Origin of the sequence: Tardiphaga sp. (assembly GCF_044336785.1) — a bacterium.
In the GTDB taxonomy this organism is placed as follows: Bacteria; Pseudomonadota; Alphaproteobacteria; order Rhizobiales; family Xanthobacteraceae; genus Tardiphaga.
Genome location: NZ_JBIIOT010000008.1, coordinates 1 through 55,408 on the forward strand (window position 1 = coordinate 1; position 55,408 = coordinate 55,408).

At 61.3% G+C, this 55,408-nt stretch carries 55 protein-coding genes and 1 tRNA gene (1 of these 56 cut by a window edge); 28 read left to right on the forward strand and 28 right to left on the reverse strand.

Annotated features, from left to right (window positions below):
* Window positions 1-36: 36 nt before the first annotated feature.
* Window positions 37-1,551, forward strand: a complete 1,515-nt coding sequence (locus ACIQ2A_RS03980) for an acyl-CoA synthetase (protein WP_398476000.1) — start codon at window positions 37-39, stop codon at window positions 1,549-1,551.
* A gap of 98 nt (window positions 1,552-1,649) precedes the next feature.
* Here the strand turns inward: ACIQ2A_RS03980 and ACIQ2A_RS03985 are convergent, their stop codons facing one another.
* Window positions 1,650-3,134, reverse strand: a complete 1,485-nt coding sequence (locus ACIQ2A_RS03985; RefSeq protein WP_398476172.1) for an aldehyde dehydrogenase family protein — start codon at window positions 3,132-3,134, stop codon at window positions 1,650-1,652.
* 267 nt (window positions 3,135-3,401) lie between these two features.
* On the opposite strand from ACIQ2A_RS03985, the gene ACIQ2A_RS03990 reads away from it, so the two are divergent.
* The 3 genes from ACIQ2A_RS03990 to ACIQ2A_RS04000 all read left to right on the forward strand — a co-directional run bounded on the left by ACIQ2A_RS03990 (window position 3,402) and on the right by ACIQ2A_RS04000 (window position 5,735).
* Complete coding sequence (locus ACIQ2A_RS03990) at window positions 3,402-4,253, forward strand: SDR family NAD(P)-dependent oxidoreductase (RefSeq protein WP_398476002.1); 852 nt, start codon at window positions 3,402-3,404, stop codon at window positions 4,251-4,253.
* A 19-nt stretch (window positions 4,254-4,272) separates the two neighbouring features.
* Complete coding sequence (locus ACIQ2A_RS03995; protein ID WP_398476005.1) at window positions 4,273-5,253, forward strand: aldo/keto reductase; 981 nt, start codon at window positions 4,273-4,275, stop codon at window positions 5,251-5,253.
* 299 nt (window positions 5,254-5,552) lie between these two features.
* Window positions 5,553-5,735: a hypothetical protein gene (locus ACIQ2A_RS04000; RefSeq protein ID WP_398476007.1), complete on the forward strand. Its 183-nt coding sequence runs from the start codon at window positions 5,553-5,555 to the stop codon at window positions 5,733-5,735.
* A 6-nt stretch (window positions 5,736-5,741) separates the two neighbouring features.
* Here the strand turns inward: ACIQ2A_RS04000 and ACIQ2A_RS04005 are convergent, their stop codons facing one another.
* From ACIQ2A_RS04005 to ACIQ2A_RS04015, 3 genes are all read right to left on the reverse strand, one after another.
* Window positions 5,742-7,403 carry an ATP-binding protein gene (locus tag ACIQ2A_RS04005; RefSeq protein WP_398476009.1) on the reverse strand — a complete coding sequence of 554 codons (1,662 nt, stop codon included), beginning with the start codon at window positions 7,401-7,403 and terminating at the stop codon, window positions 5,742-5,744.
* A gap of 32 nt (window positions 7,404-7,435) precedes the next feature.
* Window positions 7,436-10,009: an HWE histidine kinase domain-containing protein gene (locus tag ACIQ2A_RS04010; protein ID WP_398476011.1), complete on the reverse strand. Its 2,574-nt coding sequence runs from the start codon at window positions 10,007-10,009 to the stop codon at window positions 7,436-7,438.
* 157 nt (window positions 10,010-10,166) lie between these two features.
* On the reverse strand, window positions 10,167-10,379 hold the full coding sequence (locus ACIQ2A_RS04015) for a hypothetical protein (protein ID WP_398476013.1): 213 nt from the start codon (window positions 10,377-10,379) through the stop codon (window positions 10,167-10,169).
* Window positions 10,380-10,762: 383 nt separating this feature from the next.
* Here ACIQ2A_RS04015 and ACIQ2A_RS04020 point away from each other — a divergent pair, with 383 nt between their 5' ends.
* Entirely contained in the window at window positions 10,763-11,464 is a 702-nt protein-coding gene (locus ACIQ2A_RS04020) for a Crp/Fnr family transcriptional regulator (protein WP_398476015.1), read from the forward strand.
* A 128-nt stretch (window positions 11,465-11,592) separates the two neighbouring features.
* Here ACIQ2A_RS04020 and ACIQ2A_RS04025 read toward each other — a convergent pair whose 3' ends face one another.
* Window positions 11,593-11,724, reverse strand: coding sequence for a hypothetical protein (locus ACIQ2A_RS04025; protein ID WP_398476017.1), 132 nt, complete (start codon window positions 11,722-11,724; stop codon window positions 11,593-11,595).
* Between the two features lie 48 nt (window positions 11,725-11,772).
* On the opposite strand from ACIQ2A_RS04025, the gene ACIQ2A_RS04030 reads away from it, so the two are divergent.
* Window positions 11,773-12,042, forward strand: coding sequence for a DUF6894 family protein (locus ACIQ2A_RS04030; protein WP_398476019.1), 270 nt, complete (start codon window positions 11,773-11,775; stop codon window positions 12,040-12,042).
* Between the two features lie 27 nt (window positions 12,043-12,069).
* Here ACIQ2A_RS04030 and ACIQ2A_RS04035 read toward each other — a convergent pair whose 3' ends face one another.
* Entirely contained in the window at window positions 12,070-12,357 is a 288-nt protein-coding gene (locus ACIQ2A_RS04035; RefSeq protein WP_398476021.1) for a hypothetical protein, read from the reverse strand.
* Between the two features lie 775 nt (window positions 12,358-13,132).
* Here ACIQ2A_RS04035 and ACIQ2A_RS04040 point away from each other — a divergent pair.
* Window positions 13,133-13,333: a hypothetical protein gene (locus ACIQ2A_RS04040; RefSeq protein ID WP_398476023.1), complete on the forward strand. Its 201-nt coding sequence runs from the start codon at window positions 13,133-13,135 to the stop codon at window positions 13,331-13,333.
* 70 nt (window positions 13,334-13,403) lie between these two features.
* Here ACIQ2A_RS04040 and ACIQ2A_RS04045 read toward each other — a convergent pair whose 3' ends face one another.
* From ACIQ2A_RS04045 to ACIQ2A_RS04060, 4 genes are all read right to left on the reverse strand, one after another.
* Window positions 13,404-13,529: a hypothetical protein gene (locus tag ACIQ2A_RS04045; protein ID WP_398476025.1), complete on the reverse strand. Its 126-nt coding sequence runs from the start codon at window positions 13,527-13,529 to the stop codon at window positions 13,404-13,406.
* Between the two features lie 151 nt (window positions 13,530-13,680).
* Window positions 13,681-13,755 (reverse strand) — tRNA-Val (locus ACIQ2A_RS04050).
* Window positions 13,756-13,920: 165 nt separating this feature from the next.
* Window positions 13,921-15,180, reverse strand: coding sequence for a hypothetical protein (locus ACIQ2A_RS04055; RefSeq protein WP_398476028.1), 1,260 nt, complete (start codon window positions 15,178-15,180; stop codon window positions 13,921-13,923).
* 107 nt (window positions 15,181-15,287) lie between these two features.
* Complete coding sequence (locus ACIQ2A_RS04060; RefSeq protein WP_398476030.1) at window positions 15,288-15,866, reverse strand: DUF1134 domain-containing protein; 579 nt, start codon at window positions 15,864-15,866, stop codon at window positions 15,288-15,290.
* 113 nt (window positions 15,867-15,979) lie between these two features.
* Between ACIQ2A_RS04060 and ACIQ2A_RS04065 the strand changes: the two genes are divergently transcribed.
* Window positions 15,980-16,468, forward strand: coding sequence for a YHS domain-containing (seleno)protein (locus ACIQ2A_RS04065; protein ID WP_398476032.1), 489 nt, complete (start codon window positions 15,980-15,982; stop codon window positions 16,466-16,468).
* On the opposite strand, the gene cysQ is transcribed toward ACIQ2A_RS04065, so the two are convergent.
* On the reverse strand, window positions 16,465-17,295 hold the full coding sequence (cysQ, locus tag ACIQ2A_RS04070) for a 3'(2'),5'-bisphosphate nucleotidase CysQ (protein ID WP_398476034.1): 831 nt from the start codon (window positions 17,293-17,295) through the stop codon (window positions 16,465-16,467). The two genes, ACIQ2A_RS04065 and cysQ, sit on opposite strands and share 4 nt — an antisense overlap.
* A gap of 154 nt (window positions 17,296-17,449) precedes the next feature.
* Here cysQ and chpT point away from each other — a divergent pair, with 154 nt between their 5' ends.
* The 6 genes from chpT (at window position 17,450) to ACIQ2A_RS04100 (ending at window position 24,166) form a co-directional block, all read left to right on the forward strand.
* Window positions 17,450-18,097 carry a histidine phosphotransferase ChpT gene (gene chpT / locus ACIQ2A_RS04075; protein ID WP_398476036.1) on the forward strand — a complete coding sequence of 216 codons (648 nt, stop codon included), beginning with the start codon at window positions 17,450-17,452 and terminating at the stop codon, window positions 18,095-18,097.
* Window positions 18,098-18,305: 208 nt separating this feature from the next.
* Complete coding sequence (locus tag ACIQ2A_RS04080; RefSeq protein ID WP_398476039.1) at window positions 18,306-21,038, forward strand: chemotaxis protein CheW; 2,733 nt, start codon at window positions 18,306-18,308, stop codon at window positions 21,036-21,038.
* Between the two features lie 11 nt (window positions 21,039-21,049).
* Entirely contained in the window at window positions 21,050-21,526 is a 477-nt protein-coding gene (locus ACIQ2A_RS04085) for a chemotaxis protein CheW (RefSeq protein WP_398476041.1), read from the forward strand.
* Between the two features lie 123 nt (window positions 21,527-21,649).
* Window positions 21,650-22,015 carry a PleD family two-component system response regulator gene (locus ACIQ2A_RS04090; protein WP_398476043.1) on the forward strand — a complete coding sequence of 122 codons (366 nt, stop codon included), beginning with the start codon at window positions 21,650-21,652 and terminating at the stop codon, window positions 22,013-22,015.
* Between the two features lie 100 nt (window positions 22,016-22,115).
* Entirely contained in the window at window positions 22,116-23,291 is a 1,176-nt protein-coding gene (locus tag ACIQ2A_RS04095; RefSeq protein WP_398476044.1) for a chemotaxis response regulator protein-glutamate methylesterase, read from the forward strand.
* Window positions 23,288-24,166: a CheR family methyltransferase gene (locus ACIQ2A_RS04100; protein WP_398476046.1), complete on the forward strand. Its 879-nt coding sequence runs from the start codon at window positions 23,288-23,290 to the stop codon at window positions 24,164-24,166. Before ACIQ2A_RS04095 ends, ACIQ2A_RS04100 begins: the two co-directional genes overlap by 4 nt.
* Before the next feature lie 150 nt (window positions 24,167-24,316).
* Here the strand turns inward: ACIQ2A_RS04100 and ACIQ2A_RS04105 are convergent, their stop codons facing one another.
* The 4 genes from ACIQ2A_RS04105 to ctrA all read right to left on the reverse strand — a co-directional run bounded on the left by ACIQ2A_RS04105 (window position 24,317) and on the right by ctrA (window position 27,148).
* Window positions 24,317-25,474, reverse strand: a complete 1,158-nt coding sequence (locus ACIQ2A_RS04105) for a glutathionylspermidine synthase family protein (protein WP_398476048.1) — start codon at window positions 25,472-25,474, stop codon at window positions 24,317-24,319.
* The gene (locus ACIQ2A_RS04110) at window positions 25,474-25,896 is read right to left on the reverse strand and encodes a hypothetical protein (protein ID WP_398476050.1); all 423 of its coding nucleotides are present in this window, start codon (window positions 25,894-25,896) and stop codon (window positions 25,474-25,476) included. Before ACIQ2A_RS04110 ends, ACIQ2A_RS04105 begins: the two co-directional genes overlap by 1 nt.
* Complete coding sequence (locus ACIQ2A_RS04115) at window positions 25,893-26,303, reverse strand: DUF350 domain-containing protein (protein WP_398476052.1); 411 nt, start codon at window positions 26,301-26,303, stop codon at window positions 25,893-25,895. Before ACIQ2A_RS04115 ends, ACIQ2A_RS04110 begins: the two co-directional genes overlap by 4 nt.
* Before the next feature lie 143 nt (window positions 26,304-26,446).
* On the reverse strand, window positions 26,447-27,148 hold the full coding sequence (gene ctrA / locus ACIQ2A_RS04120; protein WP_068737116.1) for a response regulator transcription factor CtrA: 702 nt from the start codon (window positions 27,146-27,148) through the stop codon (window positions 26,447-26,449).
* A 459-nt stretch (window positions 27,149-27,607) separates the two neighbouring features.
* On the opposite strand from ctrA, the gene fliI reads away from it, so the two are divergent.
* The 4 genes from fliI (at window position 27,608) to ACIQ2A_RS04140 (ending at window position 31,154) form a co-directional block, all read left to right on the forward strand.
* On the forward strand, window positions 27,608-28,933 hold the full coding sequence (gene fliI, locus ACIQ2A_RS04125; RefSeq protein ID WP_398476055.1) for a flagellar protein export ATPase FliI: 1,326 nt from the start codon (window positions 27,608-27,610) through the stop codon (window positions 28,931-28,933).
* A gap of 109 nt (window positions 28,934-29,042) precedes the next feature.
* Window positions 29,043-29,462 carry a flagellar export protein FliJ gene (fliJ, locus tag ACIQ2A_RS04130; protein ID WP_211912366.1) on the forward strand — a complete coding sequence of 140 codons (420 nt, stop codon included), beginning with the start codon at window positions 29,043-29,045 and terminating at the stop codon, window positions 29,460-29,462.
* A 271-nt stretch (window positions 29,463-29,733) separates the two neighbouring features.
* On the forward strand, window positions 29,734-30,282 hold the full coding sequence (locus tag ACIQ2A_RS04135) for a sigma-70 family RNA polymerase sigma factor (RefSeq protein WP_398476058.1): 549 nt from the start codon (window positions 29,734-29,736) through the stop codon (window positions 30,280-30,282).
* A complete protein-coding gene (locus ACIQ2A_RS04140; protein WP_398476174.1) occupies window positions 30,282-31,154 on the forward strand; it encodes an anti-sigma factor domain-containing protein in 873 nt (290 codons plus the stop codon). The genes ACIQ2A_RS04135 and ACIQ2A_RS04140 overlap by 1 nt, the downstream gene beginning before the upstream one ends.
* Before the next feature lie 297 nt (window positions 31,155-31,451).
* On the opposite strand, the gene ACIQ2A_RS04145 is transcribed toward ACIQ2A_RS04140, so the two are convergent.
* Window positions 31,452-31,652 (reverse strand): hypothetical protein, encoded by a 201-nt coding sequence (locus ACIQ2A_RS04145; protein WP_398476060.1) that lies wholly within the window; start codon window positions 31,650-31,652, stop codon window positions 31,452-31,454.
* 495 nt (window positions 31,653-32,147) lie between these two features.
* On the reverse strand, window positions 32,148-34,298 hold the full coding sequence (gene flhA / locus ACIQ2A_RS04150) for a flagellar biosynthesis protein FlhA (protein WP_398476062.1): 2,151 nt from the start codon (window positions 34,296-34,298) through the stop codon (window positions 32,148-32,150).
* Window positions 34,299-34,680: 382 nt separating this feature from the next.
* Here flhA and ACIQ2A_RS04155 point away from each other — a divergent pair, with 382 nt between their 5' ends.
* Window positions 34,681-35,988: an MFS transporter gene (locus ACIQ2A_RS04155; RefSeq protein ID WP_398476065.1), complete on the forward strand. Its 1,308-nt coding sequence runs from the start codon at window positions 34,681-34,683 to the stop codon at window positions 35,986-35,988.
* 3 nt (window positions 35,989-35,991) lie between these two features.
* Here the strand turns inward: ACIQ2A_RS04155 and ACIQ2A_RS04160 are convergent, their stop codons facing one another.
* The 10 genes from ACIQ2A_RS04160 to ACIQ2A_RS04205 all read right to left on the reverse strand — a co-directional run bounded on the left by ACIQ2A_RS04160 (window position 35,992) and on the right by ACIQ2A_RS04205 (window position 44,802).
* Window positions 35,992-36,915 carry a cation diffusion facilitator family transporter gene (locus ACIQ2A_RS04160; RefSeq protein ID WP_398476067.1) on the reverse strand — a complete coding sequence of 308 codons (924 nt, stop codon included), beginning with the start codon at window positions 36,913-36,915 and terminating at the stop codon, window positions 35,992-35,994.
* A 61-nt stretch (window positions 36,916-36,976) separates the two neighbouring features.
* Entirely contained in the window at window positions 36,977-37,282 is a 306-nt protein-coding gene (locus tag ACIQ2A_RS04165; protein WP_398476069.1) for a hypothetical protein, read from the reverse strand.
* A 292-nt stretch (window positions 37,283-37,574) separates the two neighbouring features.
* Window positions 37,575-39,149 (reverse strand): hypothetical protein, encoded by a 1,575-nt coding sequence (locus ACIQ2A_RS04170; protein ID WP_398476071.1) that lies wholly within the window; start codon window positions 39,147-39,149, stop codon window positions 37,575-37,577.
* Window positions 39,150-39,386: 237 nt separating this feature from the next.
* Window positions 39,387-39,668, reverse strand: a complete 282-nt coding sequence (locus tag ACIQ2A_RS04175; RefSeq protein WP_398476073.1) for a hypothetical protein — start codon at window positions 39,666-39,668, stop codon at window positions 39,387-39,389.
* Window positions 39,669-39,679: 11 nt separating this feature from the next.
* Window positions 39,680-39,997: a hypothetical protein gene (locus tag ACIQ2A_RS04180; protein ID WP_398476075.1), complete on the reverse strand. Its 318-nt coding sequence runs from the start codon at window positions 39,995-39,997 to the stop codon at window positions 39,680-39,682.
* 21 nt (window positions 39,998-40,018) lie between these two features.
* The gene (locus ACIQ2A_RS04185; protein WP_398476077.1) at window positions 40,019-40,954 is read right to left on the reverse strand and encodes a Bug family tripartite tricarboxylate transporter substrate binding protein; all 936 of its coding nucleotides are present in this window, start codon (window positions 40,952-40,954) and stop codon (window positions 40,019-40,021) included.
* Between the two features lie 75 nt (window positions 40,955-41,029).
* The gene (locus tag ACIQ2A_RS04190; protein WP_398476079.1) at window positions 41,030-42,307 is read right to left on the reverse strand and encodes a TRAP transporter large permease; all 1,278 of its coding nucleotides are present in this window, start codon (window positions 42,305-42,307) and stop codon (window positions 41,030-41,032) included.
* Window positions 42,304-42,837 (reverse strand): TRAP transporter small permease, encoded by a 534-nt coding sequence (locus ACIQ2A_RS04195; protein ID WP_398476081.1) that lies wholly within the window; start codon window positions 42,835-42,837, stop codon window positions 42,304-42,306. The genes ACIQ2A_RS04190 and ACIQ2A_RS04195 overlap by 4 nt, the downstream gene beginning before the upstream one ends.
* Window positions 42,834-43,865: a TRAP transporter substrate-binding protein gene (locus ACIQ2A_RS04200; RefSeq protein WP_398476083.1), complete on the reverse strand. Its 1,032-nt coding sequence runs from the start codon at window positions 43,863-43,865 to the stop codon at window positions 42,834-42,836. The genes ACIQ2A_RS04195 and ACIQ2A_RS04200 overlap by 4 nt, the downstream gene beginning before the upstream one ends.
* Window positions 43,866-44,232: 367 nt before the next feature.
* A complete protein-coding gene (locus tag ACIQ2A_RS04205) occupies window positions 44,233-44,802 on the reverse strand; it encodes an amino acid synthesis family protein (RefSeq protein WP_398476085.1) in 570 nt (189 codons plus the stop codon).
* An 83-nt stretch (window positions 44,803-44,885) separates the two neighbouring features.
* Between ACIQ2A_RS04205 and ACIQ2A_RS04210 the strand changes: the two genes are divergently transcribed.
* The 7 genes from ACIQ2A_RS04210 (at window position 44,886) to ACIQ2A_RS04240 (ending at window position 52,913) form a co-directional block, all read left to right on the forward strand.
* Window positions 44,886-45,554: a DUF4286 family protein gene (locus tag ACIQ2A_RS04210; RefSeq protein ID WP_398476087.1), complete on the forward strand. Its 669-nt coding sequence runs from the start codon at window positions 44,886-44,888 to the stop codon at window positions 45,552-45,554.
* A gap of 16 nt (window positions 45,555-45,570) precedes the next feature.
* Window positions 45,571-46,260 carry a GntR family transcriptional regulator gene (locus ACIQ2A_RS04215; protein ID WP_398476089.1) on the forward strand — a complete coding sequence of 230 codons (690 nt, stop codon included), beginning with the start codon at window positions 45,571-45,573 and terminating at the stop codon, window positions 46,258-46,260.
* A 251-nt stretch (window positions 46,261-46,511) separates the two neighbouring features.
* The gene (locus ACIQ2A_RS04220; protein WP_398476091.1) at window positions 46,512-47,570 is read left to right on the forward strand and encodes an alpha-hydroxy acid oxidase; all 1,059 of its coding nucleotides are present in this window, start codon (window positions 46,512-46,514) and stop codon (window positions 47,568-47,570) included.
* Between the two features lie 54 nt (window positions 47,571-47,624).
* The gene (locus ACIQ2A_RS04225) at window positions 47,625-49,400 is read left to right on the forward strand and encodes a thiamine pyrophosphate-binding protein (protein ID WP_398476093.1); all 1,776 of its coding nucleotides are present in this window, start codon (window positions 47,625-47,627) and stop codon (window positions 49,398-49,400) included.
* A gap of 33 nt (window positions 49,401-49,433) precedes the next feature.
* On the forward strand, window positions 49,434-50,879 hold the full coding sequence (locus ACIQ2A_RS04230) for an aldehyde dehydrogenase family protein (RefSeq protein WP_398476095.1): 1,446 nt from the start codon (window positions 49,434-49,436) through the stop codon (window positions 50,877-50,879).
* Between the two features lie 51 nt (window positions 50,880-50,930).
* Window positions 50,931-51,407 carry a tripartite tricarboxylate transporter TctB family protein gene (locus ACIQ2A_RS04235; protein WP_398476097.1) on the forward strand — a complete coding sequence of 159 codons (477 nt, stop codon included), beginning with the start codon at window positions 50,931-50,933 and terminating at the stop codon, window positions 51,405-51,407.
* Between the two features lie 6 nt (window positions 51,408-51,413).
* On the forward strand, window positions 51,414-52,913 hold the full coding sequence (locus ACIQ2A_RS04240; RefSeq protein WP_398476099.1) for a tripartite tricarboxylate transporter permease: 1,500 nt from the start codon (window positions 51,414-51,416) through the stop codon (window positions 52,911-52,913).
* A gap of 91 nt (window positions 52,914-53,004) precedes the next feature.
* Here ACIQ2A_RS04240 and ACIQ2A_RS04245 read toward each other — a convergent pair whose 3' ends face one another.
* Window positions 53,005-54,513: a 4-hydroxyphenylacetate 3-hydroxylase family protein gene (locus tag ACIQ2A_RS04245; protein ID WP_398476101.1), complete on the reverse strand. Its 1,509-nt coding sequence runs from the start codon at window positions 54,511-54,513 to the stop codon at window positions 53,005-53,007.
* Between the two features lie 160 nt (window positions 54,514-54,673).
* On the opposite strand from ACIQ2A_RS04245, the gene ACIQ2A_RS04250 reads away from it, so the two are divergent.
* Both ACIQ2A_RS04250 and ACIQ2A_RS04255 read left to right on the forward strand, forming a co-directional pair.
* Window positions 54,674-55,327: a MarR family winged helix-turn-helix transcriptional regulator gene (locus ACIQ2A_RS04250; RefSeq protein WP_398476103.1), complete on the forward strand. Its 654-nt coding sequence runs from the start codon at window positions 54,674-54,676 to the stop codon at window positions 55,325-55,327.
* Between the two features lie 46 nt (window positions 55,328-55,373).
* Window positions 55,374-55,408, forward strand: the 5' portion of a protein-coding gene (locus ACIQ2A_RS04255; RefSeq protein ID WP_398476105.1) for a flavin reductase family protein. It continues 502 nt past the right edge of the window; 35 of the gene's 537 nt are visible here — the first part of the coding sequence; its start codon is at window positions 55,374-55,376; its stop codon lies beyond the right edge, outside the window.

Sequence of the window (55,408 nt, forward strand, 5' to 3'; positions counted from 1 at the left end):
AAGGCAGCGGCAAGAAGATCAATATGAGGGTGGATCATGATCATCAGCGGCGACCGCAGCATCAGCTATCCCGATATTATGCAGCGCATCGCCAAAGCGGCGACCGGTTTCAAGGCACTCGGTGCCGGCGAGGCTACGCCTGTCGCAATGATGCTGCGCAACGATTTCGCGCTGTTCGAGACTGCCTTCGGCGCCGGCGCCATCGGCGCGCGGATCGTTCCCATCAACTGGCATCTGAAAGGCGAAGAGGTCGGCTACATCCTCGCCGATAGCGGGGCCAAGCTGCTCGTTTGCCATGCGGACCTGCTGCCACAGATCGCTGATGGGTTGTCGAAGGATCTCCCGGTCCTGATCGTGCGCACGCCGCCCGAGATTGCTGCTGCTTATGGCGTGGCGGAGGCGGCGACGGATGTCCCTGCTGGCGCGACCGACTTCGACCTATGGCGCGAGCAGCAGGTGCCGATGGACAATCCGCCCAAGCGCGCGCTGACCATGTTCTACACATCCGGCACCACCGGCCGCCCGAAAGGCGTCAAGCGCGGGACCATGACGCCGGAGCAGGCCGCAGCATCCGAGCGCGTCGGCGCCATCGCGTATGGCCTCAAACCGGACAACCAGATCGTACTCATGAACGGGCCGATGTATCACTCGGCGCCAAGCTCCTATGGCTTGATGGCCTTCCGCCATGGCAGCACTATCGTGCTGGAGCCGCGCTTCGATCCGGAAGACTTGTTGCAGCTGGTCGAACAACATCGCGTCACCAATATGCATATGGTGCCGACGATGTTCGTGCGCCTGCTGCGGCTGCCGGACGATGTGAAGTCCCGCTACGATCTGTCCTCATTACGCAATGTCATCCATGGCGCGGCGCCATGCCCGGTGCATGTGAAGCAGGCGATGATCAAATGGTGGGGGCTGGTGATCAATGAGTATCTCGGCTCCACGGAGACCGGCGTGCCGATCTGGCATTCGTCGGAGGAAGCGCTGAAGAAGCCCGGCACCGTCGGCCGCACCATCGACGGCGGTGTGGTGCGGATCTATCGTCCGGACGGCACGCAATGCGATGTGGGCGAGCCCGGCGAGATCTATATGCGCCAGACCTCCGTGCCGGATTTCGACTATCAGGGGCGGCCGGAAGCGCGTGCCGAGGCTGGTCGCGACGGGCTCATCAGCGTCGGCGATGTCGGCTATCTCGATGAAGATGGCTATCTCTTCATGTGCGACCGCAAACGCGACATGGTGATCTCCGGCGGCGTCAATATCTATCCGGCCGAAATCGAGAGCACGCTGATCGGGATGGATGGAATCCGCGATTGCGCGGTGTTCGGCGTGCCGGATGATGAATTCGGCGAGCGTTTGGTCGGGTGTGTCGAGATCGAGGATGGCTTGACGATTTCCTCGGCGGATATCCAGGCCTATCTGAAGCAGCGCCTGGCGAATTTCAAAGTGCCGAAGGAAATCCACTTCCACGACGCGTTGCCGCGGGAATCCACGGGCAAGATTTTCAAGCGCAAGCTGCGCGACCAGTATGCGGCGAAGGCAGCTGCGTAGACGGTAGGGTGGGCAAAGGCACGCTCGCGCCGTGTCCTGCCTACAGAAAAAGGGCGCGAGGCTGATTGCCTCGCGCCCTTTGTTTCAGGCCGATCGGATCAGGTGTTGATCCAGACCGACTTGATGTTGAGATATTCATCCACGTGATGAACGCCGGACTCGCGGCCATAGCCGCTCATCTTGTAGCCGCCGAATGGCACGGCCGGGTCCATCGCCTGATAGCAATTGATCCACACCGAGCCCGCCTGCAGGGATTTTGCGAGGCGATGCGCCTTGCTGACATCCTTGGTCCAGACGCCGCTGCCGAGGCCGAACATCGTGTTGTTCGCGCGTGTCACAAGGTCGTCCATGTCTTCGAAGGCAATAGCCGAAATCACCGGTCCGAAGATCTCTTCCTGTGCGATCTTCATGCCGTCCTGCACGTCGGCGAACACCGTCGGCTGCACGAAGAAGCCCTTGGCCAGATCGCCGTCGGTGAGAAGGCCACCACCAGCCAGTGCTTTGGCGCCTTCGCCAGCACCAGTGGTCAGATAGCCACTGACGCGGTCGAATTGCTCCTTCGACACCAGCGGCCCGAGTTGGATCGAGGGATCGACGCCGTTGCCGACCTTCAGCGTCTTGGCGAATTCGGCGACCTTGCCGACAAATTCGTTGTAGATCTTCTTCTCGACGAAGAGCCGGGTGCCGGCGCTGCAGATCTGGCCGGAATTGGCGAACACCGCCATCGCTGCGCCCGGGACTGCGGCGTCGAGGTCGGCATCGGCAAACACGATGTTCGGCGACTTGCCGCCGAGTTCCAGCGACACGCGCTTGAGGTTACCGGCCGAGGCGCGGATGATCGACTGGCCGGTGAAGTGCGAACCGGTGAAGGCGACCTTATTGACGTCCTGATGCGAGGCGAGTGCAGCGCCGGCAGTCTCGCCATAGCCTGGGACGACATTGATGACACCAGCCGGGAAGCCGGCTTCGAGCGCGAGCTCACCGAGGCGCAGCGAGGTCAGGGGCGCTTCTTCAGCGGGCTTCAGCACCACGGTGCAGCCGGTCGCGATCGCGGGGCCGATCTTCCAGACGCTGGCGCTCAGCGGCGAATTCCACGGAATGATCGCACCGACGACGCCGACCGGCTCCTTTAGCGTGTAGGAGAAGATCTGGCCGGGCAGTGAGTTCTCGATGGTCTCGCCATAGATCAGCGTGGCCTGTCCGGCATAGAAGCGCAGCATGCCGATGATGCGCTGCTTGCCTGCGAATGTGCGGCTGACCGGCGCGCCCATGTCGAGCGTGTCGAGCAGTGCGAGTTCATCGAAGTGCTTTTCGACGAGGTCGGCAAATTTCAGCAGTAGCGCCTGGCGCTCGAATGGCTTGGCCTTGCTCCACGGGCCTTCGAAGGCGCGGCGTGCGGCGGCAACGGCGAGATCGATATCCTTGGCATCCCCTTCGGCGACGGTGGCGAGCAGTGCACCGGTAGCGGGATTATGCGTCTCGAACTTCTTGCCCGACTGCGCATCGACCCATTTGCCGTCGATCAGCATCTGCTTGTAGGAGCCGTTCGCATAGGGGTGCGAGGTGGCGGAGATTGGCTGCATCAAGCCCATGATGATCCTCCCGGAGCTTTTAAATTTTCTGCCGTTGTGGCGCGCGGAATATATCGTTTCCGCCCGATGGGTAAAGCTGGGGAACACCGGATGCACTGCATAGGAGGTCTACGCACGCAATTCATGACGGTGAATTCTCTCGCGGTGACGTGACACCGGATCGCACCACCCTATGTTATAGGATTAACCTGCTCCGATCGCGCGATCGGTGGCGATCCCTCTTAGACGATTTCCAATCCTGCATCCCTGGAGTGTGTCATGCCTCACGCCGCATTGTCCGCCGGCTCTGTCGCCGTCATCACTGGAGGGGCGTCGGGCATCGGCCTTGCTGCTGCACTGCAATTCGCGGGCTTTGGGCTGCGCATCTGTATCGCCGATCTCGGCGAGGATCGTCTCGCCGATGCAGCCGCGAAAATCATCGCGGTAGCGAAGGGCGGACGTGACGATGTGATGACGGCTGATGTCGATGTCAGCGATCTCGCCGCGATGTCAAAACTGGCGGCCGATGTCCGGCAGCGCTTCGGCGGTTGCGATGTGCTCATGAACAACGCAGGCATCCAGGTCTCGACGTCGGCACTCGGTCCGCGCGATAACTGGGAGCGATTGATCGGCGTCAATCTGTGGGGCGTCGTCAATGGCTGCCAGGCCTTTGCGGCGAACATGATCGCCAGCATGAAGCCGGGCCTGATCATCAATACCGGCTCCAAGCAGGGCATCACCACACCGCCTGGCAATCCCGCCTATAACGTCTCCAAGGCCGGCGTGAAGGCGTATACGGAAGCACTGGCGCATGAGCTGCGCAATACCGAGGGCTGCCAGGTCACCGCGCATCTGTTGATTCCGGGCTTCGTCTTTACCGGCCTGACCGCCGGTGATCGCAAGGAGAAGCCGGCTGCAGCGTGGACGCCGGAGGAGACCGTCGCATTCATGATGCAAAGCATCGAGGCCGGCGACTTCTACATCCTTTGCCCGGACAATGACGTGCCGCGCGCGCTCGACGAGCGGCGCATGTTGTGGGCGATCGGCGATGTCGTCGAGAACCGTCCGGCGCTGTCGCGTTGGCATCCCGATTATGCGGATGCTTTTGCCGAATTCGTGAAAACCAAATAATCAAACAGGGAGTGAACGCGTGGATTACGTCAAATTCGGAAATACCGGTCTCGAAGTGTCACGTCTGTGTCTGGGTTGCATGACCTATGGCATCTCCGATCGCGGGTCGCATGCCTGGACTCTGGACGAAGACAATAGCCGGCCGTTGATCAAGCAAGCCATCGAACTCGGCATCAATTTCTTCGACACCGCAAATGTCTATTCCGACGGCACGTCGGAAGAGATCGTTGGCCGTGCGCTGAAGGATTTTGCCAGGCGCGACGACGTGGTCATCGCCACCAAGGTCTTCAATCGCATGCGTCCGGGGCCGAACGGCGCTGGCTTGTCGCGCAAGGCGATCATGACCGAGATCGATCACAGCCTGCGCCGCCTCGGGACCGACTATGTCGATCTCTATCAGATCCATCGCCTCGACAAGAAAACGCCCATCGAAGAGACGATGGAAGCGCTGCATGATGTCGTGAAGGCGGGGAAGGCGCGCTATATCGGCGCCTCCAGCATGTATGCGTGGCAGTTCGCCAAGGCGGTCTATACGTCGCGGCTGAATGGCTGGACGCAATTCATCAGCATGCAGAACCACGTCAATCTGCTCAACCGCGAGGAAGAGCGCGAGATGCTGCCGTTCTGCGCCGATCAGGGTATTGCCGTGATGCCATGGAGCCCGCTCGCCCGCGGCCGCCTGACCCGCGCCTGGGACGAGACCAGCGAGCGACAGAATACCGACGAATTCGGCAAGGGGCTCTATGTCCAGGCCGAGGAGGCCGACCGCAAGATCGTCGAGCAGGTCGCCGCCGTCGCAAAGTCGCGCGGCGTCCCGCAGGCCCAGGTCGCCATGGCGTGGCTGCTGCAAAAGCCGGGCATTACGTCGCCGATCATCGGGGCGTCCAAGCCGGGGCATCTGACCGATGCGGTGGCGGCGCTGTCGCTCAAATTGACGAAGGACGAGATCGCTGCGCTGGAGACGCCTTACGTTCCGCACGCGGTTGCTGGCTTCGGCTAGCAAAAATATTTACCTCCGTGCCATCGGCGCCGGCGCGGAGGTATCAAATTAGTGCATTGCAATGGTGGCGCTAAATCTCTGGTGGATATCGATTATTGCGACAACTGGGGCCGCGCGCCGGTCTCGGCGCGCTTGGGCGATCGCAGAAAGTCGGCTGTGGATTCTGTGACGCCGGAAAGAGGCCCTTAACCGGTAATCATGCACGTTAGCGATGCCGCCTAGGACTCCAGTATTAATTAATATTGATGCAAGACCTCCCCGATAATTGAAGCCATCTGAAAGTTTGGCAGGAGATTTTTGTGACCCAACTCGATTCCGAAATCGATGACCTCGTTGCCGCCTGCCACGGTGATACCCGCGGTGTTGTGGGCGCGCTCATCATGGTCAACCGTCAGCTGGAGACCGAACTGGCCGACTTGAAGGCGCAGCTCGTGGCCGCACGCGCCGCCGAAGCGCCGGTTGCCCACGCCGTCCTGCACTGATCGCTTTTAGCCCCGACTATCCTGCTGATCGCTGAGCAGCAGGCGGCTGACCCGCCGGATGAGATCGTCCACCGCAAAAGGCTTGGTCAGCACTTCCATACCGTGTTCGATATGGCCGTGATTGAGTACGGCATTCTCCGCATAACCCGTGATGAACAAGACTTGCAGGTTAGGTCGTAGCCGCCGCGCGGCTTCGGCAATCTGACGTCCATTCATGCCGCCGGGCAGCCCGACATCGGTGATCAGCAGATCGATCGACGCGTCCGATTGCAGGAACTTCAGACCGGACGGCCCGTCGCCGGCTTCGAGGCACGCATGGCCGAGGTCCGATAGCGCATCCGTCACCAGCATCCGTACCGTTGGCTCGTCATCGATCACCAGCACGGTCTTGCCAGAGCCAGTCTCGATCCGTTCGGCATTCAACGTCTCGCTGGCGACATCCTCCTCGCCATGGAAGCGCGGGAGATAGATGCAGACCATCGTGCCCTGGCCGACTTCCGAATAGATCCGCACATAGCCGTGGCTCTGCCGCGCGAAGCCATAGACCATCGACAGGCCGAGACCTGTACCCTGGCCGATCGGCTTGGTCGTGAAGAACGGGTCGAACACCCGCTCGATATTGACTTTCTCAATGCCGATGCCGGTGTCGCTCACGCAGACGCTGATATATTGCCCGGCATCGATCCCGCGTTCGCGCGCATTGCGGTCGTCCAGCCAGCGATTACCGGTCTCGATGGTGATCTTGCCGCCGTCGGGCATCGCGTCGCGGGCATTGATACAGAGATTGAGCAGCGCGTTTTCGAGCTGGTTGGCATCGACCAGCGTGGTCCACAGGCTGGCCGCGCCGATGGTCTCCACCTCGATCGCCGGGCCGACGGTGCGGCGGACGAGTTCAGCAAAGTCCGGCAGCAGACGATTGACCACCAGTGGCCGCGGGCTCAGGGTCTGCTGGCGCGAGAAGGCGAGCAGGCGATGGGTCAGCGCTGCCGCGCGGCGCGCCGCGCCTTGTCCGGCGGACAGATATTTCTCGACATCGCCGTGCCGGCCCTGGGCGAGCCGTGCATGAATCATCTCGAAGGCACCTGAGATGCCGGCGAGCAGATTGTTGAAGTCATGGGCGAGGCCACCGGTGAGCTGGCCGACGGCTTCCATCTTCTGTGCCTGCCGCAGCGCGCCTTCCACTTTCTCGCGCTCGGATAGCGCCTCGGCGATGCGCGTCTCCAGCGTCTCCTGAAGATGTTTCTGTGCTGCCTCGATGCGGACTCGATCGGTGATGTCCTTGAACAGGACTGCGACCTGACGGTCCTCGAAATTGCCGATGCGGAATGAGCTGACTTCGAGGTGGCGGCCGGTCGCGACCAGCTCGCGTTGAAAGCGGATGACGTTGCCGGTGTGCAGCACGCCGCCATAGAGCTCCACCCAGCCATCAGCCTCGTCGCCAACCATCTGGCGGAGTTTCTGGCCGACGACATTTGGGATGCCGGTGTGCCGCGCGTAAGCCGCATTGGCCTCGATATGGATATAGTCGCTCAGCGGGCCGTGCGGGCCGTCGAAGAATTCGATGATGCAGAAGCCTTCATCCATGGCTTCAAACAGCAGGCGATAGCGATCGCGCGCTTCGGCAGCGGTTGCTTGGCCGGTATTGTCGTCCTGATCGGCAATACTCATCGTGGGAGTTTCTTAGAAGGTCAGGTGGGCCATCACATCTCGCCGTCGATGCCGAGCAATTCAGCGATCCCGCGGGCGAGATTTTCCATCGTATAGGGCTTTTGTACAACGATCCGGGAGCGATGATCCATCGGCAGTTTGGCCTGCTCGCCATAGCCGCTGGCGAACAGGAACGGGACGTTCATTTCCAGCAACCGGTCGGCGATACCAAAGCTGTTCTGATCGCCCAGATTGATGTCAAGAATGGCGATCGCCGGAGTCATTTGCCCGAGATTGTCGAGCGCGGCTTCGACCGTCGAGGATGTCGCGACCGTCTCGGCGCCAAGCCGGCTGATGATATCCTCGGCGTCGAGCGCAATGATCAGGCTGTCTTCCACCAGCATGACGGTCTTGTCCATCAGCAGGTTTGGCACCGGTTTCGGAGCGTGGCCATGGGTCGGGCGCATCAGCTTGATCGCCGGGCCGGCATGGTTTTTGGGCTCCGAGACATGGCGCGCCGGAATGTTGAAGCGGGCGCTGAAGCCGCTCTCTTCATATTTCGCCTCCGCGGTGCCGCCGAGATCGTAAGGCACCGAGCGTTCGATGATCGTCGTGCCAAAGCCCTTGCGCGTCGGAGCCTTCACGACGGGGCCACCGGATTCTTTCCACGTCAGAACGAGATCGCGATTGCGTTCGCGATGCCAGTCGATATTTACGTGACCATCCGTCGTAGACAGGCTGCCGTATTTCGTGGAGTTGGTAACAAGCTCATGGACGACCAATGCCATGGTGGAATAGGCCGACGGGTTCAGGAGCGTTGGTGGACCGCTCGCAATGATCGCTTCAGGTCGGTCGGCAAAGGCGGCTGCTTCCGCATCGATCAGCGCCTGCAGCGGCGCGGGGCCCCAGTGATCATCGGTGATCTGATTATGCGCGCGTGCGAGAGCGTGAATGCGGCCATCGACGACCTTCACGAATTGCTTCACTGCGTCTTCATCGGGTTGCGATTGCCGGATCAAGCCGCGGATGACGCCGAGGATGTTGCGGACGCGATGATTGAGTTCGGCAATCAACAGCTCCTGTCGCGCACTCGCCTGGTGGCGTTCCGCTGCGGCTTCGTCGGCAAGGCGTAGCACAACCTCGATCAGCGTCGCGCGTAGCGTTTCAGCAACGCGGATCTCCGATGTCGTGAATGGCCGCGAGCGTCCTTCGACCAGCTCCTTCCATTCTGCAAAGGACTCACGTGGCGTCAGACGCGGACCGTTGGGGCCATATTCGACAGGCTTGTGCGGATCGCCGGCCCAGCGCACCGAGCGGATCAATTCGGATCGAAACAGCACCACGTAATCGCGCGGCGAGCGCGAGATCGGGATCGCCAGCATGCCGGCGACCTCTGACGAATATTCTTTGGCGCCGTCCACAAGCGAGGAAATGCAGTCGGTGGCGAATACCTTTCCTGCTGCGGTGCCATTGAGTGCACGCACGATGCGGCGGAAGCCGTCGGTCGGTGGCGTGACGCCGGAAAAAGCGTAGCTGCCATTGATCCAGACGGCCACGCCTTCGGCCGGAATGGCATGGGTCAGAATGTCCGCAAGCCAGTCGGGATCCTTCAGCAGCGTCTCATCGGATGCGACTGCGCCGAGCAACTGATCGGAGATGTCACGTGCCCGCCGCTCATATTCGATCGCTTCGCGGCGCTCGCGGCTCTCGAGACGCATCGCAAACATCTGTGCGAAGAGCTCGGCAACTGCGCGTTTCTGGAACGCCGGACAGCGCGCCGAATAATGGTGGCAGGCGAACAGACCCCACAATTCGCCATCGACCACGATCGAGATCGACAGCGAGGCGCCGACGCCCATGTTCTTGAGATATTCGATGTGGATCGGTGATACCGAGCGCAGCACCGATAGCGACAGATCAAGCGGGCGATTGTCTTCATCAAGAGCCGGTACCACCGGCACGGGCTTTGCGTTTACATCGGTAATGATGCGCAGCAGATTGCGCTTGTACAGCGCGCGCGCCTGCTGCGGGATGTCGCTGGCGGGATAATGCAAGCCCTTGAACGTACCGATGCCGGAGCGGCACGCTTCGCCGACGACTTCGCCTGAACCTTCTGGGTCGAATTTGTAGACCATCACCCGGTCATAGCCGTGCAACCCGCGGATCTGGCGCGCGCCTTCGCGGAAGAAGGCGGTCATGTCCGGCGCCTGATCGAGGCGACTGACCATGGATCGCACCATGGCGGTCGTATCGCCGGGATTTCCGGCCGCGGGCTCGGCTTCGATGACGATCTGTCCGCCCGACATATGCAGCGCGACGTCGAATGGTGCGGCTCCTTTAACCAACTCACAGCCAAACACGCGCTCGACGGCGTCCGCTCCGCGCAGCAGCGCGACGCGATTGCGCAGATCGTGAATGGCGATGGAAGGCAGGAAGTCGGCAAGGGGGTGGCCGATCATCTCCTCATGCGAGCGCGTGATGAAATCCCGAACATTTTCGGACGCGCGAGCGACGATCCAGTCGAAACTGACTGCGATAAGAAAGCCGATCGGCTGGATAGCGCCGAGAATATGGATGGGTTCGCGATCGCAATTGGTGAGATCGACCTTGAAATCGTGTCTGTTCACTCGGGCCTGTTATCTGATGCCAGAAACTGAGACTCTAAACCGGCTCAAACGCCAGAACGGGCGAAAGGTTCCATGGCGGGCAGGGCGCTGAGGCCGCAGGACGTCAGAGCGGTTTGCCGTTCGATCTCTGTCAGGCCGTGTGGCGATCGGGGGCGGCTTACTTTTCGTGGATGTTGATGGCGCGCAGCCCTGCTTTGGTCTCGCGGACACCCGGAAAACGACGGCCGAGCTGGCGGGCCATTTTCTGCACGGAAGCCGTATTGCGGTTCAGGGCGCCCGCGGCGCGAATCAGGGACGATCCTTGTTCGGCGAGTGCGATCAGGCGGCTGATGTCCTCATCGGTCCATTTACGTGTGATGGGGCGAGCCATGGTCCTTCCTTGCGGTGTCTTTGCCGGGAACGTTAGGACATGCGCGCTCCAGCGTCGGTCCGCTAGCTGACACAAGATAGCAGTGTGAATAGCGGCGCAGTGCGGCGACCCGATTGCTCCGCGATCTCACCTTGAAGATGTGGAATGGCACCTCCTGGTGACGTTTGCGACTGGTTGCCGCACAGCACAGGCCAATCCGCCGTCAACGCGTGGAACGCAACGCTCCCTGACGGATTTTGAATCGGTAGTGTCGGGTACCGGACCGACATGGTCGGAACGGACAAGTATCCGTTGTTCCAGCTGAAGGACGGGGGACGAGAATGGTCAGTGCTCCCAACGGGTAATTCGACTGCGCTCCCTTCGGTCTGCTTACGGGAGCAATTATGAGACAGCACGATAACAGCCTCCTATCGCGTATGGAGACTGCGATATATGAGGAGCTGGCCAAGCATGCTGTCGTGGTCGAGCTGTCTCAGGGCGATGTGCTTGCCGAGGCGCACGATACCATCGAGAAAGTGTATTTCCCCCACGCAGGCATCATCTCTTGCGTGGTCGAGCTTGCCGGCGGCGGTGCCATCGAGACCGGCATGATTGGCCGCGATGGTCAGTTCGGCGCGGGCCTTGCGCTCGACGACAAGATCTCGCTCAATCATGTTGCGGTGCAGGTCGGTGGCCCGGCCTCGAGCTTCGATGCCAAGTTCATCGTCCATCTGGCGGAGAAGCATCCGGCCTTTCGCCGGATGATGATGTCCTACGAACATTTCCATCTGGCGCAGGTGCAGCAGACAGCTGCGTGCAATGCAGTGCATTCGGTGCAGGCGCGAACCTGCAAATGGCTGCTGCGCATGCGCGAGCTCGCTGGAGACGAACTCACCGTCACCCAGCAGTTCCTTGCGCAAATGATGGGCGTGCGGCGCACCAGCGTCACGGGCGTCGCCATCGAACTGCAGAAGGCCGGCATGATCTCCCATAGCCGCGGCCGTATTCAGATATTGGACGTCGAGAAGATCCGGCGCTGGGCCTGTGAATGCCATGAAGACGTGCGCCACCACTACGATCGTCTTTTTCCGCCGAATGTCGGCTAGCGGACCGACGGATATTGATGAGCTGCTAGACTGTGATCTGGTTCAATGCGCGAGCAACGATCATGGACCGGAGAACGATTTGCGAAGCGCAGGCTGCGATCTGCCGAGAGCAGGCAGATCGTGATGATTCAGATCGCGCATTCTGGCTGGCGGAAGCGCGGCGGTGGCAGGAACTGGCGGGTGAGCATGTGCGCGCCGCCGTGAGCGTCGGACGTATCGATCGCGCCATGGATGCGCAGATGCGGGATCGTGTAGGCCAAATGCGAGACGCCCGCCCTTTGCAGCGAAACTAGTTACCCACAAGTAGCTTGTCCCTCATCGAAAGAGCGGCAGCCATGGCAAAATACTTTCTCCATCTCGTCGATGGCGACGATGTGATTTGTGATGCGGAGGGCAGTGATCTTCCGGGCATCGCGGCTGCGCGTGAGCAGGCGTTACTTTCGGCGCGCGAAATTCTGGCCGAAGCCATCAAGCTTGGTCAGCAGCGTATTCCGCGCTTTGTTGTCGCCGTCTCGGAAGGTGGAAACGAAGTGGCTGTGATCGATGTGAAAGCGATCCTGCCGTCAAGCTTGAAGTAGCGAAGACTTTCGCAAACCTGCGCGCAGCTAGAGCGGGGCATACGACTCTGTAACCGCACGAATGCGCTGCATGGCCTGCTGGTAATAGGCTTCGCGCTCGATTTCGAGGAAACGTTGCCTGTTGCGAAATGCCTCGAGGCGCGATCGCATTTCCTGGCGCAGGTCAGTCTCCGTGGCGTAGCGCGGCACTCGGGAAGCAGCCGTCGCCGTAGCGAATGTTGACGGACTGGCAGTCTCGGCGGGCTGCTCCGCAAGGCGCTGGACGAAAGCCAGCGTATCGGCAACCAGACGCTCCTGCTCGTTCTGCACAGTCATATTCCCCACTCCGAATCTCGCGATCAATGTGAGAAGAGTGGGCAATCATGGGTAACGAAACCTCACTGAACATGCGTCGCGGAGTGATGACCTCATCAGATTTCGTGTTTGTGCGAACTGCGGATGCAGGCGAGTGGCGAAAACGCAAATTGATTGACGTAACGCAAGTCTCTTTCAAGCATGGCCGCGCATAGTATCCGTGGCTCGGACCACGGCACGTTGATTGGCGCTGTCAGGCTGTCCGCGGAAGGAGGATGCGATGCCCAGGCATTTCGGTTTGAAGCAATCATCGGCAATCGCGCAGTCGGTCTTACCGGCAATGTCACACATTGCGCTGGACTTGCGCGTATCGAAGGATCTTTCTTTGGATGGTCCTCGGGTACCAGAGTGCTCTGCATCGCGACTGGACCTGCCGTCCTCGCCGACGAGCTGGCGGGGATCGTCTCGCCGACAGTCGATCTCCCTCGATTGAAGATCGGCGTGACGCAAGATTTCGCTGCGGCGTGTGTAAAGGTGCAAAGCCCTTCCTCCAGACAGATGAAAGCCCCGTCGGGGGAACGGGGCTTCCAGTCTGGGGATTTGTGGGCGCTTGGGGGACCACCCACGCTCAGTAGACGCGCGGCTGCCGGAAAGGTTCAGCCCTGCGACGAAAAAGCTTCTCTGGCTGAGCGGTGGTGTCATTCAACTCTCGCCTGACGATGATTCCGGTCTCTGAAGCGATCCGCGAACTCGCAGCGCGATGAACCTTGGCGGCGAGCCGCAAGACCATTGGATCATGGCCAATCTGTTCGCAGACGTTCTGATCTCGATCATTCGCGTCGTGATATGGCGTTGGGCCAGTGTGCTCGTAATCAAGCTACTCACCTGGCTCGATACGAAGATCCCAGGGCGTCGGATGAAGTTCGCGATCGGCGGCGCGCTTGGGCTCGCGGCTTTCATCCTGGTGCCGGTGTTGGCCGGTCTGTTCGGGCTTTGAAGCTGACGTCCCGCGCTCTCCGTTCGCATATAGACCGCCGCGCCAGGACAAGCCCAGCGCGGCGTTTGGGCTATTTCTTCTTCACGGCGGAGATGTTCAGAACTCCCGTGGTGGAGGCGTTGGCAGCGATTTCCTTCGGCTTCACCTTCTTCGGCCTCTTGGTCTCACGATTGCCGCGCTGCTCACCCTTAGGCATGGCTTGGTCCTCCGGCCCGGAAACGGGCCAGTGATGACGCTAGCACGGTGGCTCGGAAATCCGGCACGGCTTGATGACGCGTTGGCTCCGGCCCTCAAGCGCGACGCGCTGACGCCAGAGCGACCAATTGATTGTTTTCGGATGACTTGAATGGTGGGCGCACAAGGGATCGAACCTTGGACCTCTCCCGTGTGAAGGGAACGCTCTCCCGCTGAGCTATGCGCCCGGACGTCGCGGCGGGTCCAGAACGGGTCCGGAAACCAAAAGGCCGGGCGGGAGCCCGGCGATGCGTGACGTCAGTGGCGCGATTTAGGGAATTGGGGGTGGGGGTGTCAAGCACGCCCTGCCGGTTGCGACCACATTGTTGCACTGACGGGTAAAACGGGCCGGTTCAGCCCGGCTGGCGGGCCCGCGACGCGTGGGATTGCAGCGCCCGGATACGGTCGGCGAGGGTGCTGTTGGGGGCAAAGCCGGCGTCATTGGCCGGGCGCGGCTGGCTGGCAGCGGGATCGGCGGCCAGAATGGCCTCGATCGGCGAATTCGGCCCTTCCAGCGCCATGGCCATTTTGGCGACTTCGGCGGCAATGTCATTGATGCGCTCGCGCAGAAGGGCGTTTTCCATGCGCTCGGTGGCCCAGGCGCTCTCGGCCTGCTGATGGATGGTGTTAAGGTCGCGCTGCAGCTTGCTGCGCTCCTCGCGGGCAAGACGGAGTTCTTCCTCCGCGCCGGCTTTCTCCGCGCGAAGCTGCTCGACCAGCGGCGAGGACTTGCCGCCGGCATTGGCGGCGATCTCGACGCGCAGGTTGCGCGCCATCTGCTCGGTCGCCTCATGGGCTTGGCGCAGCTGCGCATTCTCGAAGTCGCGCTCGGCGAGCAGTTTGGTCTGTTCCAGCAATTGGGTCTCGAGCTGATCGACCCGGTTGCCGAGCAGCTCCGCTTCATGCACCTGGATCGCCAGCTGCTGATCGAGATCGGTGACGCGGTGATTGAGGCTCTCGACGCGGGCGCGCGCTTCGGCGAGGTCGCGCGTGGCAGACACGGACTCGCCGCGCTGCAGTTCGAGCTTGTGCTGGGTCGAGGTGAAATCCTGCTCGGCGAGGCCGAGGCGGCTGCGCAGCTCCTCCACCTGCGTACGCACGGTCACCAGCTCGACCTGGCGGCCCTCGGCCGTCTGGGTGCGATCATTGAGTTCGGCCGTGATTCGCGCGAGCTCGGCCTGCTTGTCGGTCAGCGCGCGATCGGCAGCGGCCAGCGCATCGGTCTTGGCGGCGAATTCGGTTTCGGTGGTGGCGAGTTTCTGCTTCACCGCGGTCTCGCGGTTTTCCAGATCGAAGATCGCAGCGGTCTTTTCGGTCAGCTCGACCTTCATCCGGTTGATGGCGTCGGTTTTCTTGCCGAGTTCGGCGAGCTGGTTGGTGGTCTTGCCCTTGAGCTGCTCGACGCTCATTTCCAGCCGCCGCGCCGACATGGCGAATTCGGCGCGCAGCTGGTCCTTGTCGGCTTGAATTTCCGCCATCGACAGTGGCGTTGCGGCTTCCAGGCGGCGGGTGGTGAGGCGCACGGCGCGGTTATGGACCAGCGGCATGATCAGTAGGCTGCACAAGATCGCGGCCAGAAAACCGATCGCCAGATACATGATCGGCTCTACCATGACATGCTCCCACGCGCTGAAAAGTCGCGGTTAACATGCCATGCGCGCGCAGGCAAAGACAGCGTAACGCTTCGTTAACCTTGATGCGCCGGCCCGTTCTGACGAAATCAGAAAGGGTTCCAGGTCGCTGACGGCGTGAATTTGAGATAGCCGATATTGGCGCCGAGGCGGAGCCCCAGGCCGGAGCGGATCGGCACCAGAACGATATTGTTGGCGGTCAGCGCCGTCATGCCGAAGCCGCCGACAATATAGGCGGAGCCATCGATGCCGCCGAAGCGCTGATAGATCGCCTGGGTCGCTGGCAGGTTATAAACCAGCGTCATGGTGCGCGCGCCGTCGCCGCCCCAGTCGAAGCCGAGCGAGGGGCCCTGCCAGTAGACGCGCAGATCGCCGGCATTCTTGGTGTAGAGCGTGCCTTCGCCATAGCGCAGGCCGGCGACGATGGCGCCGGAGCCTTCCTCGCCCAGGATGTAGCCGTTTGGCAGGCCCCATTGGCTGACGGCCTTTTCGATCACCGAAGCGAGGCCGCGCGACACATTGCCGAAGAAGCGGTGGCCGGCGCCAACCAGCTCTTCCGAGCGGTAGGTGTCGGGCGCCTCGCGGCCCCTCTGCTGGGCTAAGGCCGGTGTGGCGGCGAGTGTGATCGCGGCAAGCGCGAGCGCTGCCAAGCGTGATGCGAAGGTCATGAAAAGAACCCCTGGTATTCAATCTGAAGACCGCAGGCTTAACCTGATGCTGAGAAGCACCACGTTTAATCCGCGGTCAGTGTCCCCGAGTCTCCATAATATCGGTATGAACTATGACGGCACAACGGCGGGATTGGTGTGAGTTTGGCCGCGGAATTGCCTTGATCTGGCTGATTTCGAGCCTTTGCACCCCGATATGGGCCGGAACCAATGAGCGCGTGGTCACCGATCGCTACACCGGTCTGGCAATTGGCGGTTTCGATCCCGTCGCCTATTTCACCGAATCGAACGCGCTGGCAGGTCTGCCGGATTATGAACTGACCGAAGATGGCGCCGTCTGGCGGTTCCGCAACGAAGGTAATCGTGCGGAATTCGCCAAGCATCCCGAAGTCTATGGGCCGCAATTCGGTGGCTATGATCCCGTGGATATGGCGCGGGGCGTGACGATTGCGGGCAATCCGCGGTTCTGGCTGGTGGCCGGTCAGCGGCTCTATCTGTTCGGCCGCGAAGACACCCGCGCGGCTTTTGCCGCTGCGCCTGACAAATTCCTGCCGGTGGCGCGCAAACAGTGGCCGATCCTGCAGGAAACGCTGGCGCGTTAAGCCTGCGCTCCCCGCTCGCCCCAGGCGATGAATTCCGGGACGATGAAATCCTCACGCCGGCCGCCGAAATGCAGCGGCTGGCCGTGGCTGTCCGCCACATGGCCACCGGCAGCGACAACCACCGCATGGCCTGCCGCCACGTCCCATTCGCAGGTGGGGGACAGGCGCGGATAGATGTCGGCCTGGCCCTCGGCCACCCTACAGAATTTCAGCGCCGAGCCAAATTCCTGACGCACTGCACCCGGCCGGCTGGCAATGAAGGCCTCGCTGCGGATATCGCCATGGGAGCGGCTGACCGCAGCGACCCAGGGCTGGCCCGTGGCAGGCATACGGCGTGCCCTGATGGCTGCCACTTTGCCGATAGAGAGGTCCGGCTTGATCTCCAGCCTTTCGGCGCCGCGCCCCACCAGGCCGCGCCAGATCAGCCCGAGCGCGGGAGCGCCGACAATGCCGAGCAGCGGCGCGCCATCGACGATCAGCGCGATATTGACGGTGAATTCCTGCCGCCCTGCGACGAACTCCTTGGTGCCGTCGAGGGGGTCGATCAGGAACAGTGCACCGGCATAAGGCGGCTGGGCGAGATGCAGCCGCTCCTCGGACAGCGTGGGGATGCCCGGAAACAACCGTGTCAGGCCCTCACAAATCACGCGGTCCGCAGCGAGGTCCGCCTGCGTCACCGGTGAGCCGTCGGACTTGTCATCCACTGTCATCGCGCTGCGGTTCACGGCGAGAATGGCGGCGCCAGCCTGTGCTGCGAGGTGTGTCAGCGGCTCCAGCAATGCGGCTGCACTGTCGATGTCCAGATGCGGAAGCGAATCGGCGGTCATGGCAAGCTTTCGTGTCTCGCTCGTAATTTTGGCTGTTTCCTCGCCCATTAAGGGCACAGGCCCGGCGGTGGCCGGCCTGATCTGTGCAGTGTATCAAACCAAAGAGCAAATGTTTGATTCGCCGTTCATTCGTGCGGCTTCAGGAGCCTACCTCATGTCTGATGCATCTACGCCCGGTCCGGCACCCGACGCACTCGAACTCGCAGCCCTGCTGTCGTCACGCGTCTGTCACGATCTGATCAGCCCGGTCGGCGCCATCGTCAACGGGCTCGAAGTGCTCGATGACAATCCCAAGCCCGAGGACAAGGAATTCGCGCTCGACCTCATCCGCAAGAGCGCAAAGACGGCCTCGGCGCGTCTGCAGTTCTGCCGTCTCGCTTTCGGTGCGGCCGGTTCGGCCGGTGCGGTGATCGACCTTGGCGATGCGCAGAACATGGCGCGCGGTCACCTGGAAGATAACAAGACCAAGATCGAGTGGAATCTGCCGCGCCTGCTGCTGCCGAAGAACAAGGTGAAGCTGCTGCTCAACATGCTGATCATTGCACAGCAGACGATTCCGCGCGGCGGCTTGCTCAAGGTCGATCCGATCGGCGAAGGCGAACCCACGGGCTTCCGTATCACCGCGACCGGTATGAATGCGCGCCTGCCGCAGAACATCGTCGACATGCTCACCGCCGAGCAGGTCGGCAATATCGATGCCCATGCTGTGCAGCCGTATTATACGCGCCTGCTCGCGCAAGGGACTGCACTGAAAATCACGATGGTGCTGGAGAACGAGGCGGCCGTGGTGACCGCGGCCTGATGACGCGGCGGCGCTGCTAACTTAACGAACTCTTTACGGGCTGCCCATTGAGGCGGCCCGTTTTCGTTGTTGCGGTTTGGTTCGAGCGGTGTCGTTCGGTCTTTCTCGGAATGCTCAACTAATATTAAACGCTTTGCGGCGAGAGTAGCACTACTTCGATAAGGGTCACGCGACGGCGCGGGCTCCGATTGTGTGAAGGCCTACTTTCATGGATGATCTCCTCCGCGAGTTTTTGACGGAAACCAACGAGAGCCTGGACACGGTTGATAATCAGCTGGTCCGCTTCGAACAGGATCCGAATAACGCGAAAATTCTCGATAATATTTTTCGTCTTGTTCATACGATTAAAGGTACTTGCGGCTTCCTCGGCCTGCCTCGTTTGGAGGCGCTGGCTCATGCCGCCGAAACGCTCATGGGTAAATTCCGCGATGGGATGCCCGTGACGGGAGAGGCGGTAACGCTGATCCTGACCACCATCGATCGCATCAAAGACATCCTCGGCCAGCTCGAGGCGACAGAGGCAGAACCGGAGGGGGTCGATGAAGACCTCATCGGCGAGCTTCATCACATGGTCGAAAAGGGCATGGAAGCGATGAACAACCCGGCTTCCGAACAGGCTGCGCCTGCACCCGTTGCCGACGCGCCGCTGGTTGTACAGGCCCTGGAGCGCGAACTGCGTCCGGGCGAAGTCTCGCTCGACGAACTGGAGCGCGCCTTCCAGGAAACCGAAACCGAACTCCATCCGGTCGTGGCCGCTCCGCCGGTGGCGCCAGCGCCAGCACCTGTGGTGGCAGCGGCTCCGGTGGCTGAGGTGAAGCCTGTCGCCAAGCCGGCAGCTGCGCCCGCCGCCAAGAAGAAGACCGCCGTCGAGGTCGATCATCCGGAAGGTGCCGACAAGGTCGCCAACCAGTCGATCCGCGTCAATGTCGATACGCTCGAACATCTGATGACCATGGTCTCGGAGCTGGTGCTGACCCGCAACCAGCTGCTCGAAATTTCGCGTCGTCACGAAGATACCGAATTCAAGGTGCCGCTGCAGCGTCTGTCCACGGTGACGGCCGAATTGCAGGACGGCGTCATGAAGACGCGCATGCAGCCGATCGGCAATGCCTGGCAGAAGCTGCCGCGCATCGTCCGCGATCTCGCCGGTGAACTCGGCAAGCAGATCGAACTCGAAATGCACGGCGCCGACACCGAACTCGATCGCCAGGTGCTCGACCTCATCAAGGATCCGCTGACGCATATGGTGCGTAACTCGGCGGATCACGGTCTCGAGACCCCGGCCGAGCGCGCTGCCGAAGGCAAGCCGGAGCAGGGCACGATCCGTCTGTCCGCCTATCATGAAGGCGGCCACATCCTGATCTGTATCGCCGACAACGGCCGCGGTCTCAACACCGAGCGGATCAAGGCGAAAGCGATCTCGAACGGTCTTGCGACCGAAGCCGACATCGAAAAGATGACGGAAGCGCAGATCCACAAGTTCATCTTCGCGCCGGGCTTCTCGACCGCTGCCGCTGTCACCAGCGTGTCGGGTCGCGGCGTCGGCATGGACGTGGTGCGTACCAATATCGATCAGATCGGCGGTACTATCGACATCAAGTCGGTGGCCGGCGAGGGCTCCAGCGTCACCATCAAGATCCCGCTGACGCTCGCTATCGTGTCTGCACTGATCGTTGAAGCCGGTGGCGATCGCTTTGCGATCCCGCAGCTCGCAGTGGTCGAGCTGGTGCGTGCGCGCGCCAACTCCGAACATCGCATCGAGCGCATCAAGGACACTCCGGTGCTCCGCCTGCGCAACAAGCTGCTGCCGCTCATGCATCTGAAGAAGCTCCTGCATATCGATGACGGTTCGTCGGCCGATCCGGAGAACGGCTTCATTGTCGTCACGCAAGTCGGCAACCAGACCTTCGGTATCGTCGTGGACGGCGTCTTCCACACCGAAGAAATCGTCGTCAAGCCGATGTCCACGAAGCTGCGCCACATCAACATGTTCTCGGGCAACACCATTCTCGGTGACGGCGCCGTGATCATGATCGTCGATCCGAACGGTATCGCGCAGGAACTCGGCGCGCAGGCGTCGAACATGGGCGAGATCGCCGACGAGAACGCCGCGGCCCGCGCTCTGGGTGCCGAGCAGCTGACCTCGCTGCTGGTGTTCCGCGCCGGCTCGTCGCAGCCGAAGGCGGTGCCGCTCGGCCTCGTCACCCGTCTCGAAGAGATCGGCGTCGACAAGGTCGAACTGTCGAACGGCCGCTACATGGTCCAGTATCGCGATCAGCTGATGCCGCTGGTGCAGATGGAGAACGTCACCGTTCGCACATCCGGCACCCAGCCGATCCTGGTCTTCGCCGACGACGGTCGCTCCATGGGCCTCGTGGTCGATGAGATCGTCGATATCGTCGAAGAGCGCCTGCATATCGAAGTAGCTTCGGGCCGCGAAGGCATCCTCGGCTCTGCCGTGATCAAGGGCCTCGCCACCGAAGTCATCGATGTCGGTCACTTCCTGCCGATGGCTTTCTCGGATTGGTTCTCGCGCAAAGAAATGCGTGTCTCGGCATCGGCACAGTCGGTGCTGTTGGTCGATGACAGTGCCTTCTTCCGCAACATGCTGTCGCCGGTTCTGAAGGCGGCGGGCTACAAGGTCCGCACCGCCACCAATGCTCAGGAAGGTCTCACCGTCCTGCGCTCGGGTCAGGAATTCGATGTCATCCTCACCGATATCGAAATGCCCGACATGAACGGCTTCGAATTCGCCGAGACCATCCGCTCGGATCAGAAATACGGCCAGACGCCGATCATCGCGCTCTCTGCGATGATCTCGCCGGCCGCCATCGAGCGCGGCCGTCAGGCCGGCTTCCACGACTATGTCGCCAAGTTCGATCGGCCCGGCCTGATTGCCGCGCTGAAGGAACAGACGACTGAAGTGCAGCAGGCGGCTTAAGGGGAATCGACATGACCACCACCAACGTGACCCACACCGCCGACGGCGCCGTCACCGAATACGTCACCACCATGATCGGAGGCCAGCTGTTCGGCATGCCGATCTCGCGTGTGCAGGACGTGTTCATGCCCGAGCGCCTGACCCGCGTGCCGCTGGCCTCCAGCGACGTCGCCGGCGTGCTCAATCTGCGCGGCCGCATCGTTACTGCGATCGACATGCGCTCGCGTCTTGGCTTGCCGAAGAACACCGATGGCAAGCCGCCGATGGCGGTCGGCGTCGAGCTGCGCGGCGAATCCTACGGTCTGCTGATCGACTCCATCGGCGAAGTGTTGAAGCTTGCCGATGACAGCCGCGAAGTGAACCCCGTCAATCTCGATCCGCGCATGGCGAAGATGGCCGACGGCGTTCATCGCCTCGATGGCCAGCTGATGGTCGTGCTGGACGTTGATCGCGTGCTCGAAATTCCGACTGACAAGCTGGCCGCGTAAAGCATGATCCCGAAAAGCGGCTTCCGGTTTTCGGGGAAAGATCATGCATTAATAAAGATCAGCTATTGGACGATCCTGTCCGCGGAGGAAATGTCCCGTTAGGGACATGAAAGTGAGGCTCACATGAAGACATGTCTGGTTGTCGATGACTCCAGCGTCATCCGCAAGGTTGCTCGACGCATCCTCGAAGGTCTCGAATTCGAGATCACCGAAGCTGAGGACGGCGAGAAGGCGCTGGAAATGTGCAAGCACACGCTTCCCGATGCCGTGCTGCTCGACTGGAATATGCCCGTGATGGACGGCTACGAATTCCTGCGCAATCTGCGCCGGATGCCTGGCGGCGACGTGCCGAAGGTCGTGTTCTGCACCACCGAGAATGACGTCGCGCATATTGCACGCGCGCTGCATGCCGGTGCCAACGAATACATCATGAAGCCGTTCGACAAGGATATCGTCTCTGCGAAGTTCGCCGAAGTCGGCTTGATCTGATTTTTCGCGTCGGTACGGATTCAAGTACCGGCGCGATTCTTTTTAGTTAATGCCTTTATGATGAAGTGCATTTGTTGCGTTAGTTGCGTTTGGTGGGTTGATGAGTGTTGCTGTGATGAGTCCGGCTGCGGCCGAGTCGCGTTATGAGCCATTGCGTGTGATGGTGGTGGATGACTCCGTGGTCATTCGCGGCCTGATCTCGCGATGGATCGATGCTGAGCCGGATATGACGGTGGTCGGCTCGCTCCGAACCGGTCTCGATGCAGTCAACCAGGTCGAGCGCATCAGCCCGGACGTCGCCATCCTCGACATCGAAATGCCCGACCTCGACGGCATCTCCGCGCTGCCGCAGCTGCTGGCGAAGAAGCGCAACCTCGTCGTCATCATGGCATCGACGCTGACGCGCCGGAATGCCGAGATCAGCTTCAAGGCGATGTCGCTCGGCGCCGCCGACTACATTCCGAAGCCCGAAAGCACGCGTGAAATCTCCGCAGCCGATGTGTTCAAGCACGATCTGCTGCAGAAGATCCGCAGTCTCGGTGCGCGCGTTCGCCGCCTGAAGTCCGTGACCAGCCCATCGATCGCCCCGGCAACGCACGCTGCACCGGCTGCGCCCGCCGCGCGTCCCGCGCTGGCGCCTGTCGCTGCTGCTGTGTCGTCGAAAGTGGTGACGCGTCCGTTCAGCCCGAGCATGCCGCGTGCGCTGTTGATCGGTTCATCCACCGGCGGTCCGCAGGCGCTCATGGCGCTGGTCGCCGAGATCGGTTCGGTCATCGATCGCGTGCCGGTGCTGATCACCCAGCACATGCCACCGACCTTCACCACCATTCTCGCCGAACATCTCGCCCGCGCCAGCAAGCGCCCGGCGCATGAGGGCATCGACGGCGAACTCGTCAAACCCGGCACGATCTATCTCGCACCCGGCGGCAAGCATATGCGCGCTGCGAAGCAGGGCGCCAATATCGTCATCGCGCTCGATGACGGCCCGCCCGTGAATTTCTGTAAGCCCGCAGTGGATCCGCTGTTCACCTCGGGTATCGATGTCTGGCAGGGCGGCGTGCTCGCCGTGGTGCTGACCGGCATGGGCTCCGACGGCATGCGCGGCGGCAAGGAAGTCGTCGCTGCCGGGGGCAATGTGATTGCGCAGGATGAAGCCACCAGCGTTGTCTGGGGCATGCCCGGTGCGGCCGCCAATGCCGGCATCTGCTCCGCCATTCTGCCGCTTAATCAGATCGGCGCAAAAATTACCCGCCTGTTTTCTGGAGATCGTTCATGACCCCCGCCGATTACGATTTCCTCCGCAAGTTCCTGAAGGAAAAGTCCGGCCTGGATCTGTCGGCGGACAAGCAATATCTGGTCGAGAGCCGCCTGGTGCCGCTGGCCCGCAAGGCCAATCTCAACGGCATCGATGATCTCGTGCAGAAGATCAAGGGCGGCAATTCACTGCTGGCCGGCGACGTGGTCGAGGCGATGACCACCAACGAGACCTTCTTCTTCCGCGACAAGATGCCGTTCGACCATCTGCGCGACGTGGTGCTGCCGGAGATGATCCAGGCGCGCAGCGCCCGCCGCAGCCTGCGCATCTGGTGCGCCGCTGCCTCAACGGGGCAGGAGCCTTACTCGATCGCCATGGTGATCAAGGAAATGAGCGCACAGCTCTCCGGCTGGCGTATCGAGATCATCGGCACCGACATCTCGCAGCAGGTGCTGGAGAAGTCGAAGGCCGGCATCTACACGCAGTTCGAAGTGCAGCGCGGGCTGCCGATCCAGCTGCTGGTGAAGTATTTCAAGCAGACCGGCGACCTCTGGCAGATCGCGCCCGAACTGCGCGCCATGATTCAGTACAAGCCGCTGAACCTGCTGACCGACTTCTCGCATATGGGCAAGTTCGACATCATCTTCTGCCGCAACGTGCTGATCTATTTCGATCAGGACATGAAGTCGCAGATCTTTGGCCGCCTCGCCAAATGCATGGAGCCCGATGGCTTCCTCGCGCTCGGCGCTGCGGAGACGGTGGTCGGTCTCACCGACGCTTTCAAGCCCCATGCCGACAAGCGCGGCCTGTATCGCCCGACCGCCATGCGCGCCGCGCCGTCGATCGTGCCGTCGATGGCCCCGGTGGGTCTGAAGACGGCGATGCCGGCGCGTTGAGCATGATGCGCTGACCTCTGAGGCTGTCGTCGCCCGGCTTGACCGGGCGATCCAGTAGACACGGTCGGCTGACGTTAATTACTCTGCATAGCGCTTACTGGATCACTCGCTTTCGCGGGTGGTGACAGATTGAGCTCACCCGATCTCACGTCACAAAATCGCATGCGGCACAAAGCGTGACGTATTGCCCGTGATCGGGTTCTCATCCTCGCGGATCGAGAGCCCGCACGGCACCTCGTCCACCAGCCAACTGCCGATCACCGGATAGTTGCCGGAGAAATTCGGCAACGGCATCAACATCTGCCGGATATAGCCTTCCTCGCCATAGGGCCCCGGCTGCGCATCGATGGCATTGCCGCCGCTCACCAGCGTCACATTTGCGCCTTCGCGCGAATAGAGCGGCTTGCGCACATAGGATGTGCCGAGTTCGCTGGCCGCTGCATCATCATCGAAATAGGCCGGCAGCAGATTGGGATGGTTGGGAAACATCGACCACAGCATCGGCAGGATGCCTTTGTTGGAGAGGATCGCCTTCCATGGCGGCTCGATCCAGCGCGTTGATGCGCCCTTGAGCTTGCCGCCGAATGTTTCGCGGAACATCCACTCCCACGGATAGAGCTTGAACAGCAGCTCGATCGGCTGGTCCTTGAGATCGACGAAATGGCCGGCGTCGGTGTAGCCGATCTCGGTGATGTCGATCAGCTCCGGCGACAGGCCGCCCTGTTGCGCGACATCAGCGAGATACTGAACCGTGCCGCGATCCTCGGCGCTGTCCATGCCGGCCGCGAGATGCAGTCTCTTGCCGGCACCGATCTTGCGCCAGGCCTCGATCATTTTCTCGTGCAGCGAGTTATATTGATCCGCGCGCTTCGGAATGATCTGCCGCGCGATCGCCTGTTCGAGCCATGTCCATTGAAACACAGCCGCTTCGAACAACGACGTCGGCGTATCCGCATTGTATTCGAGCAGTTTCGCCGTGCCCTTGCCATCGAAGCAGAAGTCGAAGCGGCCATAGAGGCTCGGCTCGTTGCGCTGCCAGCTCGCCGCGATATAGGTCCAATAGGCTTTGGGAATCTTCAGGAGCTGCAGATAGCGCTCATCCTTTACAGCGCGGCCGACAAGCTCGCGGCACATGGCATTCAGCTCGGCCGTCGGTCCTTCGATCTGCTGCTCGATTTCGTCGAGCGTGAAGGCATAATAAGCGCGCTCATCCCAATAGCGTTCGCCGGCATCGGTGTGGAAGGCGAAGCCCATGCTGGCCGCGGTGTCCTGCCAGTCGTCGCGTTCGGTGCAGGTGATCCGCTGCATCAGCCGCCGCCGGAGAAATGCGAGCCGAACGAGCCGAAGCCGCTGCGCGCCACATGACTGCTGCTCGATGATGCCGCCGAAAGACCGGAACTCGATGATGAAGTATTACTGGCAAAATTACTGCGTCCGGACGACGAGCTGCTGCCCGAGCTGCTCCAGGACGAACCGCTGCCGGAATAGCTGTGCCCACTCGACGACGATGACGACCCGTTCCGCTGCACGCATTGCAGCCGCTCTTCCGATGTCATCGGCTGGGTCGTGTCGCATTTTTCGTGTGGCATCAGCGCATAGGCGCTGCCGCCGACGGCCATCGTGCCCATCAGCAGCAATGCGATATGATGCGACCTTTTCTGCGCCGGTTCCTCGACGGGCGGCCGCCGTGGATTGCGCTTCTTGAAATTATCGATGCTCGCATTCGTCATGGCGAATACACCATGGAGGCGGCATTCAGCACGCCGGCCGCAAGCGAGGCGAGGCCGAGCCACAGGGCTGGCGCCATCCGTCCCTCGGCAATGCGATCGGACAGTTTCGTCACCGGGATGCGCAAAATGAAATAGACGGCGATCTGCACGATCAGCGCGATCACCGCCCAGATCAGGCAGTCGATCACATTGGCCGAATGCACGATCGCGCTGGCCACCGGCAGCACGAAGCCGAGCAGGCTCAATCCGAGCGCAATCGCGGCAGGCGCGCAGTCATTGCGGATGAGTGCGAACTCGTCATGCGATGTCGCGCGCAGATAGACGAACAGATACAGCATCACGGCGACGATGCCGGTGCAGAAATAGACCAGGAAGGCCGGCAGCCCGGCCAGGGATTGCAGAACCATCACGCCCCCGAATGCATCTCACGCGACATCGTCCGATGCCATGCCTTGCATTCGTCGCGGCTGGTAGGGGGAGAGTTCATTACCACAAACAAAAACCCCGCCTTGCGGCGGGGTTTTCATGAGAACGTTCGGGGAGTGTCGGCTTACGCCGGGATGCGGATCTCTTCTTCGTGCGGCTCGCGGAGCACGTAACCGCGGCCCCACACCGTTTCGATGAAGTTGCGGCCTTCGGAAGCGTTGGCCAGCTTCTTGCGGAGTTTGCAGATGAAGACGTCGATGATCTTCAGCTCGGGCTCGTCCATGCCACCATAGAGGTGGTTCAGGAACATTTCCTTGGTGAGGGTGGTGCCCTTGCGGAGCGAGAGCAGCTCCAGCATCTGATATTCCTTGCCCGTCAGATGGACGCGCTGACCGCCGACTTCCACCGTCTTGGTATCGAGATTGACCACCAGGTCGCCGGTCTGGATGACCGACTGGGCATGGCCCTTGGAGCGGCGCACGATCGCATGAATGCGGGCAACCAGCTCGTCCTTGTGGAAAGGCTTGGTCATGTAGTCGTCGGCGCCGACGCCGAGACCCTTGACCTTGTCCTCGATGCCGGCGAGGCCCGAGAGAATGAGGATCGGGGTCTTGATCTTCGAGACCCGCAGCTGCTTGAGCACATCATAGCCGGACATGTCCGGGAGATTGAGATCGAGCAGGATAATATCGTAATCGTAGAGCTTGCCGAGATCGACGCCCTCTTCTCCGAGATCCGTCGTGTAGACGTTGAAGCTCTCGGATTTGAGCATCAGCTCAATCGACTGCGCAACAGCGCTATCATCTTCAATTAGCAAAACGCGCATGCCAGTCCCCTTTAGTCGCCGCTGTGGGCGTCAGGTCGGCCGCCATACTTGCGGCACCAAAAAACGCCTACGAACAACTGATTCGGATCCTGACGGGATATGGTTAACAAATGCTGATTCTTCCGCGCAAGCTCTAATCGTGCAATTTTTGTCGAATCGCCGTAAGATGTTGCGTCAAAGACTCTTTTCGTAACCGTGTCCGCTCAAGTTCCGCATAAGGAATCGAAGCTAACCGACCCCATCGATTCACGCCCTGCATTCTGCCGGCGCAAATGCTCTCAGTCATTCAAGACAGTGATCGAATGATTAACGATGCGGGTAAACACGGAGTTAAGGGGACGCCAGCAATAAGGCGAAACTTTAAAGCTTTCGCTACGAAGCGTTCACGTTGAAGGCGACCATAAGGCAGGGAAGGCCGATATTCCGTGACAGCGCAGCTTCCGTGAAAGCCCAGATTCTTTGAAAGCACTTGCTGAACAACTCGCCGATATCGACGGCATTAATATCTACGGACGCGTGGTCGGCGTGCGTGGTCTCATGGTGGAGATCGCCGGTCCCATCCATGCCATGTCGGTCGGCGCCCGCATCGTCATCGAGACCGGCACCAACCGCTTCATCCCGGCCGAGGTGATCGGCTTCTCCGGCGACAACGCCGTGGTGATGCCGTTCGCCGGGCTTGAGGGCGTGCGCCGCGGCTGCCGTGCCGTCATCGCCAATGCCGCCAGCATGGTGCGGCCGTCGATCGCCTGGCTCGGCCGCGTGGTCAATGCGATGGGGGAGCCCATCGATGGCAAGGGACCGCTGCCGCAGGGGCCGGCACCGATGCCCTACCGCGCCTCGCCGCCGCCGGCGCATTCGCGTAACCGCGTCGGTGCGCCGCTGGATCTCGGCGTGCGCTCGATGAATACCTTTCTCACCTGCTGCCGCGGCCAGCGCATGGGCATTTTCGCCGGTTCCGGCGTCGGCAAATCGGTTCTGCTGTCCATGCTGGCACGCAATGTCGATGCCGACGTCTCCGTGATCGGCCTGATCGGCGAACGTGGCCGCGAGGTGCAGGAGTTCCTGCAGGAGGATCTTGGCGAGGAGGGTCTGGCCCGCGCCGTGGTCGTGGTCGCAACGTCGGATGAGCCGGCGCTGATGCGCCGCCAGGCCGCCTATCTCACCATGTCGATTTCGGAATTCTTCCGCGACGAGGGCAAGGATGTCATGTGCATGATGGACTCGGTCACGCGTTTTGCCATGGCGCAGCGCGAGATCGGCCTGTCTGTTGGGGAGCCGCCCACCGCCAAGGGTTATACGCCCACCGTCTTTACAGAGCTTCCAAAGCTGCTGGAACGGGCAGGGCCGGGCACTGACGAAGGTTCCATCACGGCCATCTTCACGGTGCTGGTGGATGGCGACGACCACAACGAGCCTGTGGCCGACGCCGTGCGCGGCATTCTGGACGGCCATATCGTGATGCAGCGCGGCATTGCCGAGCGCGGCCGCTATCCCGCGATCAACATCCTCAAATCCGTCTCGCGCACCATGCCGCGCTCCTGCGATCCCGCTTACCTCCCGACCATCACCCGTGCGCGCCAGATCATGGCCACTTATTCCGACATGGAGGAACTCATCCGCCTCGGCGCCTATCGCGCCGGTTCCAGCCCGGAGGTGGACGAGGCGATTCAGCTGCACGAGCCGCTCGAGGCATTCCTGCGGCAGCGCAAGGACGAGGTGTGTGGATTGCTGGAAGGATACCAGCAACTGCACCAAATTGTTGGTACTTCAGCAACGGAACGCTAACTTTGTCGCGCCATCATGATCGCCAGACAAGGAATTCAGCCGGCCGCACCTGTTTGGGCGGCCGGCGTTGTCCCGCTGTGAGACAGGGACTTCTGGGGAGTATGAGTCGATGAAGTCACGTGACACACTGATCCGCCTGAAGAAATTTCAGGTCGACGAGAAGCGCCGCCGCGTTAATCAGATCGAAGGCATGATCGCCGACTTCCAGCGCATGTCGGTGGATCTGGAACGCGAGATCCAGACCGAGCAGGATCGCGCCGGTATCCAGGATCCCACCCATTTCGCCTATCCCACCTATGCCAAGGCCGCGATCCAGCGTCGCGAAAACCTGACCCGCTCGGCCGACGAATTGCGTGGCCAGCTCGAGGACGCCAAGGCGCTGCTCGGCGAAGCCTTCGAAGAACTCAAGAAGGTCGAGCTGCTCGACGAGCGCGACCAGGCCCGTGCCCGCGAGGAGGAGAATGCCCGCGAGCAGGCCGACCTTGACAGCATCGGTCTGATGCGCGCCCGCATCGGCGCGGTCGCCTAATTACCTTCGTCATTGCGAGAAGCGCAGCGACGAAGCAATCCAGTCTTCCTTAGCTTGTGCCTCTGGATTGCTTCGTCGCCAAGTGGCTCCTCGCAATGACGGTAGCTAGAATCTGAAAAACCCGGGCCGCAAGGTCCGGGTTTTTCGTGCGTGCCGTCCACAACGCGAACAGTGTCATGGCCTGCGCGCCGGTATTCATGTTACGAGTCGCGAATACCGCTGGGCGAACCCGATCGCGCAGCGAAAGGTAATTTGAGGTCGAGGAGACGGAATGCTGACGCCGGCAGAATTGGTTTGGCTGCTCGCCGCGGTCGCAAAGGGTGATGAAGCTGCATTCGAGCGGCTTTATACCGCTACACGCGCGAAACTGTTCGGCGTCGTGCTCCGTATCTTGCGCAGACAGGACCTCGCGGAGGAAGTGATCCAGGAGGTCTATATCAAGATCTGGAATAGCGCCGGCCAGTTCAATCCCGGTGTTGCCTCGCCGATCACATGGATGGCGTCCATCGCGCGCAATCGCGCGATCGATGTCGTGCGTAAGAAGGGCGAGACGTCGATAGAGGAAGAGCCGTCCGCCATGGATGTCGCCGCCGATACACCCGATCCGCTCGCGCGTCGCGAGATGACCGAAGAGTTGCGGCGTCTGCTCGAATGTGTCGGGCAGCTCGAACCGGAACGACAGAAACTCGTACTGCTCGCTTACTACAATGGCTGGAGCCGCGAACAGCTCGCGGTGAAATTCGAGAAGCCTGTGAACACCGTCAAAACGTGGCTGCGCCGGAGCATGTTGGACATCCGCGCATGTCTGGGACTCGCATGATGGACTATAGCGAAGACCATATCGCATTGGCTGCAGAATATGCGCTCGGCACACTGGATGCCGATGAGCGCGCGCAGGTCGAGCAGATGATGGCGGTAGACAAGGACTACGCCGTCGTCGTGGAGTCGTGGGAGCGTGCGCTCTCGGCGCTCAACCAGATGGTGGGCATGGTCGAGCCTGGCCCACAAGTCTGGGAGAATATCCGCAGCGCGATCGGTCTGTCCGGCGCGCAGCTATCAATGGTCCTGCCATCGGCGCCGGAGCCCGCTGCAGCGCCTGCTATCGAAGCGGCGCGCGGGCCATCGCCAGCCGCCACTTCCAATGTCATCACGCTCACCCGCCGTGCGCAACGCTGGCAGGGTGTGGCGACGGCGATGACAGCGATCGCCGCTGCTCTGATCGCTTTGGTCGGCGTGCAGGTGACGCGCCCCGATCTACTTCCGGTCGCGCTGCGTCCGAAGGCAGAACAGGTTGCGCAGGCGCCCGTACAGACGCCGGTCCAGCTTGCTGCCGCACAGTCGCAATATGTCGCTCTGCTGCAGACCGACGCGTCGTCGCCGGCCTTCATTCTCACTGTCGATGCTGCGACCAAGAACTTTACGGTGCGCAAGGTCGGCGCCGAGCCGCAGGTCGGCAAGAGCTATGAATTGTGGATCGTGTCCGACAAATTCCAGGCGCCGCGTTCGCTCGGCGTGATCGGCAGCGATGAATTCACGACGCGTGCAGCGCTTGCGGCTTACGATCCGGACACGGTCAATCAGGCGACCTATGCTGTCACCGTCGAACCGGAAGGTGGTTCGCCGACCGGTTCTGCGACGGGCCCGATCGTGTTCACCGGCAAGCTGATCGAAACGGTCCCGCCGCCGAAGTAATTTGGCGCGGTTACCAACTCCCCCTCATCTGAGGAGCCGCGCAAAGCGCGGCGTCTCGAAGGATGGCGCCAAGCTCCAGCTTCACCAGCCCATGGTTCGAGACGGCGCTGCGCGCCTCCTCACCATGAGGGGCAGCGAGGCGAAAAGCCAACTACACAAACAGAAGTACAGACAAAAGAAAAACGCCCGTGGGGAGCGGGCGTTTTCCGTTTCGCAGTCCACTTGGGGGGAGTGGGATCTGCTGCGTTATCGCATGACGACCTTGGGGGACATCGGCATGCGAATTCGTAAAACTCGTTAGCGGACCATGCTGCTGTTCGAGGTCGCCGTCGTCACAGGGGCACCTGCTTTGATGACGCGCGCGGTCTGCGTGTAGCCTTGATCTGAATTCATGCGAGACGAGATACCCACACCGGCCACGAAGATACCGGCGATCAGGGCAACAACGACCACCTTGAGGTGGGTCATGCGGTCCGCGCTGTAAATCGAGTGGTTCATGAGACGCTCCTGCCGTCCGATGCCTGACTGCTCGTTGGTGTCGAGCTTTCGTCATCAGGTTCATCATCTGTGTGGCAAAGAACGTCAGTGCGAGGGCGTACGTTCCGGATTATCAATCACAAGACGGTGATATTCCGTGAGGCCCGGAGCCATTTTGGCCGTGTCAGGTCTGACATTTACGAAATACTCATTTGTTTAGAAAGCGATAGTCAAGATCGTCGCAGCTTGCGCGAGGCTTGCCGAAAAACATTACGAATCGGCAAGTCTCTTGTGTGTGACGAATTTGCACCGCCCACCGGCAGTGATTTGCGGCGACGGATCCGTGTTCCGGGGGCGATTTAACCTCTCCCCGCTTGCGGGGAGAGGTCGCCTGGAACATGCGCAGCATGTGGAAGGCGGGTGAGGGGGCTCTCCAAAAGCTCTGCAGTGTGTGGAGAGCCCCTCATCTGTCCCGGCTTCGCCGGGCCACCTTCTCCCCGCGTGCGGGAGAAGGCACTAGACGCTGCCGACGGTCTTCAACCGGGCGCGGGGATGAATCTCGGCCTGCGACAGAACGGTGGTCTGTGAGCGGAACCGTTCCACCAAGGAGCGCACGAACGGTCGGATACCGGCCGAAGTCACCAGCACCGGGGCTTCGCCTTCGCGGGCCGCCTGCTCAAAACTGTTGCGCACGGCGACCATAAATTCCGACAGGCGCGACGGCTGCATCGCGAGGCTGCGGTCTTCACCCTGTCCGATAATGGATTCCGCAAAAGCTTGTTCCCACTGCGCCGACAGCGCGATGAGCGGGAGATAGCCGGCGTAGGAGGTGTTCTGCGCGCAGATCTGGCGGGAAAGGCGCGCGCGCACATGTTCGACGATGGTCGAGGGATTGCGCGAATAGGCCAGCGCGTCGGCAATGCCTTCGAGAATGGTCGACAGATCGCGCACCGAGATGCGTTCGGTGAGCAAGAGCTGCAGCACGCGCTGGATGCCGGAGACAGTGATGAGGCTGGGCACGATATCCTTGACCAGCTCGCCCTGTTCCTTCGGCAGATCCTTGAGCAGCTTCTGCACTTCGCCGTAGGAGAGCAGATCCGACATGTTGCCCTTGAGCAGCTCTGTCAGATGCGTGGACAGCACGGTAGCCGCATCGACGACGGTGTAGCCCTTCAATGAGGCTTCTTCCTTCAGCGCGGCATCGACCCAGGTGGCGGGCAGGCCGAAGGTCGGCTCCGTTGTGTGGATACCGGGCACGGTGACCTGCTGGCCGCCGGGATCCATGACCATGAACTGGTTCGGCCAGATGCGGCCGGTGCCGGATTCGACCTCCTTGATCTTGATGACATAGGTGTTGGCTTCGAGCTGGACATTGTCGAGGATGCGCACCGACGGCATCACAAAGCCCATCTCGACGGCCAGCGACTTGCGCAGCGCCTTGATCTGTTCGGTCAGGCGATCGGTGCCATCCGGGCCGTTGACCAGTGGCAGCAGCGCGTAGCCGAGTTCGATCTTGAGGTCGTCGATCTTGAGCGAGGCGGAGATCGGCTCGTCCGCTGCAGCCTGGGCGGCCTGCGCGGCCGCGGCGGCGGCGGGGCTGCCGGGAGCAGGCACTGCTTGCTGCGAGTCGGTGGCCTTCTGCGACTTGTTACGCTTGCTGGCCGAGTAGGCGAGCCAGCCGGCACCGCCACCCAGGGCGAGGAACGGCAGCATCGGAATGCCCGGTAGCAGCGCCAGCGTCAGCATCACGCCGGCCGACATGCCGAGCGCCTGCGGATAGCCCGAAAACTGCTTCAGCAGCGTCTTGTCGGCAGCACCCGTGATGCCGGCCTTGGAGACCAGCAAGCCCGCGGCGACCGAGACGATCAGCGCCGGCACCTGGGTCACCAGGCCGTCACCGACCGTGAGCAGCGTGTAGGTGCGGCCGGCTTCGGAGAACGGCATGCCCTGCTGGGCGACGCCGATGATGATGCCGCCGATGACGTTGATGGCGGTGATGAGCAGGCCGGCAATGGCGTCGCCGCGGACGAATTTGGAGGCACCGTCCATGGCGCCGAAGAAGCCGCTTTCGTCTTCGAGGTCCTTGCGGCGCTTCTTGGCGGTGGCTTCGTCGATCAGGCCGGCGGAGAGATCGGCGTCGATCGCCATCTGCTTGCCGGGCATGGCGTCCAGCTGGAAGCGCGCAGCGACTTCGGCGATACGGCCCGAACCCTTGGTGATGACGATGAAGTTCACGATCACCAGGATGGCGAACACCACCACGCCGATGACGAAGTTGCCGCCCATCACGAAATGGCCGAAGGCCTCGATGACGTGGCCGGCAGCGGCGGTGCCTTCGTGGCCATGCGACAGGATCAGGCGGGTCGAGGCGAGGTTCAGCGACAGCCGCAGCATGGTCGAGATCAGCAGAACGGTCGGGAACGACGAGAATTCCAGCGGCGTCTGGGTGAACAGCGCCGTCATCAGGATCAGCACCGACATGGTGATGGAGATCGCCAGGAACAGGTCCATGACGATCGCCGGCAGCGGCATGATCAGCACGACGAGGATGATCAGGACGCCGAGCGCCAGCGCGATATCGCCGCGCAGTACCGCGGTTTTAAGCCTGCCGAGATCGAAGCCGCCGCCGGGGGCTGTTGGGCCCTGGCTCACCGTCATGTCCGTCATCGTCAAAGCTTCCCCGCGCGCATGCCGGTCATGCGCGCCAAACGTATGCTTGGCAGCCGGAGGGCCGCCGATCCGCAAGTGAGGCACCGCACTGGCATCCACGGGCATTCCCCCGATCGGCTGACGAGACACGATTTCACTCGGCAATTTTTGCCGTGTGTATGGTTAGCAAAGGGTTAATTTTGGTTAACTGACGGCGAGTTAAGGCAGCGTGACGCAGCACAAGTGCTCCCTCTCCCGCTTGCGGGAGAGGGCCGGGGAGAGGGAGCCCCACGTGACGTCGGAGTTTGCTGAAGCACCCTCTCCCGCACGCGGGAGAGGGGACACTGCGGCCAGTACTCCTGGTGGAAGGAAAATTCATTCTCCACCCCGTCACTTTCGCATGCCTAATCCTTCAGCAGGCTGGCTTGACCCGGAAGGAACTCCCCTTCAGGTTGCCGCAGTGAATTCAGAAACGGCCCTCCCGGAAACGCCCGCCTTCCAGCCCGACTCGCGTCAGGCATGGACCCGCCTTGCCTTGGCACTCGTCGTGGGCTCGTTGGGCTCCGTCGGCATGTGGTCCGTCGTGGTGGTGCTCCCGGCCGTGCAGGCCGATTTCGGCGCCACTCGTGGCGCCGCGGCGCTGGCTTTCACGTTCACCATGGTCGGCTTCGGCATCGGCGGCATCATCGTCGGCCGGCTGACGGACCGTTTCGGCATCGTCGCGAGCATCGCACTTGCCACCGTGCTGATGGCGATCGGCTATGTGCTGTCGTCCTTTGCAACGGCCCTCTGGCAATTCATCCTGCTGCATCTTCTGATCGGCGCCGGCTCATCCGCCACTTTCGCGCCATTGATGGCCGAAGCCTCGCACTGGTTCGAACGCCGCCGTGGCATCGCGGTCGCGCTGGCTGCGACGGGCAGCTATATTGGCGGCACTTTCTGGCCGCCAGTGGTGAGCTGGGGCATGCTCACTTTCGGCTGGCGCCCGACACAGATCGGCATCGCGGTCGTTACGACGGCTCTCACATTGGTGACGCTCGCGGTATTGCGGTCGAAAATGGGCGCCAATGAGCGCCGCAGCCATGCCAATGCGCCGCCACCGAAAGTCGATCTGCAGCTAAGTCACAATGCTTTGACAGCAATCCTTTTCATCGCTGGCATCGGCTGCTGCGTCGCCATGGCGATGCCGCAGGTGCATATCGTCGCTTACTGCAGCGACCTTGGCTATGGCGCCGCACGTGGCGCAGAGATGCTGTCGGTGATGCTGGCACTCGGCATCATCAGCCGCGTCGGCTCAGGCTTCCTAGCCGATCGCATCGGCGGGCTGCGCACCCTGCTGGTCGGTGCCATCGCGCAGGGCGTGGCACTGATGTTCTATCTGTTCTTTGACGGATTGAGCTCGCTCTATATCATCTCGGCGATGTTCGGCCTGTTCCAGGGCGGCATCGTGCCGGCCTATGCGATCATCGTGCGCGAGGCGATGCCGGCCTCGCAGGCCGCGACGCGCGTCGGCATCGTCATCCTCGGCACCATTGCTGGCATGTCGCTGGGCGGCTGGCTGTCCGGCGTCATCTTCGATGCCACCGGCTCCTATCGGGCTGCCTTCATCAATGGCATCTGCTGGAATCTGTTCAACGTCGCGATCGTCACATGGCTGTTGATGCGAGCGCGCAAGCGGACGGCGATGACGCTACGCGCTGCCGCGTAAGGGCTACAGCCACGCTTCGTCGCTGGTGAACTCGATATTGAGCCAGTGGCTCGGCGGCACGGCGCCCAGCCGCTCCGCAATCTCCCGCCTAATGCCATCGAAGTAATCCACCTCGCGCGGCCCGAGATCGTCGGGTGCGAGGAACGTGATATCGACGAAACGCGCGCGACCCATCTTGGCGACATAGCTCGAAAAATTCTCGAAGCCGTGGCGCTTCTGGATATCACGCGCGATCTCGCGCACTTCCTCATCCAGATCCACCGGCGCCACCTGGATGATATCCTTCACCGATCGCCAGCACGACCGCAGCGGCAGTGGCAGCAGCAACACGCTGAGCGTCGCCAGCACCGCCGGATCGAGATAGGGCACGAGATGATCATAGCTTGTCCCATGCATCCGCGCCGCGACCCAGAAACTGAGACCCAGCGCGACGCTGACCAAACCCGACGCAAACCAGTTGCGCGCGTCCATCAGCAGCAGTTCTGAATTCAGCCGCTTCGCACGCGTCCCGATCAGATAGGCCATCACCAGCGCGATCAGTCCCGCGATGATGCCGTAGGCGGCGCCGGGCCCGAACGACACCGAACGGCCGACGCTGAACAAGTCATTCAGCGCACCCAGCAGCGCATAGCCGCAGGATAGTGCCAGCACGACGCTGTTGAGGAGCACCAGCATCGGCTCGAACTGCCAGAAGCCGAACTGGAAGTAGCGAGTCGATCCGCGCGTCAGCAGCAGCGAGACGCCGACGGACAATCCGGTCATCGCCGCATCGATGACGGAATATACGCCATCGAACACAATCGATGACGAATTGATGACAAGTCCCACCGAGATACCGACGGCCGCGTCGAAGGCGGTGACGATGATGGAATAAACGAGGGCTTTGCGCTCCTCGCGGCTGTCGATGTCGTGCTGCAAGTCGGTCATGGTTTGGACGCAAGGAAGCCGCAAGAGAAATCGGAATTTGCGCTGGAAACAGCGCGTTTTGCTACGGCGTGAGGTCCTGTACCGGAGGCATTCCGACCGGTCCGTCAGGCGGCACAGATTCCCGAAGGCGCATTTCAGCACCAGCGCCGAACATGCATTCCATAGTCGGTTCTGCGATCGCCGTCATGGTGGTTTCGATCCGCGGCCACTTTTCTGCCTGCAGCCATGCGCGGTTCAGCGTCGGGACGCCCCGTTCGGTGACGCCATAAAGCAATGCGTCGAGCATTTCGACATCATCGACCTGATCGAACATCGCGTTGCGCACGCAATCGCACACGGCCTCCGGGCGTGCATAGCGCGGCGCCATGAAGGGGGCGCAGAGGCGAATGAATTCGCCGCGCGGATCCGGCATCAGCGACAATTGGCGGGGATCGGCGCGTGTGGGAGCCGTCACAAAACAGCTCAGCACGCTGCAAAGCAGCGCGCAGGTCGTGTAGGCGAGAAGGAAATGATATCGCGAAGTCACCAAGCACCAATCTGTCGGTGAAGCCGCGTGACTTTATCATGCTTCGCGCGCCTGCACACCCAGATCGACAGATGGCCTCGGCGCAGTGCGCCGAGGCCATTATTTCATCTGCATGATCGCATATCATCTGTCACTACAGGATATGAGCACCGTGCAGATCGAGGAGGCCGTGGTCACCTGCCAGCGGTGCGGTGATCGTATCGGTGAGCGCAGCCACATCGAGCGGCGCGTTCACCGGAGCCGAGACGGTGTTGCCCGATGCGATATCGCCGCTCAGGATGCCGCCGGGAATTCCAGCGCCACCAAGCAATCCGCCGAGCAGGCCATTGCTGCCAAGCAGGTTGCCGGACAGGCCGTCCGTTCCTGCGCCGCCCAAGCTGGGAACGTCGAGGATGCCGCTGCCTGTCAGCACACCGAGATCTGCCAGCTGCGGCCCATCAGCACCGACATCGATCGCACTGATGCTCACGGCATGCGTCGGATCGGTATCGGGCGTCGATAGCAGATCGAGTCCCAGCCCGTTTGGCGTCTGCGGCCCGACATCGAGATCGATCAGATGGCCCGTCGAAGATCCGTTGAGATCGCCGACAGTGCCGTTCAACAGCCCACCCTCTGCATTGAGAAGGCCGCCAGCCAACCCGCTGCCAAGGAGGTTGCCGAGCGGGTTGCCAGACCCGGTATCGCCGATGCCGGGCAGGCCAAGGCCGGAGGCCGGCGGCAAGCCGATATCGATCACGTTCTGGCCGTCCCCGGTGTCGAGCACGTTCACATTGAGACCGTCGGTGTCGGTCGCATCCGGCCCCGTCAGCGCATTCACTGATAGACCATTCCCGTCAGCACCGCTGGGGCTGATGCTCAGCAGGGAATTGAGATCGAGCGGATTGCCGGATCCTGGTTCACCCGTGCCGGGAAGGCCGATGCCGCCTGTGTTTGGAAGCAGGCCGATATCGAGCAGGTTCTCACCGTTGCCGGTGCCGAGGACGTTGAGATTGACACCGTGCATGTCAGAGGCATCGGCTGGCGCAAGGACGTTCACTGCCAGGCCTTGGCCATCACCTCCCGTATCGACCGAGAGCAGGGGACCGAGACCGAGTGCGTCGCCGGATCCGGGATCGCCGGTGCCAGGCAGGCCGATGCCACCGGTGTTCGGAAGCAGGCCGACATCGAGCAGGTTTTCACCAGTGCCATCGCCAAGCACATTCACATTGATGCCATGACTATCGGTCGCGTCCGGTGGTGTGAGGACATTGACCGACAGGCCGTTGCCGTCTGCTCCGCCGAGACCAACCGTGAGCACGGGATCGATGCCGATCGTCAGGCCGCCAGTATCACCAGGAGGCGTTGATCCATCGCCGCCACCCGAGCCGGGAGGTGTCGATCCATCACCGCCACCTGTGACAGGAGGTGTTGATCCGTCGCCACCGCCCGAGCCTGGAGGTGTTGATCCATCACCACCGCCTGCGACAGGAGGTGTCGATCCGTCACCGCCGCCTGAGCCCGGAGGAGTTGATCCGCCGCCACCGCCTGCGCCCGGAGGCGTGGATCCATCACCGCCGCCGGCGACAGGAGGCGCCGAACCGCTACCGCCATCTCCACTTCCGGCACCGGGGGGAGTGCCGGAGCCATCGGATCCGGCGCCGGGCGGGCCGTCTACATATTTGATGTCCTCGGATGGTGGCTGATAAACGACTTGCTGGGAAATTGACATTCTGCATCTCCTCGCTCGTTGAGCAGTGCAGTGGCAATTTCAGGCGGCGCGCAACGTTTCGTCTGGCAGGTGAGCAGAGGTCGGCAGGGACAATCCCGGGCTAATGCGTTTGGTCGAGTAAGCTTCAAAGGCGCCATGTCGGGAACGCAGCGTAAGCTTCTACCGATCATCGCCAGTTTCGGATCGGAACAGCGTGTAAAGCTTGGAGCAACTCTCGGCGGATCGCAGAAAATCGGATCACGCCGATATGTCGATCCAGCGCAGGATCGCCTTGCGCGCTCGCGCCCATTCGAGTGCGGCAGCCGACATCGTCGTACCAGTCAATCGATCCGAGAGCGTGTGAAAACATTGATAGGCATCGCGCTCCGCGGTAGCGACGGCAGGGGAGACGTTTGCTGTGGGGCGCTCGGTTGTGAGCGCATCAATCAGATGCCGCGCTTCCGTATCAGGACTGATGGATGCGGTATTCATGATCGAGCGGCAATAACGGGCTTTCAAATGACTGATGGCATTGCTCATGGCTCGCGCTATCACGCGGCGCTGTTTATTTCTGTCCGGTACCTGACATTCATACCGGTTATCGCGCAGCAAAAAGCCCGCCGGTAAGGGCGGGCTTTCGGGTCATTACTTTTCCGGATGATTTGAGCCGGCGGTGTCGTCTTCGGTGGCTTGCCATCCTTCAAACGCCCCTCGTTATGAAGATTGCGACCTTCCTGAGCCTTCTTCTTGCTCTCCGGATCCTTGCCGGATTCTGCGACAAAGTTGGCGCAGTCCTTCATCAGATTGACGGTCGATCTATTGGCACGCTGTGAGCGTGTGTAGCTCACAGCGTGTTGATCGTCGTCCAACGATCATTGCCGACGCAATGCTTATTGCTCTGGCTTGAGACCGACGGATTTGACGAGCGGGCCGTACTTGTTGTGCTCGGCGACATACCAATCGCGCAGTTGCTCCGGCGTGGATCCGACAATGACCGCGCCCTGCGAGGTCAGGCGCTCTTGAAAGTCGGCATCTTTGACCGCCGTGGTGATGTCCGCGCTCATCTTGTTGACAATGTCGCTTGGTGTTCCCTTGGGAACCACGACCGACGACCAGGTCTGAGCTTGAAGGAAATCGAGACCTTGTTCCACCGAGGTCGGGACATCTGGGAAGATGGAGACACGCTTGGAGTCCAAAACTGCAATGGCTCGAAGCTTCCCGCCCTTCACATGTGCGACCACTTCCGCGGGGGCACCTGCATAGAATTGCAAACGACCTGCGACGAGATCGATGACGCCTTGTCCGCCGCTCTTATACGGCGCGTGAATAAGGTCTAGTTTTTCGTGTTGCCCGAGCAGTTCTCCAATCAAATGTGGCGTCGTGCCGGCACCGGGAGACGGGTAGACAGCGCCCGGCTTCTTCTTGGCATAAGCGACGAGATCCTTCAGATTCTGAACCGGAAGCGCCGGATGTGCCACCATGATCAGAGGAAAATAGGCCACCAGCGAGACAGGTTCGAAACTCTTGTCGGTGGTGTAAGTGAGGTTCGGGTAGACGTGCTGCGTGATGACGAAAGGCGGCGCCGCAAGCAGCATGGTGTAACCATCCGGCGCGGCGCGCGAGACATATTCGGCGCCGATGGTGGTGGTAGCACCGGGGCGGTTTTCGACGACCACAGGCTGCTTCCAGAGCTCGCTGAGCTTCTGCGCGAGGATGCGTCCGACCACATCGGACGATCCGCCGGGCGCATAGGGGATGACCATGGTCACCGGCTTGGATGGAAAGCTCTGAGCTTGCGCCGATGTCACGCTCAGAAGTCCCGCCATGGCCGCCAGAAGAAGTCGTCTCATCAAATCGTCTCCTTGTTGCAAAAAGAAAACGCAGTCGTCCGCGCCGATGGCCTATTTGTAGAGAGCCATCGGAGCGAGCGTCAGCGCAGGGAAGTAAGTGATCAGAGCCAGTACGAACAGATAGATGAAGAAGAACGGCACGACGCCGCGATAGAGTTGCGGCAGCGGCATCTTGAAGATGGCGTTGGACGCAAACAGATTCAGGCCGAAGGGCGGCATGAACATGCCTATTGCCAGATTCACCGTGACGATGATTCCGAAATGGATCGGGTCGATCCCGGCTTTGGCTGCGATCGGCGTGAGCAGCGGCGCTAGGACAAGGATCGCGGCGGGTGGCTCCAGCACACTGCCGACCAGCAGCAGCATCACATTGATCACCAGCAACAACGCCCAGGTTTGCAGCGACAGGCTGTCGATGAAGGATACCAGCTGGGCCGGAAAGCCGCTGGTGGTGATCAGCCATGAATAAGTGCCGGCGGCGGCAACGATGATCATGATCTGCGCAACAAGGAAGGACGAATCGACCGCGGTTTGCCAGACGTCGCGCCATGCCAGTTCGCGATAGATGCAGACCGATACGACGATCGAATAGATGCAGGCGGCGCCAGCGGCTTCCGTCGGGGTGAACATGCCGCCATAGATGCCGCCGAGAATGAGTATCGGCGCGAGGATCGCCCAGAGGGAGCGCCTAGCGGCCGGGCGGATCACATCCCAACGCGGCTTTTCGCCGACCGGCACGCCCTTCATTCGGGAATAGATGACGACATAGATGCCGAGGGCGGAAGCCACGATCAGGCCAGGCACGATGCCGGCGAGAAACAGCTGCGTCGCCGATTGCTGGGCTGCGATGGCATAGATGATCATCGGGATCGACGGCGGAATGATCACGTCGATCACCCCGGTGGCGGTGACCAGGCTGACGGAAAACCGGCGGTTGTAGCCAGCCTTGCCAAGTGAAGGCAGCGTCAGTTTGCCGATGGCGGCGACGCAGGCGACGCTGGAACCCGACATCGCGCCGAAGGCCGAGGCCGATGCGACGGTTGCAAGCGGCAGCGAGCCGCGGATGCCGCCGATCAGCGCCATGATCAGTTCGATGAGCCGGCGCGCGATGCCACCGCGGGACATGATGTCGCCGGCGAAGATGAACAGCGGGACAGCGAGCAGGGAAAAAGCGTCGAGACTGCCGAACAGCGCCGTATGCATCGCACGCAGCGGAATATCTCCGAGCATGAGCATGCCGGCAGCGGTCGCGATCAGCAGCGTGACGAAGATCGGCGTGCCGATGGCCAGCAATGCGATGGGCAACACACCGAAGACGAGCGCGTTCATACGTGGTCCTGGATTTCCGTGTGGCCGATTGCGGATGGGCCAAACACCACGAGCCGCATGACGGTCATTGCCGCGATCAGCACCAATCCTCCCAGGACGGCCGACTGTGCGATCCAGACTGGAAATTCCATGGCATCGCTGCGCTGATCGAAAGCATAGAGCTGCGACACGACGTCAAGGCTGCTGACAGCTACGACGCCGCAGATGCTGATGGTGAGTGCAGCCGAAAAGAGCGTCGCGATCCTGTGCAGCGTCGGCGATACATGGTCGAGCAGCAGCTCGATCTTGATGTGGGAACCGCGCCAGGTCACGCTGGCGACGGCCGAAAACACGACCAGGATCATGAGATACAGCATCGATTCTTCGGCCCAGGCGATGGGACTGGCGAAGAAGTAGCGGCCGGCGACATTGGCGCCGTTGATGGTGACGATTGCGATCAATGCAGCGCCGGCGACCATCGTGCAGAGCGACGAAATGCTGTCGCCTAGCCGATGCAGAACTCCGCGCGCCGATGCCTCGCCTGCCATCATGACGCAGTCGCCTCGGCAGTCTTCAGCAGTAGCTCGAACAGTTCGCGCTCAGCCGGCTTCTTGGCGGTCACCTCGGCGCCGATGGGCCGAACGCGCTTCACGAACTCATCGTGATCGGCTTTCGACAGTTCGGTGATCTCGCCGCCGCTCGCTTTCCATGCAGCGCGCTGCTTGGTGGTGAAATCAACGGCCCATGGAAATACCTCGATGCTCGTCTTGCGGCCGGCATCATCGACCTTCGCCTGCAGCGCGGGAGACAGTTTGTCGTACCACTGTTTGCTGACGACGGCGGCAACGGTGACCATTGCTTGATCGGTTTCCACGACATACTTCGCGGCATCGTAAAACCGCAATGCGGTCAGCACCGAGAGTACGCTCATCACGCCATCGATCGTGCCTTGCTGCAAAGCGGGCAGAACCTCGCCAAGCGGCATCGGCACCGCAGTGGCTCTCACCGCCTTCAGTTGGTCTGTTTGTATCGGCGAGGCGAGCACGCGGATCTTCTTGCCTTCGAAGTCGGCAAGTTTCTCGATCTTGGTACGCGTGTTGAAAATGGTTGGTCCGCTGACGAAGAGGCCGATGCCCTTCAGTCCCTTGTTGGCGCCGAGCGCGAGAAAGGCCTTGTTGAACCCGCTGTCCTGAATGGCGCGGTTGGCATGGGCCATGTCCTTGAACAGACCTGGGGCGCCGAGCACTTCGAAGCGGCTATCGACGCCGGCGAGGAACTCCGGCGGTCCGACAAAAGCCTGGATCGAGCCGAATTGCGTGCCTTCGATCATGCGCGGAATCGAGCCGAGCTGACTCGCCGGATAAATCTCGACCTTGATTTGTCCGCCGCTGTCAGATTCGAGAATGCGCTGGAAGATTTTCATCCACTCGTGCTGCACATCGTTCAGCGTCGGTGTACCGACCTTCATCGTCACAGGAGCGGATTGCGCCGACAACAGCGATGGTGCCGCAAGCAACGAGGCGACGCCGGCGCTCGTTGCGAGGAAGCCACGCCGTGTGATTGTTGGCATCTTCTTCATGTAACCCCCAAAGTCGTTATCGATCGCTAGAATGTCGTCGAGATTTTTTTGCTTTTGCAAATTTGACGCCAAGATATGACTTGGCGCCGATCGTTCTCAAAAAAACTGGATTGCAAGCATGCAGGTGTAAGCGAGTAGAGTGTTGTGCGCGCAATGATGCGCATGGCCGTAAGTCACTGATCGTTGTTTGCTGTTACGACGTCGCGCGATGGCGTCGCCGAGACACAGCATGAGTCGTCGCACAGACAAGCCGCAGCTACCCAACGACCGATATGATCGATCGCAGGATGTGTCGCTCGCGATGTTGTCGGCGATGGTAGGCAGGCAGGAAAGGACGCTGACGGCGTACCTGTCTCTGCCAGATCCGCTAACCGCGCTTTGCTACTTCGTCATGCGTGAGGCCGCCGACGCGGGCATTGAGCCGCGCACCGCTGGCCAGGCAGAAGATGATCGCGATTTCGTCGGGCATCGGCGTGTCCTGCAGCGACAGGGTCACGCCATCGTAATGCGAACGGACATAGACGTCGTCGACATGGTTCATGGGAATGTCGATCAGCTGACCGGGCGAGCCGAGTTTCACCATCGACGAGATCCATGCCTTGCCGCAACCGAGCGCATCGCGGATCGGATTGGCATAAGCGGTCGTTACCAGGGCGCTTGCATGTTCCGCTTCGCCAAGCAGGCCGACCAGAGCGCCCTTACCATAGCTCTGTGCCTTGTAGGTGCCGAGCGCATCGAGCGCCATCTGCGCCATGGTCTTGCCGAGGCCGACGCTGGCCTCTACGAGAGGGCTGAGATCTTCAACGTAGCGGCCGAGATAGGGGTTCTCGAGGACAGTCACCACGGCGACCTTGCGGACGGGTACTTCGACCCGACGACCCGCCAATTCGCTCTTGTCTTCAACGATCGAATAGGAGCGGCGAATATTCAGATTCATTTCGATTGGCTTTCGAATGCTTGACACTGGCTGATCGAGAGCTAACACTTCGTCAGACAATCTGTCAATCAGGGCTTCAGCATATGCAAATCAAAGGCCAAGCCGTTCTGTTTTCGGAAATGACGCCGGGACCGGACTTCGTCGATCGCTTCCACAACTGGTACGATACGCATCATATTCCGGTGCGGATGGCGTGCCCCGGCTTTGTCAGCGCGCAGCGTTACAAGCGGCAGGATACCGAGGGTTATCTCGCGGTCTACGAGATGGATGATGTCGGGGTGCTGTCCCGCGATGCCTATAAAGTAATCAAGAGTCAGCCGTCGGAAGAGACCGCATGGATGTTGGCCAATGTGACCGGTTTCACCCGCTACCTTGCGGGCGAGACGTCGGTGAAGTCGCAGGAGGCGCCGGATTCGACGCTGGATGCCGCCGTTCTTTATGCGGTCAGCTTCAATGTTCCTGCCGAGGCAGCGGCCGAATTCGATTCCTGGTATGAGACCGAGCACATTCCCTTGTTGATGGAGTGCCCGGATTGGCTGATGGTGCGCCGGATGCGCGTTGCCGATGGCGTTCCCGAAACGTATACACATATGGCTTTGCATTATTTGGCCGACTCGAAGGCTCTGCAGTCTCCGGCGCGTGACAAAGCGCGCAAGACCGCCTGGCGGGACAAGCTGGCCAAGAACGACTGGTTCAAAGCGAGCTACACCGTGTTCGACCGTGTAGGACAGCGGCATCTCGGAAGACGATAGCGGAAGACGATAGACAATGGCCACGCCCAATCTCCGGATATCTCCCAAAACCGTTCAGCAGCAGATCGTGGAGAAGCTTCGGGGAGCGATCATCGAGGGCGTCTTCAAGCCGGGCGATCGGCTCATCGAGGCTGATCTGTGCGAAATGCTCGGGGTCAGCCGGCCGTCGATCCGCGAGGCGCTGCGCAGCCTTGAAGCCGAGAAGTTGGTCGAGATCATTCCGAACCGGGGTCCGCAGATCCCGGTTCTGACCGCCGAGCATGCTACCGAAATCTACCAGATGCGTGCGTTACTCGAAGGCGAGGCGGCGTTCATTGCCGCCAAGAAGGCGACGCCGGACGACCTCAAGCTCATGCGTGCGTCGCTGGCCGCTTTCGGCAAGGCCGTTCGCGCGCATGACATGAAGATCGAGGTCGCGACCACCGCTGAATTCTACGGTCATATCCTGCGTATCTGTGGCAATCGCATCATCGAAGAGACGCTGAACGGTTTGCTCGCCCGCATCAATTTCCTACGTGGGCGTTCCATGTCGCGGCCGGGCCGCGCCAAGGTCAGCCTGCAGGAAATGAAGGCGATCTTCGAGGCGATCGAAGCGCGCAACGGATCTGCGGCACGCACGGCAGCCGTTCGACATGTCGAGAACGCGCATCGCTCGGCCAATGCCGTCTACGAGCAGCTGAATGCCAAAGAAGATAGCGCTGCCTGACGCATGATGAGTGCGCGTTCTTCGTCAATAATATCCAGTTCTTTTCGTTTAGATATCCGCCGCTATCGGCAGCGCGCTACAGCAAGTCTGTGACGTGATTGCATCGATGTCAGGCGCATTGCTCAATCGGCATGCATGCCTGCAAAAGCTCCTTCGGCCTGATTGACATCTTTGTCTGACAATCTTAACGTCAGATGTGTTCTTGAGGGGCTGAGAAGATCTGCATGGGAGCGTTGGATCAGGAGCTGACGATGACGGGGCTTTTTCGCCTCGCAAGGCGTCGACTCGAACCCGATGTTGCAGACTATTTGTTCGGCGGCGCCGAAAGCGAAGCGACGATCGCGCGCAATCGTCTCGCGCTCGATAGCCGCGAATTCCTGCCGCGTGTGCTGCGTGATGTCTCAAGGTTATTCACCAAGCGCAGCTTTTTCGGTCGCGACATGGCCTTGCCCGTGCATCTGGCACCGATCGGTTCGCTCAGCCTGTTCGACAAGGATGCGGCGCTCGCATCTGCGATCGCGGCCGCCGAAGCGAATGTTCCTATGTTCGTCAGCATCATGGCTCAGCCGTCGCTTGAAAATCTGGTGCGCCAGTCGCCGGCAACGACCCTTGTGCTGCAACTCTATATGCGCGGCGATCGCAACTGGCTGGATGATACTGTGCTACGTGCGGAGAAGGCCGGTTGCGCGGCGCTCTGCATGACCGTCGATTCCGCCGTCTATGGTCGCCGCGAGCGCGATCTCATCAACGGCTTCTCATCTGCGGCCGCCGTCGATCGTGTCAATTTCACCGATCGCCATGACGTTCAGATCACCCGCGAGCAGGCTGCGCTGAGCTGGGACACGATCGCCTGGCTGCGCCGTCGCACCGATCTGCCATTGATCCTGAAGGGCGTGATGACCGTGGAGGACGCGCTGCTCTGCGTCGAGCATGGCATCGATGCCATCTATGTCTCCAATCACGGCGGGCGCCAGCTCGATCATACGGCGGCAGCCCTCGATCAGCTCGAAGGTATTGCAGCAGCCGTGCGCGGCGCTTGTCGCCTGTTCGTCGATGGCGGGTTTTTGCGCGGCACCGATGTGCTGAAAGCGCTGGCGCTGGGCGCGGACTTCGTCGGCTTCGGCAAGCTGCAAGGAGTAGCGCTCGCGGCCGGCGGCGCCGACGGCGTGTCACGCATGCTGACCATCATGGGCAACGAGATCCGCACGTCGCTGGCCTTGCTGGGCTGTCCCGATATCGACGATCTCGGGCCCTCGTATCTGCGGCGCGCCGCACCCGTTTCTGTTCCTCACTTATCACATCACCCTTGAACTGCGCTTCGCCTCATTCCGAGCGACAGCATTTGAGAAAGAAAGCACTGGACGATGAAAGATATTGAACGCCCCAACGTCACGCCCTCGAATGCTGCTGAGTATGGCAGCGACGTTGCGGCCCAGATGCTTCGTCAGCTGGATATCCCCTATATCGCGCTGAATCCCGGCGCTAGCTATCGCGGTTTTCATGACAGCCTCGTCAACAATCTCGGTAACGAGACGCCGCAGATGTTGCTGTGCCTGAACGAAGACCACGTTGTCTCGATTGCCCATGGTTATGCCAAGGTCACCGATAAGGCGATGGCCTGTGTGCTGCATTCCAATGTCGGACTGCTGCACGGTTCGATGGGCATTTTCAATGCTTGGTGCGATCGCGCACCGATGATCGTGGTCGGAGCCACTGGCCCGGTCGCTCCGGAAAAGCGCCGCCCGTGGATCGACTGGATCCACACCGCGAAGGACCAGGGCGCATTGCTGCGCGATTTCATCAAATGGGATGATGAACCGCGCTCGCCGCACGGCATCGTCGAAGCCTTCCTCCGCGGCTCGCAGCTTACCAACAGCCAGCCTACGGCGCCTGTCTATATCTGTCTCGATGCCGGCCTGCAGGAGCAGAAGCTGGACGAGCCGATGACCGTGCCTGCCACGACGCGCTATCTGCCCGCCAGCCCGCCGCGCGCGCGCGCAGAGGACATCGAAGCCGTGGCCGAGCTGCTTGCCAATGCCAAGAACCCGTTGATCCTGTTTGGTCGCGGCCTGCGCAGCCAGGAAGCCTGGGATAATCGCGTCAAGCTGGCCGAACTCGCCGGCGCATCGGTGATGACATCGGTGCGTGAACGCGCTGCGTTTCCGTCCGAGCACAAGCTGCATGTGGTGCCGCCGTTCTACTGGCTCAGCCCGGCTGCCAAGGAGATCGTCAAGAAGGCCGACGTCATCGTCTCGTTCGATTGGGTTGATCTCAACGGCTTCCTGCTGCAGATCACACGCAAGACCGACACCTATCCGGCCAAGATCGCGCATTGCACGCTGGATGCCAGCTTGCATCGCGGATGGAGCATGGACTATTTCGCGCTGCCGCCGGTGGACGTGCCGGTGGTCGCCGGTCCCGACGGTTTTGTCGAGGACGTGCTCGCGGCGCTCGACAAGAAGCTCGGCGGCAAGAGCAAGTGGACTGGCGACAACCGCAACACCGCGCCGGTACCGGCCTATACGGACAATGCCGAAACCGAAATGGGTCCGCGCGACATCGAAGTGGCGCTTGCCAAGGTGCGGGGCGACCAGACCTTCACCCTCGCCCATGTCACCATCGGCTGGGCCGGCGACGTCTACAAGTTCCGCGATCCGCTTGATTTCATGGGGCATGATGGCGGAGCCGGTCTTGCAGCCGGTCCGGGCCTCACCGTCGGCGTCGCGCTGGCACTGAAGGACCAGAATCGTCCGGTGGTGTCGGTGCTCGGTGATGGCGACTTCATGCAGGGCGTTTCGGCACTCTGGACCGCAGCTCACTACAAGATTCCGGCGCTGTTCATCGTCAGCAACAACCGCTCGAACTTCAATGACGAGCTGCATCAGGAAGCGGTCGCCAAGATGCGCGGTCGTCCGCCGGAGAACCGCTGGATTGGTCAGCGGATCGCCGATCCCGAGCTCGATCTCTGTGCCATGGCACGTGCCCAGGGCGTCGAAGCCGAAGGTCCGATCAAGACGGCGAGCGAGCTTGAAAAGGCGATCGAGCGCGGTCTTGCCGCGGTTCGCGCCGGCAAGCCCTATTTCATCGATGCCCATGTCAAGCCGGGCTATTCCAATCCTCCGCTGTCGCGTGGCGAGTAAGATCGCCAGGTCAGCAGTTTCCAGGAGATTTGCATGAGCAAGAACAACACCAAGTTCTATATCAATGGCGAGTGGGTCGATCCCATCACGCCGAATCTGTTCGATGTCATAAATCCCGCGAATGAGGAAGTCGCGGGCCAGATCAGCCTCGGCAGCGCGGTCGATGTGGATCGCGCCGTGAAAGCGGCGCGTGCGGCTTTTGCCTCGTTCTCGCAGACGACCAAGCAGGAACGCCTCGATCTGCTCGCCAGCATCGTCGCTGCCTTCGAACGTCGTTTCGACGAGATCGCTGAAGTGATCACCGCGGAGATGGGATCGCCGCTGTGGTTCGCAAAAACCGTTCAGGCCGACACCACACTGGCGCATTTCAAGCAGGCCATCATCACGCTGAAGGACTACGACTTCGGCCACATGATGGGAACGACCCGCATCGTGCGCGAGCCGATCGGTGTATGCGGCTTCATCACCCCGTGGAATTGGCCGATCAACCAGATCGCGTCGAAATTCGCACCGGCGCTCGCGGCCGGCTGCACGGTGGTGACAAAGCCGAGTGAAGTCGCGCCGCTGAGCGCGATCCTGCTCACTGAAGTAATGCACGAGGCGGGGCTGCCGAAGGGCGTATTCAATCTCGTCAACGGCGATGGCCCGACGGTGGGCGAGGCGATCTCCGCACATCCGGATATCGACATGGTGTCCTTCACCGGCTCGACCCGCGCCGGCATCATGGTGGCGAAGACCGCGGCCGAGACCGTCAAGCGCGTGCATCAGGAGCTGGGCGGCAAGTCGGCGAACATCATCGTTCCGGGCGCCGATCTTTCCAAGGCCGTGCCGGCCGGTGTGCTGCGCTCCTTCACTAATACGGGACAGTCCTGCCAGGCACCGACCCGCATGCTAGTCCACAAGGACCAGATGGACGAAGCGGTGTCGCTCGCGGTGAAGACGGCCGAGGATGTGGTCGTTGGCGATCCGCTGGCGGAGGGCACCAAGCTCGGCCCGCTGGTCAGCAAGCTGCAATATGATCGCGTGCAGGCGCTGATCGAAGCCGGCCTGAAGGAAGGTTCGAAATGCGTTGTCGGCGGCGCTGGCCAGCCGGCTGGCCTCAACCGCGGCTACTATGTACGTCCGACCGTGTTTGCCTGGGTCGATCCGAAGGCGACCATTGCGCAGCAGGAGATCTTCGGACCTGTGCTGTCGATGATCGCCTACAAGGACGAGGACGACGCCATCCGCATCGCCAATGACAGCATCTATGGTCTGTCGGGCTATGTCTGGGCGGGATCGCTCGACGATGCACGTCGGGTCGGTGCGCGTCTACGCTGCGGTCGCGTCTATCTGAATGGCGCGCCGCACGGCAAGCTGCAGGACGTCGAAGCGCCGTTCGGTGGCTACAAGCAGTCGGGCAATGGTCGCGAGATGGGGCTCTACGGTCTTGAAGACTTTCTCGAGATCAAGGCTGTCATCGGTTACGACGTCGCCTGATTGTGACATGCGGGAAGGGCGCCGGTTGGCGCCCTTTTTGCAAGCTCAATCTTGTTGTTATTATTGCGAGAAGGATTTGAGATGCGCGTGAGGAGCCAGAAGGACTTTGCTTCCGGGCTGCTATTCCTGGCGTTTGGGGCGATCTTCGCCGTTCTGGCCCCAGGATATAATCTCGGCACCACCTCGCGGATGGGAGCAGGTTTCTTTCCGCTCATTCTCGGCATCGTGCTTGCTGTCATCGGGGTTGCCATCCTGATGCAGAGTCTTTCGGGCAGTGTGGATCGTATTGAAAAGCTCAACTGGCGCGCCTTGATCTGCCTGCTTGGCGCGATCCTGCTGTTCGGCGTGTTGTTGCGGCCACTCGGCATCATCCTGTCGCTGATCATTCTTGTGCTGCTTGGCGGATTTGCCAATCGCGATTTCAATTGGAGGGAAGGCATCCCGCTCGCGCTCTTCCTCGCTCTCTTGTGCGCGGCGCTGTTTGTATTTGCGCTCAAGCTTCAGCTTCCTCTCTGGCCAGCGCTGTAAGTCGCCATGGATATTCTTGCAAATCTCGGTCTCGGCTTCGGCGTTGCGCTGAGCGCGTCCAATCTCGCCTATTGTTTTACCGGAGTTCTGCTTGGCACGCTGGTAGGCGTGCTGCCTGGGCTCGGCCCGGTGGCAAGCGTGGCCATGCTGCTGCCGATCACATTCGTATTGCCACCGGAATCGGCACTGATCATGCTGGCCGGCATTTATTATGGTGCGCAGTATGGCGGTTCGACCACTGCGATTCTGGTCAACATTCCGGGCGAGTCTTCTTCAGTTGTGACGGCGATCGACGGCTACAAGATGGCGCGTATGGGCCGCGCCGGACCCGCGCTCGGCATCGCTGCAATTGGATCATTTTTCGCAGGCTGCGTCTCCACGATCGCGATAGCTTACTTCGCTCCGATCCTCACCGAAGTGGCGCTGCAGTTCGGGCCCGCCGAGTATTTCTCGCTGATGCTGTTCGGCCTCATCGCTGCGGTTGTGCTCGCGCGCGGATCGGTGATCAAGGCGATCGGCATGGTTGTGCTCGGCTTGCTGCTCGGGCTGGTCGGTACCGATCCGAATTCCGGCACGGCGCGCTACAGCTTCGGCGTTCCCGAATTGACCGACGGCCTCGGCTTCATCGCCATCAGCATGGCGCTGTTCGGCATTGCCGAGGTAGTGCGCAATCTGGAGAACAACCAGGATCAGGATATCACCGCACAACCGATCGGGCGTGCGCTGCCGTCCTGGGCTGACCTCAAGCTGTCGACGCCGTCGATCCTGCGCGGCACCATGCTCGGCTCGCTGCTCGGCGTGTTGCCCGGCGGCGGCGCGCTGCTGGCCTCCTTCGCGTCCTACATGCTGGAGAAGAAGGTCGCCAAGCCGCCGCGTCAATTCGGCCATGGCGATATCCGCGGCGTTGCCGGACCGGAATCCGCCAACAATGCCGGGGCGCAAACGTCGTTCATTCCGATGATCACCCTGGGCGTGCCGTCCAACCCGACCATGGCCCTGATGATCGGCGCGCTGATGGTGCAAGGCATCACGCCAGGGCCCTCGGTGATGACGGATCGCCCCGGCCTGTTCTGGGGGCTTATCGCCTCGATGTGGATCGGCAACTTGATGCTGTTGGTGCTCAACCTGCCGCTAGTTGGGATCTGGATCAAGCTATTGAAGATTCCGTATCGCCTGCTGTTTCCGGCGATCCTGGTGTTCTGCGTGATCGGTGTCTATTCATCGAGCAACAACTTGTTCGACGTTTATCTGCTCGTGGGGTTGAGCCTGCTTGGTTACATCTTCATCAAGCTAGATTGCGAGCCGGCGCCCTTGATCCTCGGCTTCGTTCTAGGCCCGATGATGGAGGAGAATCTGCGTCGCGCCTTGCTGATTTCTCGCGGCAACGCCTCCACCTTCTTGACGCAGCCGATCAGCGTTTCCTTCCTGATCGCCTCGGCGATCATGCTGGTCATCCTGATCGCGCCAGCCGTGCGCGAGAAGCGCGAAGAGGCACTACAGGAATGAGCCGGCGCCATCCGCCGTGTCGATCGGACAAGTAAAACAGAAAAGGGGCGCCGGTAGAACCGGCGCCCCTTGAGTTTGGGAGCTTCCCAGATCAGTCGAGCGAGACCGGCGGCAGGCTCAGGGCCTTGTCCACCAGCGCCCCGGCGCGCTTGAAGTCGTAGTTGCGGAACATGTTCATCTTCACGATGAAGGACGCGCCGCCGTAGAACTTCTCATACTGCTGATGGCGGTTGCCAAATTCGGTGCCGATGAAGTCCCATGCCAGGCGCATCAAGGCAACGCGTTCGCGGGCGCCCATCTTCGACGAGCGGTAGTAGCGCTCGATGTCCTTGGCGCCTTCCGCGTTGTCGAAGTCCTTGACCGACGACGGCAAAGTTATCATCGCAGCACCGGTCAGTTCACGCACGATGTCGATCATCCGCGGATTGATCTCGCTCTGCAGGGCCATCACGGCGTAGAGCATATTGCGGGCCGGCCAGAGCACGCCTTCGTCGTCGATGGTGGCCTGGGTCTCTTGCGACAGCAACATGCCTTCCACGATCGAGGCCAGCGCGGCCAGTTCACCCATCTGCACCATCACGGGCGGCACAGCGTCGTTGCCGGTGGCCTCGTTCATGCGCTTGGCCATGCCCAGCAGGAAGCGCAGCTTGGTGGCATAGCGGGTCTGGGCCTGATGGTTGCCATAGGCATGCGACGGCGCCATCCACCACTGGTTCCGGCACAGTTCGATGTCGCGATAGATGAAGACGTGCTCCCACGGCACGAACACGTCGTCGAGAACGACGAAGCTGTCGGTTTCGTCGAAACGGCTGGACAGCGGATAATCGAAGGAATTGTCGGCCTGGGTCGCGAAAGCGCGGCGCGAATACAGTTTCAGGCCCGGCGCGTTCATCGGAATGGCGACGCTGATGGCGTAGTTTTCGTCGCCCGGCTGGAGCGGGTGGATGCTGGAGAGGTGCAGGTAGTCGGCGAACACGCCACCAGTGGCCAGTTGCTGGCCGCCGCGCACGATGATGCCGCCATCCACTTCCCGAACGACGCCCGCATAGAGATCCGGCTCCGACTGGTTGGCCGCAGTCTTGCTACGGTCAATCTGCGGCGGGACGATCGCATAGGCGACATAGAGATGATGATCGCGGATATATTTGTAGAAGTTGACAACGCGCTCGGCATATTGCGGGCCGGACTTCGCGAAAACCGACGGCTTGGCCGCGTAGCCGGTGAAGAAGTTCGCCACGTGGTCGGGCGTGCGGCCCATCAGGCCGAACGACTGTTCGGCCCACATCTCGGCGGCCTTGCGCTTGTCGGCAAGATCGGCGGCGGTCTTCGGAATCTGGAAGCAGCGCAGCGCGCGGAAACCGGTCTCCGGTTCCACATAGGTCATCGCCTCGATATTTTCCGGCGCGAAAGCGAAGTCGTACAGCGAGGCGACCTGTTTGGCGCCCTGACGGAAAGCGGGATGCTCGCTCGGATCGGAAATGCGCTCGCCATCCACGAAGATGCTGCGTGGCGTGGCCTTCAGATGAGCGAGGTAATCGGCGCCGGTGCGATAGGCTCCGGGCTTGCTCGCGGCGGTCAGCTTGCCTGTCTGGATATTCATGCGTTCCTCCCTGGCGGGCGCGACCTCAGGATGGGGCCGCTAGAAAATATATGTACATAATGAATGTATTTTGTATGATGTCAATCGCGGAAGGTCGCCCGTTTGGTAGTCATATGCGGAGATGTTAGACAGCATGACGTCGATGTTCCCCGAACCAGTGATGAGATTTGTGGTCAAGAAGAGCGCCTCCCCCAAACGAGCAACAAACCAAGCGGCGACGACAGCCAAGGAGGCGCGCAGCCCCGCCAAAAAGGCTGCAACGCGCGCCGCCGCAGCGTCCTATGTGCCGCCGCTCACCATTTCGCGGGCTGATTTCCTCAAGGACGGCCACGACCGCGCCTTTCGTGACGGCCTTTATGTCATGGTGATGGCGCTCGATGGCCTGCTGCGCTGCCGCGACCAGTTCGGGCGTGCGCTCGGCCTCACCGGTAGCCAGTTCGCCGTGTTGATCGGGGCGGCATACCGGCAAGGACCGGACGGCGTCACGATCCGCGACCTCGCAGAGCATGTGCGGCTTGCGCCGCCGCATGTAACCACGGAGGTCAGCCGCCTGATCAAGATGGGGCTGCTCGTCAAGCGGCCGAACAAAGTCGATCGCCGCAGTGTGCTGGTCTCGTTGTCACCATCGGGCGAAACTGCTGTCGAGCAGGTGACGCCGATGGTGCGCGGGGTCAATGACGTGCTGCTTCAGAATATCAGCCACAGTGATTTTCAGGCCGTCGTCCGCGTCATGCGGCTGTTGATGGTCAATACGGATACGGCTTTCTCCGAACTGCATCGGGGTGGCATCCCGCGTGCAGGCAAGGTCGGCTAGATGACGTGTTTGAAAGATCCGCTTCTGGAAATCCGGAGATCGAATAATGACCGTTGATCCGCGTGCCTTTCGCAACGCGCT

Coding starts and splice junctions, on each gene's coding strand:
- ACIQ2A_RS03980 (WP_398476000.1), top strand. CDS start 37: ATGATCATCAGCGGCGACCGCAGCATCAGCTATCCCGATATTATGCAG.
- ACIQ2A_RS03985 (WP_398476172.1), bottom strand. CDS start 3,134: ATGCAGCCAATCTCCGCCACCTCGCACCCCTATGCGAACGGCTCCTAC.
- ACIQ2A_RS03990 (WP_398476002.1), top strand. CDS start 3,402: ATGCCTCACGCCGCATTGTCCGCCGGCTCTGTCGCCGTCATCACTGGA.
- ACIQ2A_RS04005 (WP_398476009.1), bottom strand. CDS start 7,403: ATGAGTATTGCCGATCAGGACGACAATACCGGCCAAGCAACCGCTGCC.
- ACIQ2A_RS04015 (WP_398476013.1), bottom strand. CDS start 10,379: ATGGCTCGCCCCATCACACGTAAATGGACCGATGAGGACATCAGCCGC.
- ACIQ2A_RS04020 (WP_398476015.1), top strand. CDS start 10,763: ATGAGACAGCACGATAACAGCCTCCTATCGCGTATGGAGACTGCGATA.
- ACIQ2A_RS04035 (WP_398476021.1), bottom strand. CDS start 12,357: ATGACTGTGCAGAACGAGCAGGAGCGTCTGGTTGCCGATACGCTGGCT.
- ACIQ2A_RS04040 (WP_398476023.1), top strand. CDS start 13,133: ATGGCCAATCTGTTCGCAGACGTTCTGATCTCGATCATTCGCGTCGTG.
- ACIQ2A_RS04045 (WP_398476025.1), bottom strand. CDS start 13,529: ATGCCTAAGGGTGAGCAGCGCGGCAATCGTGAGACCAAGAGGCCGAAG.
- ACIQ2A_RS04055 (WP_398476028.1), bottom strand. CDS start 15,180: ATGGTAGAGCCGATCATGTATCTGGCGATCGGTTTTCTGGCCGCGATC.
- ACIQ2A_RS04060 (WP_398476030.1), bottom strand. CDS start 15,866: ATGACCTTCGCATCACGCTTGGCAGCGCTCGCGCTTGCCGCGATCACA.
- ACIQ2A_RS04065 (WP_398476032.1), top strand. CDS start 15,980: ATGACGGCACAACGGCGGGATTGGTGTGAGTTTGGCCGCGGAATTGCC.
- cysQ (WP_398476034.1), bottom strand. CDS start 17,295: ATGACCGCCGATTCGCTTCCGCATCTGGACATCGACAGTGCAGCCGCA.
- chpT (WP_398476036.1), top strand. CDS start 17,450: ATGTCTGATGCATCTACGCCCGGTCCGGCACCCGACGCACTCGAACTC.
- ACIQ2A_RS04080 (WP_398476039.1), top strand. CDS start 18,306: ATGGATGATCTCCTCCGCGAGTTTTTGACGGAAACCAACGAGAGCCTG.
- ACIQ2A_RS04085 (WP_398476041.1), top strand. CDS start 21,050: ATGACCACCACCAACGTGACCCACACCGCCGACGGCGCCGTCACCGAA.
- ACIQ2A_RS04090 (WP_398476043.1), top strand. CDS start 21,650: ATGAAGACATGTCTGGTTGTCGATGACTCCAGCGTCATCCGCAAGGTT.
- ACIQ2A_RS04095 (WP_398476044.1), top strand. CDS start 22,116: ATGAGTGTTGCTGTGATGAGTCCGGCTGCGGCCGAGTCGCGTTATGAG.
- ACIQ2A_RS04100 (WP_398476046.1), top strand. CDS start 23,288: ATGACCCCCGCCGATTACGATTTCCTCCGCAAGTTCCTGAAGGAAAAG.
- ACIQ2A_RS04105 (WP_398476048.1), bottom strand. CDS start 25,474: ATGCAGCGGATCACCTGCACCGAACGCGACGACTGGCAGGACACCGCG.
- ACIQ2A_RS04110 (WP_398476050.1), bottom strand. CDS start 25,896: ATGACGAATGCGAGCATCGATAATTTCAAGAAGCGCAATCCACGGCGG.
- ACIQ2A_RS04115 (WP_398476052.1), bottom strand. CDS start 26,303: ATGGTTCTGCAATCCCTGGCCGGGCTGCCGGCCTTCCTGGTCTATTTC.
- ctrA (WP_068737116.1), bottom strand. CDS start 27,148: ATGCGCGTTTTGCTAATTGAAGATGATAGCGCTGTTGCGCAGTCGATT.
- fliJ (WP_211912366.1), top strand. CDS start 29,043: ATGAAGTCACGTGACACACTGATCCGCCTGAAGAAATTTCAGGTCGAC.
- ACIQ2A_RS04135 (WP_398476058.1), top strand. CDS start 29,734: ATGCTGACGCCGGCAGAATTGGTTTGGCTGCTCGCCGCGGTCGCAAAG.
- ACIQ2A_RS04140 (WP_398476174.1), top strand. CDS start 30,282: ATGGACTATAGCGAAGACCATATCGCATTGGCTGCAGAATATGCGCTC.
- ACIQ2A_RS04145 (WP_398476060.1), bottom strand. CDS start 31,652: ATGAACCACTCGATTTACAGCGCGGACCGCATGACCCACCTCAAGGTG.
- flhA (WP_398476062.1), bottom strand. CDS start 34,298: ATGACGGACATGACGGTGAGCCAGGGCCCAACAGCCCCCGGCGGCGGC.
- ACIQ2A_RS04155 (WP_398476065.1), top strand. CDS start 34,681: ATGCCTAATCCTTCAGCAGGCTGGCTTGACCCGGAAGGAACTCCCCTT.
- ACIQ2A_RS04160 (WP_398476067.1), bottom strand. CDS start 36,915: ATGACCGACTTGCAGCACGACATCGACAGCCGCGAGGAGCGCAAAGCC.
- ACIQ2A_RS04165 (WP_398476069.1), bottom strand. CDS start 37,282: ATGGCGCCGCGCTATGCACGCCCGGAGGCCGTGTGCGATTGCGTGCGC.
- ACIQ2A_RS04170 (WP_398476071.1), bottom strand. CDS start 39,149: ATGTCAATTTCCCAGCAAGTCGTTTATCAGCCACCATCCGAGGACATC.
- ACIQ2A_RS04175 (WP_398476073.1), bottom strand. CDS start 39,668: ATGAGCAATGCCATCAGTCATTTGAAAGCCCGTTATTGCCGCTCGATC.
- ACIQ2A_RS04185 (WP_398476077.1), bottom strand. CDS start 40,954: ATGGCGGGACTTCTGAGCGTGACATCGGCGCAAGCTCAGAGCTTTCCA.
- ACIQ2A_RS04190 (WP_398476079.1), bottom strand. CDS start 42,307: ATGAACGCGCTCGTCTTCGGTGTGTTGCCCATCGCATTGCTGGCCATC.
- ACIQ2A_RS04195 (WP_398476081.1), bottom strand. CDS start 42,837: ATGATGGCAGGCGAGGCATCGGCGCGCGGAGTTCTGCATCGGCTAGGC.
- ACIQ2A_RS04200 (WP_398476083.1), bottom strand. CDS start 43,865: ATGAAGAAGATGCCAACAATCACACGGCGTGGCTTCCTCGCAACGAGC.
- ACIQ2A_RS04205 (WP_398476085.1), bottom strand. CDS start 44,802: ATGAATCTGAATATTCGCCGCTCCTATTCGATCGTTGAAGACAAGAGC.
- ACIQ2A_RS04210 (WP_398476087.1), top strand. CDS start 44,886: ATGCAAATCAAAGGCCAAGCCGTTCTGTTTTCGGAAATGACGCCGGGA.
- ACIQ2A_RS04215 (WP_398476089.1), top strand. CDS start 45,571: ATGGCCACGCCCAATCTCCGGATATCTCCCAAAACCGTTCAGCAGCAG.
- ACIQ2A_RS04220 (WP_398476091.1), top strand. CDS start 46,512: ATGACGGGGCTTTTTCGCCTCGCAAGGCGTCGACTCGAACCCGATGTT.
- ACIQ2A_RS04225 (WP_398476093.1), top strand. CDS start 47,625: ATGAAAGATATTGAACGCCCCAACGTCACGCCCTCGAATGCTGCTGAG.
- ACIQ2A_RS04230 (WP_398476095.1), top strand. CDS start 49,434: ATGAGCAAGAACAACACCAAGTTCTATATCAATGGCGAGTGGGTCGAT.
- ACIQ2A_RS04240 (WP_398476099.1), top strand. CDS start 51,414: ATGGATATTCTTGCAAATCTCGGTCTCGGCTTCGGCGTTGCGCTGAGC.
- ACIQ2A_RS04245 (WP_398476101.1), bottom strand. CDS start 54,513: ATGAATATCCAGACAGGCAAGCTGACCGCCGCGAGCAAGCCCGGAGCC.
- ACIQ2A_RS04250 (WP_398476103.1), top strand. CDS start 54,674: ATGAGATTTGTGGTCAAGAAGAGCGCCTCCCCCAAACGAGCAACAAAC.